Source organism: Komagataeibacter melaceti (genome assembly GCF_003403295.1).
Taxonomy (GTDB): Bacteria; Pseudomonadota; Alphaproteobacteria; order Acetobacterales; family Acetobacteraceae; genus Komagataeibacter; species Komagataeibacter melaceti.
The window spans coordinates 1-51,074 of sequence record NZ_QUWV01000084.1 but is presented as its reverse complement, the minus strand read 5'-3'; the positions used below and the strand labels follow the sequence as shown (position 1 = coordinate 51,074).

The 51,074-nt window shown below is 65.6% G+C and carries 48 protein-coding genes; 19 read left to right on the top strand and 29 right to left on the bottom strand.

What is annotated here, in order from left to right:
* Nucleotides 1-267: 267 nt before the first annotated feature.
* Nucleotides 268-1,818 (top strand): protein translocase subunit SecD, encoded by a 1,551-nt coding sequence (secD, locus tag DY926_RS10410; RefSeq protein WP_116703302.1) that lies wholly within the window; start codon nucleotides 268-270, stop codon nucleotides 1,816-1,818.
* Nucleotides 1,819-1,831: 13 nt separating this feature from the next.
* Nucleotides 1,832-2,782 (top strand): protein translocase subunit SecF, encoded by a 951-nt coding sequence (secF, locus tag DY926_RS10405; protein WP_116703309.1) that lies wholly within the window; start codon nucleotides 1,832-1,834, stop codon nucleotides 2,780-2,782.
* A gap of 48 nt (nucleotides 2,783-2,830) precedes the next feature.
* Here secF and DY926_RS10400 read toward each other — a convergent pair whose 3' ends face one another.
* Entirely contained in the window at nucleotides 2,831-3,289 is a 459-nt protein-coding gene (locus tag DY926_RS10400; protein ID WP_116703301.1) for a hypothetical protein, read from the bottom strand.
* Between the two features lie 233 nt (nucleotides 3,290-3,522).
* Nucleotides 3,523-4,035, bottom strand: coding sequence for a large conductance mechanosensitive channel protein MscL (gene mscL / locus DY926_RS10395; RefSeq protein ID WP_116703300.1), 513 nt, complete (start codon nucleotides 4,033-4,035; stop codon nucleotides 3,523-3,525).
* Between the two features lie 256 nt (nucleotides 4,036-4,291).
* Here mscL and rpmE point away from each other — a divergent pair, with 256 nt between their 5' ends.
* From rpmE to DY926_RS10380, 3 genes are all read left to right on the top strand, one after another.
* Nucleotides 4,292-4,522 carry a 50S ribosomal protein L31 gene (gene rpmE / locus DY926_RS10390; protein WP_116703299.1) on the top strand — a complete coding sequence of 77 codons (231 nt, stop codon included), beginning with the start codon at nucleotides 4,292-4,294 and terminating at the stop codon, nucleotides 4,520-4,522.
* 191 nt (nucleotides 4,523-4,713) lie between these two features.
* Nucleotides 4,714-5,259 (top strand): Hsp20 family protein, encoded by a 546-nt coding sequence (locus tag DY926_RS10385; protein ID WP_116703298.1) that lies wholly within the window; start codon nucleotides 4,714-4,716, stop codon nucleotides 5,257-5,259.
* Between the two features lie 256 nt (nucleotides 5,260-5,515).
* Complete coding sequence (locus DY926_RS10380) at nucleotides 5,516-6,103, top strand: DUF1013 domain-containing protein (RefSeq protein WP_116703297.1); 588 nt, start codon at nucleotides 5,516-5,518, stop codon at nucleotides 6,101-6,103.
* A 52-nt stretch (nucleotides 6,104-6,155) separates the two neighbouring features.
* On the opposite strand, the gene DY926_RS10375 is transcribed toward DY926_RS10380, so the two are convergent.
* The gene (locus tag DY926_RS10375) at nucleotides 6,156-6,326 is read right to left on the bottom strand and encodes a YdcH family protein (protein ID WP_084296497.1); all 171 of its coding nucleotides are present in this window, start codon (nucleotides 6,324-6,326) and stop codon (nucleotides 6,156-6,158) included.
* A gap of 160 nt (nucleotides 6,327-6,486) precedes the next feature.
* Between DY926_RS10375 and DY926_RS10370 the strand changes: the two genes are divergently transcribed.
* From DY926_RS10370 to DY926_RS10360, 3 genes are all read left to right on the top strand, one after another.
* On the top strand, nucleotides 6,487-6,687 hold the full coding sequence (locus DY926_RS10370) for a DUF465 domain-containing protein (RefSeq protein ID WP_116703296.1): 201 nt from the start codon (nucleotides 6,487-6,489) through the stop codon (nucleotides 6,685-6,687).
* Between the two features lie 74 nt (nucleotides 6,688-6,761).
* Nucleotides 6,762-7,226, top strand: coding sequence for a 5-(carboxyamino)imidazole ribonucleotide mutase (purE, locus tag DY926_RS10365; RefSeq protein WP_116703295.1), 465 nt, complete (start codon nucleotides 6,762-6,764; stop codon nucleotides 7,224-7,226).
* Complete coding sequence (locus DY926_RS10360) at nucleotides 7,223-8,356, top strand: 5-(carboxyamino)imidazole ribonucleotide synthase (protein ID WP_116703294.1); 1,134 nt, start codon at nucleotides 7,223-7,225, stop codon at nucleotides 8,354-8,356. The genes purE and DY926_RS10360 overlap by 4 nt, the downstream gene beginning before the upstream one ends.
* On the opposite strand, the gene DY926_RS10355 is transcribed toward DY926_RS10360, so the two are convergent.
* Complete coding sequence (locus tag DY926_RS10355; RefSeq protein WP_241503161.1) at nucleotides 8,349-9,020, bottom strand: JAB domain-containing protein; 672 nt, start codon at nucleotides 9,018-9,020, stop codon at nucleotides 8,349-8,351. The genes DY926_RS10360 and DY926_RS10355 overlap by 8 nt on opposite strands.
* Nucleotides 9,021-9,103: 83 nt before the next feature.
* On the opposite strand from DY926_RS10355, the gene DY926_RS10350 reads away from it, so the two are divergent.
* Nucleotides 9,104-9,796, top strand: coding sequence for an HAD hydrolase-like protein (locus DY926_RS10350; RefSeq protein WP_116703292.1), 693 nt, complete (start codon nucleotides 9,104-9,106; stop codon nucleotides 9,794-9,796).
* Between the two features lie 90 nt (nucleotides 9,797-9,886).
* On the opposite strand, the gene DY926_RS10345 is transcribed toward DY926_RS10350, so the two are convergent.
* Nucleotides 9,887-10,564 (bottom strand): JAB domain-containing protein, encoded by a 678-nt coding sequence (locus DY926_RS10345; protein WP_241503160.1) that lies wholly within the window; start codon nucleotides 10,562-10,564, stop codon nucleotides 9,887-9,889.
* Between the two features lie 101 nt (nucleotides 10,565-10,665).
* Between DY926_RS10345 and DY926_RS10340 the strand changes: the two genes are divergently transcribed.
* The 5 genes from DY926_RS10340 (at nucleotide 10,666) to DY926_RS10320 (ending at nucleotide 17,297) form a co-directional block, all read left to right on the top strand.
* Entirely contained in the window at nucleotides 10,666-12,879 is a 2,214-nt protein-coding gene (locus tag DY926_RS10340) for an ATP-dependent helicase (protein ID WP_116703291.1), read from the top strand.
* Nucleotides 12,880-13,782: a 50S ribosomal protein L11 methyltransferase gene (locus DY926_RS10335; RefSeq protein ID WP_116703290.1), complete on the top strand. Its 903-nt coding sequence runs from the start codon at nucleotides 12,880-12,882 to the stop codon at nucleotides 13,780-13,782. It begins immediately after the preceding gene.
* Complete coding sequence (locus DY926_RS10330) at nucleotides 13,775-14,293, top strand: GNAT family N-acetyltransferase (RefSeq protein ID WP_116703289.1); 519 nt, start codon at nucleotides 13,775-13,777, stop codon at nucleotides 14,291-14,293. Before DY926_RS10335 ends, DY926_RS10330 begins: the two co-directional genes overlap by 8 nt.
* A gap of 30 nt (nucleotides 14,294-14,323) precedes the next feature.
* Complete coding sequence (locus DY926_RS10325; protein WP_116703288.1) at nucleotides 14,324-16,096, top strand: aminopeptidase P family protein; 1,773 nt, start codon at nucleotides 14,324-14,326, stop codon at nucleotides 16,094-16,096.
* 172 nt (nucleotides 16,097-16,268) lie between these two features.
* Nucleotides 16,269-17,297: an isocitrate/isopropylmalate dehydrogenase family protein gene (locus DY926_RS10320; protein ID WP_116703287.1), complete on the top strand. Its 1,029-nt coding sequence runs from the start codon at nucleotides 16,269-16,271 to the stop codon at nucleotides 17,295-17,297.
* Nucleotides 17,298-17,400: 103 nt separating this feature from the next.
* Here DY926_RS10320 and uraH read toward each other — a convergent pair whose 3' ends face one another.
* From uraH to DY926_RS10235, 17 genes are all read right to left on the bottom strand, one after another.
* Complete coding sequence (gene uraH / locus DY926_RS10315) at nucleotides 17,401-17,757, bottom strand: hydroxyisourate hydrolase (protein ID WP_116703286.1); 357 nt, start codon at nucleotides 17,755-17,757, stop codon at nucleotides 17,401-17,403.
* Nucleotides 17,754-18,281, bottom strand: coding sequence for a 2-oxo-4-hydroxy-4-carboxy-5-ureidoimidazoline decarboxylase (gene uraD / locus DY926_RS10310; protein ID WP_186336139.1), 528 nt, complete (start codon nucleotides 18,279-18,281; stop codon nucleotides 17,754-17,756). Before uraD ends, uraH begins: the two co-directional genes overlap by 4 nt.
* Nucleotides 18,278-19,189, bottom strand: coding sequence for an allantoinase PuuE (gene puuE / locus DY926_RS10305; RefSeq protein WP_116703285.1), 912 nt, complete (start codon nucleotides 19,187-19,189; stop codon nucleotides 18,278-18,280). Before puuE ends, uraD begins: the two co-directional genes overlap by 4 nt.
* A gap of 20 nt (nucleotides 19,190-19,209) precedes the next feature.
* Nucleotides 19,210-20,439 (bottom strand): pyridoxal-phosphate-dependent aminotransferase family protein, encoded by a 1,230-nt coding sequence (locus DY926_RS10300; protein ID WP_116703284.1) that lies wholly within the window; start codon nucleotides 20,437-20,439, stop codon nucleotides 19,210-19,212.
* Nucleotides 20,436-21,707 (bottom strand): allantoate amidohydrolase, encoded by a 1,272-nt coding sequence (locus DY926_RS10295; protein ID WP_116703306.1) that lies wholly within the window; start codon nucleotides 21,705-21,707, stop codon nucleotides 20,436-20,438. Before DY926_RS10295 ends, DY926_RS10300 begins: the two co-directional genes overlap by 4 nt.
* The gene (locus tag DY926_RS10290; protein ID WP_116703283.1) at nucleotides 21,701-23,293 is read right to left on the bottom strand and encodes a gamma-glutamyltransferase family protein; all 1,593 of its coding nucleotides are present in this window, start codon (nucleotides 23,291-23,293) and stop codon (nucleotides 21,701-21,703) included. Before DY926_RS10290 ends, DY926_RS10295 begins: the two co-directional genes overlap by 7 nt.
* On the bottom strand, nucleotides 23,287-24,666 hold the full coding sequence (locus tag DY926_RS10285; RefSeq protein ID WP_116703282.1) for an AtzE family amidohydrolase: 1,380 nt from the start codon (nucleotides 24,664-24,666) through the stop codon (nucleotides 23,287-23,289). The genes DY926_RS10290 and DY926_RS10285 overlap by 7 nt, the downstream gene beginning before the upstream one ends.
* Entirely contained in the window at nucleotides 24,663-24,899 is a 237-nt protein-coding gene (locus tag DY926_RS10280; RefSeq protein ID WP_116703281.1) for a DUF4089 domain-containing protein, read from the bottom strand. The genes DY926_RS10285 and DY926_RS10280 overlap by 4 nt, the downstream gene beginning before the upstream one ends.
* Before the next feature lie 41 nt (nucleotides 24,900-24,940).
* On the bottom strand, nucleotides 24,941-26,389 hold the full coding sequence (locus DY926_RS10275; protein ID WP_116703280.1) for a SidA/IucD/PvdA family monooxygenase: 1,449 nt from the start codon (nucleotides 26,387-26,389) through the stop codon (nucleotides 24,941-24,943).
* A gap of 171 nt (nucleotides 26,390-26,560) precedes the next feature.
* Nucleotides 26,561-27,520 carry a LysR family transcriptional regulator gene (locus DY926_RS10270; protein WP_116703279.1) on the bottom strand — a complete coding sequence of 320 codons (960 nt, stop codon included), beginning with the start codon at nucleotides 27,518-27,520 and terminating at the stop codon, nucleotides 26,561-26,563.
* Nucleotides 27,513-28,370 carry a xanthine dehydrogenase accessory protein XdhC gene (gene xdhC, locus DY926_RS10265; protein WP_116703278.1) on the bottom strand — a complete coding sequence of 286 codons (858 nt, stop codon included), beginning with the start codon at nucleotides 28,368-28,370 and terminating at the stop codon, nucleotides 27,513-27,515. Before xdhC ends, DY926_RS10270 begins: the two co-directional genes overlap by 8 nt.
* Nucleotides 28,371-28,374: 4 nt before the next feature.
* Complete coding sequence (gene xdhB, locus DY926_RS10260) at nucleotides 28,375-30,741, bottom strand: xanthine dehydrogenase molybdopterin binding subunit (RefSeq protein WP_116703277.1); 2,367 nt, start codon at nucleotides 30,739-30,741, stop codon at nucleotides 28,375-28,377.
* Complete coding sequence (gene xdhA, locus DY926_RS10255) at nucleotides 30,734-32,224, bottom strand: xanthine dehydrogenase small subunit (RefSeq protein ID WP_186336140.1); 1,491 nt, start codon at nucleotides 32,222-32,224, stop codon at nucleotides 30,734-30,736. Before xdhA ends, xdhB begins: the two co-directional genes overlap by 8 nt.
* Before the next feature lie 157 nt (nucleotides 32,225-32,381).
* Nucleotides 32,382-33,752: an amidohydrolase family protein gene (locus DY926_RS10250; protein ID WP_116703305.1), complete on the bottom strand. Its 1,371-nt coding sequence runs from the start codon at nucleotides 33,750-33,752 to the stop codon at nucleotides 32,382-32,384.
* A gap of 49 nt (nucleotides 33,753-33,801) precedes the next feature.
* Nucleotides 33,802-35,298 carry a Ppx/GppA family phosphatase gene (locus DY926_RS10245; protein WP_116703275.1) on the bottom strand — a complete coding sequence of 499 codons (1,497 nt, stop codon included), beginning with the start codon at nucleotides 35,296-35,298 and terminating at the stop codon, nucleotides 33,802-33,804.
* Between the two features lie 45 nt (nucleotides 35,299-35,343).
* On the bottom strand, nucleotides 35,344-37,518 hold the full coding sequence (locus DY926_RS10240) for an RNA degradosome polyphosphate kinase (protein WP_408886051.1): 2,175 nt from the start codon (nucleotides 37,516-37,518) through the stop codon (nucleotides 35,344-35,346).
* Between the two features lie 174 nt (nucleotides 37,519-37,692).
* Nucleotides 37,693-38,451 (bottom strand): P-loop NTPase family protein, encoded by a 759-nt coding sequence (locus DY926_RS10235; RefSeq protein WP_116703273.1) that lies wholly within the window; start codon nucleotides 38,449-38,451, stop codon nucleotides 37,693-37,695.
* Nucleotides 38,452-38,585: 134 nt separating this feature from the next.
* Between DY926_RS10235 and purM the strand changes: the two genes are divergently transcribed.
* Together purM and purN are read left to right on the top strand one after the other, a co-directional pair.
* Nucleotides 38,586-39,686 (top strand): phosphoribosylformylglycinamidine cyclo-ligase, encoded by a 1,101-nt coding sequence (purM, locus tag DY926_RS10230; protein ID WP_116703272.1) that lies wholly within the window; start codon nucleotides 38,586-38,588, stop codon nucleotides 39,684-39,686.
* Between the two features lie 11 nt (nucleotides 39,687-39,697).
* Complete coding sequence (gene purN, locus DY926_RS10225; protein ID WP_116703271.1) at nucleotides 39,698-40,318, top strand: phosphoribosylglycinamide formyltransferase; 621 nt, start codon at nucleotides 39,698-39,700, stop codon at nucleotides 40,316-40,318.
* 129 nt (nucleotides 40,319-40,447) lie between these two features.
* On the opposite strand, the gene ndk is transcribed toward purN, so the two are convergent.
* Nucleotides 40,448-40,870: a nucleoside-diphosphate kinase gene (gene ndk, locus DY926_RS10220; protein ID WP_116703270.1), complete on the bottom strand. Its 423-nt coding sequence runs from the start codon at nucleotides 40,868-40,870 to the stop codon at nucleotides 40,448-40,450.
* 161 nt (nucleotides 40,871-41,031) lie between these two features.
* Here ndk and DY926_RS10215 point away from each other — a divergent pair, with 161 nt between their 5' ends.
* On the top strand, nucleotides 41,032-42,918 hold the full coding sequence (locus DY926_RS10215) for an ABC-F family ATP-binding cassette domain-containing protein (protein ID WP_116703269.1): 1,887 nt from the start codon (nucleotides 41,032-41,034) through the stop codon (nucleotides 42,916-42,918).
* Nucleotides 42,919-42,930: 12 nt separating this feature from the next.
* Here the strand turns inward: DY926_RS10215 and DY926_RS10210 are convergent, their stop codons facing one another.
* Complete coding sequence (locus DY926_RS10210) at nucleotides 42,931-44,130, bottom strand: MFS transporter (protein ID WP_241503158.1); 1,200 nt, start codon at nucleotides 44,128-44,130, stop codon at nucleotides 42,931-42,933.
* Between the two features lie 217 nt (nucleotides 44,131-44,347).
* Between DY926_RS10210 and DY926_RS10205 the strand changes: the two genes are divergently transcribed.
* Nucleotides 44,348-45,466 carry an AI-2E family transporter gene (locus DY926_RS10205; RefSeq protein ID WP_116703268.1) on the top strand — a complete coding sequence of 373 codons (1,119 nt, stop codon included), beginning with the start codon at nucleotides 44,348-44,350 and terminating at the stop codon, nucleotides 45,464-45,466.
* On the opposite strand, the gene soxR is transcribed toward DY926_RS10205, so the two are convergent.
* The gene (soxR, locus tag DY926_RS10200) at nucleotides 45,463-45,927 is read right to left on the bottom strand and encodes a redox-sensitive transcriptional activator SoxR (protein ID WP_186336138.1); all 465 of its coding nucleotides are present in this window, start codon (nucleotides 45,925-45,927) and stop codon (nucleotides 45,463-45,465) included. The genes DY926_RS10205 and soxR overlap by 4 nt on opposite strands.
* 95 nt (nucleotides 45,928-46,022) lie before the next feature.
* Between soxR and DY926_RS10195 the strand changes: the two genes are divergently transcribed.
* Nucleotides 46,023-47,468, top strand: a complete 1,446-nt coding sequence (locus DY926_RS10195) for an MFS transporter (protein ID WP_116703267.1) — start codon at nucleotides 46,023-46,025, stop codon at nucleotides 47,466-47,468.
* Nucleotides 47,469-47,482: 14 nt separating this feature from the next.
* Here the strand turns inward: DY926_RS10195 and DY926_RS10190 are convergent, their stop codons facing one another.
* The 4 genes from DY926_RS10190 to DY926_RS10175 all read right to left on the bottom strand — a co-directional run.
* Nucleotides 47,483-48,067, bottom strand: a complete 585-nt coding sequence (locus tag DY926_RS10190; protein ID WP_116703266.1) for an HAD family hydrolase — start codon at nucleotides 48,065-48,067, stop codon at nucleotides 47,483-47,485.
* Nucleotides 48,064-48,555, bottom strand: coding sequence for a hypothetical protein (locus DY926_RS10185; RefSeq protein ID WP_116703265.1), 492 nt, complete (start codon nucleotides 48,553-48,555; stop codon nucleotides 48,064-48,066). Before DY926_RS10185 ends, DY926_RS10190 begins: the two co-directional genes overlap by 4 nt.
* On the bottom strand, nucleotides 48,556-49,707 hold the full coding sequence (locus tag DY926_RS10180) for a DegT/DnrJ/EryC1/StrS family aminotransferase (RefSeq protein ID WP_116703264.1): 1,152 nt from the start codon (nucleotides 49,705-49,707) through the stop codon (nucleotides 48,556-48,558).
* Nucleotides 49,704-51,074 (bottom strand): UDP-N-acetylglucosamine 4,6-dehydratase family protein (locus DY926_RS10175; protein WP_148707756.1); only part of this gene is annotated, 1,371 nt, incomplete at its 5' end. The genes DY926_RS10180 and DY926_RS10175, both read right to left, overlap by 4 nt.

Genomic DNA, 51,074 nt, shown 5'->3' with positions numbered 1-51,074 from the left:
TGCCTGCGCCATGCCCTGCCTCCCGCCTTGAATATATCTTTCCCTGCCCGATTAGCAGCCACCACCCCGATCGCCCACCCCCTGCCGCCGCGCAGGTGCCCTGAATGCGGCAAAACGGCAACGGCGCGCGCGGGGCCGGTGCATCAGCGGTTGCATCATCGGGCGTGGACCGGCATGTTCCCGCACTGAATTCCATACACGGGACACACTGACCATGCCGGAAAAGGAAACCGGTTCCGCCGGGCGCAGGGAGCTCTCCATCAAGTCATGATGTATTACAGTCGGCTCAGAATGGCCTCGGTCATTGGTGTATGTCTGATCGGGCTGGCGCTGTGCCTGCCCAATGCCATCCGCCAGCCTTTCCCCTCGCTGCCATGGCGCCAGATCCATCTGGGCCTTGACCTGCGGGGCGGTTCCTACCTGCTGCTGCAGGTGGACATGAACAGCGTCGCCGCCGACAGGCTGCGTGGCCTGCAGGACGAAACGCGCCAGACCCTGCTCCATGCCGGGCTGGGCTACCGCAACCTCGCCACCACTGCCCATGGCGTGACCTTTACCCCCCGCACGCCGGAGGAGGGCAAGCCGGACCTCAAGGCCCTGCGCGCCATGCCCATGAACGTGCCGGACGAATTCACGGTCAGCCAGGATGAAACTGGCCAGATCACGCTGGCGCTGTCGGCTGATGCCGCCCGCCAGCGCGCCTATGACGCCGTGACCCAGTCCATCGAGATCGTCCGCCGCCGCATTGACGCGACCGGCGCGATCGACCCGGAAATCACCCGGCAGGGCGAAGACCGCATCATCGTGGAACTGCCCGGCATCAGCGACCCCGAGCGCGTGAAGAAACTGCTGGGCACCACCGCCAAGATGACCTTCCATCTTGTCGCGGATTCCGCCATCGGCTCGGCCGTTCCGCCGCCGGGGGTGCAGATGCTGCCCATGGCCGACGGGCAGAACCCGCTGCCGGTCTATTCGCACGTGGATGTGGATGGCGCGGACCTGACCAACGCCAGCGCCTCCATTGACCAGCAGAGCGGCGAATGGGCGGTGAACTTCACCTTCGATTCAACCGGCGCGCAGGAATTCGGCAACGTGACCCGCGCCAATGTGGGCAAGCGCTTCGCCATTGTGCTGGATAACAAGGTGATCGAGGCCCCGGTCATCCGCACCGCCATTACCGGCGGCAGCGGCCAGATTACCGGCGGCTTCAGCGCCCAGCAGGCCACCGACATGGCACTGCTGCTGCGCGCGGGCGCACTGCCCGCCCCGCTGAACGTGATCGAGCAGCGTTCCATCGGCCCGTCACTGGGTGCGGATTCGATCCGGGCGGGCGGCTACAGCCTTGCGGCCGGTTTCGTGCTGGTCATCGCCTTCATGGCGCTGTTCTATGGCCGCTTCGGCTGGTACGCGAACATTGCGCTGGTGGCCAACCTGGTGCTGATGACGGCCATCCTCTCCCTGTTCGAAGCGACGCTGACGCTGCCAGGCATGGCGGGCATGCTCCTGACCCTGGGCATGGCGGTGGATGCGAACATCCTGATCAACGAGCGCATCCGTGAGGAAGTGGCCCGTGGCCGCACCGCACTGCAGGCCATGCAGGCCGGGTTTGAGCGCGCGACCGGTACCATCGTGGACAGTAACGCCACGGCGCTGCTGGCGCATGTGATGCTGTTCGTATTCGGGACCGGGCCGGTGCGCGGATTCGCGCTGACGATCACGATCGGGATCGTGACGACCCTTTTCACCACCCTTCTCCTTTCACGGATGCTGATGGTGCGCTGGTATGCCCGCGTACGCCCCAGCACCCTGCCGGTCTGAGGCGCGCCGAATGATGTTTGACCGTCCCCTTCTGCGGTTCGTGCCGCGTGGCACGAAAATCAACTTCATGCGGGGCCGCTTCATCGGCCTTGCGACATCGGCCGTGCTGTCCGTCGCCTCGCTCATCCTGTTCTTCCACCCCGGCCTGACGCTGGGGCTGGACTTCCGTGGTGGTATCGTTGTGGAGGCCCGCACGCAGGGTGCGGCAGATTTCAACGCCATCCGCGCAGCCCTTGCCGCGCAGCATGTCAGTGCTGCCGGCGTGCAGTCCTTTGGCGGGCCGGATGACGTGCTGATCCGCCTCGACACCCCACCCGCCAGCGAACCCGACCATGAAGCCCGCACGCAGGCGCTGGTCGATTCCGTGCGCCACGCCATCGCCACCCTGCCGGGCGCGCAGGTGCTGCGGGCGGATGCGGTGGGGGCCTCGGTCTCGAAGGAGCTGTTCCGCAACGGCATGCTTGCCCTTGGCATCAGCCTGTTCATGATCCTGGCCTATATCTGGTTCCGCTTTGAATGGGAGTTCGCGGTCAGCGCCGTGGTGACGCTGGTGCTGGACCTGACCAAGGCCATCGGGTTCCTTGTCATCACGCATTTCGAATTCGACCTGGTGATGGTGGCCGCCATCCTGACCATTCTGGGCTATTCCACCAATGACAAGGTGGTGGTGTATGACCGGGTGCGCGAGAACCTGCGCAAATACCGCACGATGCCGCTGGCCGAACTGATCGACCTGTCCATTAACGAAACACTCAGCCGCACGCTGGGCACGTCCTCCACGGTGTTCCTGGCCGCCCTGCCGCTTGCGCTTTTTGGCGGGGCCAGCCTGTCGGGCTTTGCATGGGTCATGCTGTTCGGGATTGTGGTGGGGACGTCTTCCTCCATTTTCATCGCAGCGCCCCTGCTGCTGCTGATGGGGGAAAAACGCCTGCGTCGGGATGCCCGCCCCCCCGTGCGCAAGTAACACCGGACTCCATCACGCGCCCCGCCAGCAGGGCGCGTGTTTCCCCACCTACTTTCCGGCGGCGGGTGTGGGGGCCGCCTGCTGCGGGGCCTGCGCAACATTCTCACCAGGCGCGACCGGCCCTTCGGGGATGCAGCGCTGGGGCGCCCTGCCGCCCAGCAGGGCCGGGTCGGGCTGGTCCGTGCAGGCCACCATCAGCGCCACCGCCAGTTCCACATTATGACGTGCCTTGTGCGATGGCTTGACCAGTGACGCCATGAGCATGCGCTTGCCGTATTTGAGCGAAAGCGCCATGTCATAGACCTGCTGCCCCGACAGCCCCCCATCCTGCAGGCGGCTGACCAGCCCCCCTTCAGCCATGAAATACGAAGAAATCAGCAGGTAATCCTGCGCCGCTGGCGGCAGGCTGGACAGGGTTGGCCGTGTCTCGCCATGGCAGGCGGCAAGGAAGCCGGTGGCGGCCAGCACCAGAAGGCTGCGGGGAACAAAACGTGTGAAATCGGTCATCTGGTGCGTACCCTGAACGTAGAGACGGGTTCAAAACTTCCGGTGCCATACGGGAGGTGATCCGTCAGGCCACGACCGGCCTGTCTGGCCGGACATCGGAATGAAGCTTCTGAAACAGTGTTTTGGCGCTGGATATTGGGCGGTCATATCCTGCGGCACAAGGGCACGCATATGGGGCAAAAAAATGGGCGCCCGAAAACCGGGCGCCCATACAGAAGGAGGAATGGCAGGAATCAGGCCTTTGGGGCACCTTCCGGCTTCTGCGCGGCCTCGGCCTTCAGCACGTCGAGAATATCCTGAAGCAGAATCTCACTACGCGGCGGCGCGGGCGGAGTTGCGGGCTTTTCGGCCTCTTTTTTCACCGTCAGGCGGTTGATGGCCTTCACCACCCAGAAAATCACGAAACCGATGATCACGAACTGGATCACGGCATTGAGGAACAGCCCGATATTGATCGTGACCGCGCCCGCCTTCTGGGCATCGGCCAGGGTGGCAAGGTGCGGGCCACGCAGGGTGATGAACAGGTTGGTAAAGTCGATGCCGCCAATCAGCAGCCCCAGTACCGGCGTAAACACGTCCTTGACCAGGCTGTTCACGATTGCGGTGAACGCGGCACCCACGATGACACCAACGGCCAGGTCCACCACGTTGCCGCGCATGAGAAATGCGCGGAATTCCCCCAGCCATCCCGGCACATGAATATCCCTGACGTGCAGTTCAGGCACGTGTTCCGGCAATTTCGCCATTCTTACCAATCCTTTGCTTTTTCATAGAAGACCATTCAGGTCTAGCAATGTCACGAGACCATGACGACTGAATATCGCCTACCCACCTTTCCATTCCCCTACCATGATGCAACGCGGTAACACCTGTGGTCGTGAACCCGGAAAACCGGCTTTTTTTGTATCGGGTGTTGATCTTGCCGCCGCTTGTCGTCTATAGGCCTGCCGAAAGAACGCCCCCGGTCGGCATCGGTGGGCCCAGCGCGAAAGTCAGTTGAAAATGAAATCCGGCATCCACCCCGACTACCACGAAATCAACATCGTCATGACCGACGGCACCGAGTACACCACGCGCTCGTGCTACGGTAAGCCCGGCGACACCCTGCGCCTGGACATTGACCCGAAGTCCCATCCGGCATGGACCGGCGTGCAGCGCATGATGGACACCGGGGGCCAGGTCGCGAAGTTCAACAAGAAGTTCGGCGCGCTGGGTCAGCGCAAGAAGGGCTGATCACCCGCCCTACCTCCATCAGTTACAGACTGTTGTTGGCGTGAATGCCCGGTCCTCTTGAACAGGGGGCCGGGCATTCCCATGTCTGGACTGCACGGATGCCCCTGCGGGTTCGTGCATTACCCTGACATCCCGGTCCGCTCGATTGAGGGACCGCACAATAACAGACCTTGCTTCATGGAGGTTTCAACATGGCTTATGATTTCGCGCCGCTGTTCCGCAGCGCAATCGGCTTTGACCGTCTGGCCCAGCTTGTCGATACGGCGGCCCAGAACCCGGTCAGCCCGTCCTATCCCCCCTACAACATCGAAAAACTGACCGACAGCGAGTACGCCCTGACCATGGCGGTGGCGGGTTTCGGCCCTGATGACATCGAACTGACCGTGCAGGACAATACGCTGATCGTCGCCGGTCGCGTGGGTGACGCCACACAGGGCAGGGAAATGCTCTATCGCGGCATTGCAACGCGTGCGTTCGAACGCCGCTTCGTGCTGGCTGACCACGTGGTGGTGGAAAAGGCGGACCTGACCAACGGCCTGCTGCGCATCGCCGTACGGCAGATCGTGCCCGAGGCGCTCAAGCCACGACGCATTCCCATCTCCTCGGGGCAGGCGCTCCCGGTGGATAACGAGATGCGTGAAACGACCGGAGACGAAGCCACCGGTAATACCCTGCCCGGCCAGCTTGCCGCCGCAAGCCTGGCGGCAGCGGGGACCACAGCGCAGCCCGCGGCCTGAGCGCCGTAACGGCCAATATTTTACAGCGGGGGTGGGCCAGTGGTCCGCCCCCGTTTTTTATTGCGGTGAAACATCCCTGACGGGTGGATTGAAGTCTTGACCTTTACCACCCGCAACCTTCATATCACTTCCACGAGTGTTTTCTGTTTCTGGCGCGCCAGCAGGTACGCACGGTTCCCGCTCTGGAAAGGAACCGGTTCAAACACCATTTCAGGTGCCTGCGTGTGGCGCCACACGCTGTAGGACCTGAGTGATAATGACCGCCCTGCCCCTGATGCCCAAGGCAACCGCCGTGTGGCTTATTGAAAAAACGGCGCTGACCTTTACCCAGATCGCCGAGTTCTGTGGAATGCACCCCCTGGAAGTCCAGGCCATTGCCGATGGGGAAGTCGCGCAGGGAATCGTGGGTTACGACCCGATTGCCAACCACCAGCTTACGCAGACCGAGATCGACCGCTGCGAAAAGGATCCCGAGAGCCGTCTCAAGATCCTGCCGCCGGCCAACCCGATCAACCGCCGCTCGAAGGGCGCGCGCTATACGCCAGTGGCCAAGCGCAATGACCGCCCGGATGCGATCGCCTTTATCCTGCGCAACTTCCCGCAGTTGTCCGAGCAGCAGATCAGCAAGCTGCTGGGCACGACCAAGGACACCATCGAGAAGGTCCGCACCAAGCAGCACTGGAACAGCCCGAACATCAAGCCGCGTGATCCCGTCACGCTGGGCCTGTGCAGCCAGACCGACCTGAACGCCATGGTGGCCGCCGCCAATGAGCGCCTGGCGCGTGAGGGGCAGGCCGTCCCGCCGCCGCTGGAACTGGATGACGACAGCGAGAACGGCATCTGATCAGCCTGTAGCTGGCCAGCCCGGCAGTCATGCCGGGCGGCGCGCAGGCCCGTCAGCCCAGTCTGGCGAGGCGCTCGATCTCCTCCTTCAGGCGGAGTTTTTCAAGCTTGAGCCTGCGGATGGTGACTTCGTCCGGCATGGGGCGGCGGTCTTCATCAAAAATGCGGGCGTCGAGCCGTGCATGGCGATTTTTCAGGCTGTTGATACGCGCTTCATAAGACATGGAACCCTCCAGCGTCTCTGTTACGACCCAGACAGGCTAGACCAGACCGCCCGGCGAATTCCATGCTAAAATTGCAGGCCATGGGGTTCGTGCCGGGCGTCTCGTCTTTTGCGGCGGATATGCTTAGGATAGCGAACGCCCACCTAACAGATGAGCCGCCATGCTGACAGATCGGGATACCCTCCTTCGCAAGCTGCACGAACTGCGCAGCGAACATCGTGACCTTGATACGGTCATCAACCGCATGGCGTTGCAGATAACGGACCAGTTGCAACTGCAACGGCTGAAAAAGCGCAAGCTCCTGCTGAAGGACGAGATCACATGGCTGGAAAGCCGCCTGATCCCGGACAGCATCGCCTGAATACCTGACGAGAGTACGTTACCGTGAGCCACCCCCCCGTTCCGCCCACCGGCACGCAGGCCCCGCGTGTCGGGATGATCATGGGCAGCCAGTCCGACTGGGAAACCATGCGCCACGCCGCCGCCGTGCTGGAGGCGCTGGATATCGCGCATGAAATCCGCATCGTCTCGGCCCACCGCACGCCGGACCGGCTGGCGGAATATGCCAAGACCGCGCAGGGGCGCGGGCTGTCGGTCATCATCGCGGGCGCTGGCGGGGCCGCGCACCTGCCGGGCATGTGCGCGGCATGGACCGCGCTGCCGGTACTGGGCGTGCCGGTGGAATCCCATGCACTCAAGGGCATGGACAGCCTGCTGTCGATCGTGCAGATGCCCGGCGGCATCCCGGTCGGCACGCTGGCCATTGGCAAGGCGGGGGCCACCAACGCGGCCCTGCTGGCGGCATCCATCCTGGCCCTGTCCGACCCCGCGCTGGGCGCACGGCTGGCAGCATGGCGTGAACGCCAGAGCGCATCGGTAGCGCAGGAACCGACCCGATGAGCGCACTGGCCCCCGGCGCGGTGCTGGGTATTGTCGGGGGTGGGCAGCTTGGCCGCATGTCCGCCATTGCCGCAGCGCGTCTGGGCTATCGCGCCCATATCCTGACACAGGATGCCGATGGCCCGGCGGCGCAGGTGGCGCATGCCCTCACCCTTGGCCGCTATGACGACCATGACGCCCTGCGCCGGTTTGCCGATGCGGTGGATGTCATTACCTTCGAATTCGAAAATATCAGCGCCGATGGGCTGGACCTGCTCTCCAGCATCCGGCCCGTCCACCCCGCCGGGCGTATCCTGCGCATAAGCCAGGACCGCATTGCAGAAAAAACCTTCATGGCGGAGGCGGGCATCCCGGTCGCCCCATGGCTGGCGGTGCATGAGCGCGCCGATCTGGACCGGGCGGCCGAAGCGCTGGGCTATCCTTTCATCCTCAAGACCACGCGCCTTGGCTATGATGGCAAGGGTCAGGCCCGCATCCATGATGCTGACGGTCTGGCCGCCGCCTTTGACACCCTGCGCCCCCACCCGCTGGTGGCCGAGGGGATGGTGCATTTCGCCTGTGAAATCAGCGTGATGGTCGCACGCAACGCGCAGGGGGATGTCAGCACCTTTGACGTGACGGAAAACCGCCACAGCAACGGGATTCTGGACATAAGCTTCGCCCCCGCCCGCATCCCGCCCGACCTTGCCGCGCAGGCGCGTGATCTGGCCCGGCGCATTGCGGTGGCGCTCGACCTGATCGGGATACTGGGTGTCGAGATGTTCGTGGACCGTGACGGGAGCCTGCGGGTAAACGAAATTGCCCCCCGCCCCCATAATTCCGGCCACTGGACCATGAATGCCTGCCCGGTTGACCAGTTCGAGATGCATGTGCGCGCCGTGACCGGCCTGCCCCTGCCGCCCGCCATCCGCCACAGTGATGCGGTGATGAAGAACCTGATCGGGCCGGATGACATGGCGCTGTGGCCACGGATCATGGCCACACCGCGCCTGCTGGCCCACCATTATGGCAAGGCGGAAGCCCGGCCCGGCCGCAAGATGGGCCATGTGAACGTGCTGTTCCCGCAAGGTGGCCTGCCGGGCGAATTCGGGGTCGAGGCCGCCCTTGGCCCGCTGGGCGGGACTAGGTAATCAGCCCCATATCGCGGAAGCTGCACGTCCGGCCATTGCCCACGATGATATGGTCATGCACCGCGACGTGCATGAGCGTACCAAGCTGGACGATGCGCATGGTCATCTCGATATCAGCGCCTGATGGCTCGGGCCGCCCCGCCGGGTGGTTATGGGCCAGCACCAGCCCGCTGGCCCCGAGCGCCAGCGCACGGCGCATGATCTCGCGCGGATAGACGGGTGAATGGTTGACCGTGCCGGTGCCCATCAGGTCATCGGCCAGAAGGCGGAACGCGCCATCCACGAACAGCACGCGGAACTGCTCGACCACCTCATGGCCCATGCTGGCCTGCAGATAGGCCATAAGCCCCGCCCGCCCGGACAGCACATCCGTGCGCCGCACCCGGCTACGGTACAGCCGCAACGCCGCCTCGCGCACAACGGCCAGCATGGGGGGCAGCATGGTCTCCCCTCCGGCCACCTCGTCCACACTCCCCACATGCGCCGACAGGGCCATACCTGCTGAGCCAAATCGCGCCAGCAGGCTGGCCGCAAGGCGATCCGGCGCGGGATGGGTGGTATCGAGCGTGAGGATCATGTCGCGCAGGAAGGCGAGGTCATCGGCATGGCTCGGGCCGGGAGCGGCGGACGCGGATGGGCCTGAGTGCGTCCCTTTATCGGGCAAAATGAAGACTTCCCAACAATTTCAGCACAAAATCCGCCCTGATGGTGCATGATGGCGGCAGGACTAGGAGCTTATGAACCTGCATGCTGTTTCAGAAATCCCATACCGTACTCTTTGATCTGGACGGAACCATCGTTCGTTCGCGCGATGGCATTGTGGACTCCATCCATGCCCTGCTGCGTGATCTCGGGCATGAACCTGATATGTCGATAGACCTGACATGGGTGGTCGGGCCGCCGCTGGAAGAACTGATCGGCCATGTGCTGGCCCATTATGGCGATGACCGGGTGCAGGAAGCCATGGCGCTTTACCGCAAGCACTACGAATCGGCGGGCATGCACAAGACCCCGGTATTCGATCATATACGCCACGTGATCGAAACCCTGTCAGCCGAGGGGGTGCGCCTGTTCGTGGCCACATCCAAGCCCCGGCACCTTGCACGCAAGATCCTGCACCTGCGCGATCTGGTCCATTTTTTCGATGGCCTGTCCGGCGCGCGCGCGGATGACAGCGGCGCGGAAAAACCGGAACTGATCGCCGCCCTGCTGCGTGAACACAACATCCGCCGTGAAGACGCGCTCATGATCGGGGACCGCCGACATGACATAAGCGGCGCGCATGCCAACCACGTCCGCGCGCTGGGCGTGCTGTGGGGCTATGGCTCGCGTGAGGAACTGGTCGAGGCGGGCGCCGATGCACTGGTCAGCCAACCCTCCGAACTGCTTGAGGCCATCCGCCAGCAGTTCGCTGCCGCCGACGCCCATCCCCACCGCTAAGGACGACCTGAAAAAACCATACGGAAACTCCTGATAATGCCGTCTTCCTGAAAAAAGGGGGCACCGAGAGTTTCTGTTATTTTCAGTCCCCTATGCCGTAATCACGGCGCGCATGCTGACCGTCGTGCCCCCGCCACGCACAAGGCAATCCTGCAGGGCCAGCCCCAGCAGCCGGGCATGGGCGTGCAGCATGCGCAGGAAACGCAGGTCGCCCACGCAGCCCTGCGCCGGTGGTGGCTGCGCGCCCATGTCCCGCACGGCGATAAGGGAGACGGCATGCAGTTCCAGCGCGCGCGCCAGCACGGTGCGGCACATTTCTGCTGCCGGACCGGCCGGGACCATTTCATCGGCCAGCATATGGCGCGCGGAATCGAGATAGAAGACCCGCACCCCGTCCCGGTCGGGACAGGGCGCGCCATCACAATGGGCCAGCAGCGCCGCAACATCCGTAACGATTACCTGCCCCCGTGGGTCGGCATGGCTCAGCCGTGACGCGACGCGGGCCGGGCAGAACAGCACTGCCACTCCGCGCGGTCCCAGCCCTGCCGCCCGCAGGGCCGCAGGCGGGGCATCCAGCACGGCTTCCAGACTGCCGAAATGCGCCAGCAGCGCCTTGGCCTGGGGCTTGGTGTCCCGCCGTGGCACGGCGGCGAACAGCAGTACCTCCAGCAGTTCGTAATCGGCCAGGGAGTGCGCGCCCGCCATGCGGATGCGCCTGCGCATGCGCGCGCGATGTCCGCCCGGACCGGTTGCTGCCGCAGTTTTCATGCCTGTTGCCCGTCATGCCGCATGTTTTCTCCCGCCCCCGTCATGGCCACAAGTGATAGCATTGGTTCCCACGCGGTGGGACTGGTATAGAAGGTAGCGTGATGGACAGCCTTATCCCCACCGGCCCGGAGCCGGACTACCTCAATCGCCTCAATCCCGAACAGCGGGCCGCCATCGAGACCACGGATGGCCCGCTGCTGGTCCTGGCCGGTGCGGGCACCGGCAAGACACGGGTCCTGACCACGCGGTTCGCCCATATCCTGCTGTCAGGCCGCGCGCGCCCGAACCAGATACTTGCCGTGACCTTTACCAACAAGGCCGCGCGCGAAATGCGTGAACGTGTCGGCGCGCTGCTGGGCGAACCGGCAGAAGGGCTGTGGCTGGGCACGTTCCACGCCCTGTGCGCGCGCATGCTGCGCCGCCACGCGGAATATGTCGGGCTGACCAGCGGCTTCACCATCCTTGATACCGATGACCAGCTCCGCCTGCTCAAGCAGGTGCTTGAACCCTACCGCATCGACACCAAGCGCTGGCCGCCGCAGGCGATCCTGGGGGTGATCCAGCGCTGGAAGGATCGGGGCCTCATGCCCGATTCCATCACCGCCGCCGAGGACACGGACTTCGCCAACGGGCGCTGCGCGGAAATCTATGCCGACTACCAGTCGCGCCTGAAGCAGATAAATGCCTGTGATTTTGGCGACCTCATGCTGCACATGACGGAAATCATGCGCCGCCACCCGGATGTGCTGGCACAGTATCACCGTTTCTTCCGCTACATCCTGGTGGACGAATATCAGGACACCAACACCATCCAGTACCTGTGGCTGCGGCTGCTGGCCCACCGGCAGGGACAGCCCGCCAATATCTGCTGCGTGGGGGATGATGACCAGTCGATCTATTCATGGCGCGGGGCGGAGGTGGAAAACATCCTGCGCTTCGAGCGTGATTTTCCCGGCGCGCATGTGGTGCGGCTGGAACGCAATTACCGCTCCACCCGGCAGATACTGGGCGCTGCCTCCGGCCTGATCGCGCATAACGAGGGGCGGCTGGGCAAGACGCTGCACCCCGGCCGCGAGGATGCCGAGGGCGAGAAGGTACGCGTCATTTCCGTGCAGGATTCGGATGATGAAGCCCGCATGGTCGGCGCCGAGATCGAGCGCCTGCGCGGTGACGGCCATGCCATGTCCGAGATCGCGATACTGGTGCGCGCGGGCTTCCAGACCCGCGCGTTCGAGGAACGCCTGATCACCCTCGGCCTGCCCTACCGCGTGGTGGGCGGCCTGCGCTTTTACGAACGCGCCGAAATACGGGACGCCATTGCGTATATGCGCGTGGTCAACCAGCCATCGGACGATCTGGCCTTTGAACGGATCATCAACGTGCCGCGCCGGGGCGTGGGCACCACGGGGCTGCAAAAGATACATGTCCACGCCCGCGCGCGCGAAATCCCGCTGACCGCCGCCGTGCTGGACCTGCTGGCAACGGGTGAGATCAGGGGCCGGGCGAAGGAGCAACTGGCCGCGCTCATGCAGACACTAGCCGCCACGCGCGCGATGCTGGGGCGCGAGGGGCATGTCGTCGCCATTGACCAGTTGCTTGAAGAGTCCGGCTATATCGCGATGTGGAAGGCCGACAAATCCCCCGATGCGCCGGGCAGGCTGGAAAACCTGAAGGAACTGGTCCGCTCGCTTGCGGATTATGAAAACCTCGGCGGGTTCCTTGAGCATGTCGCTCTTGTCATGGATACGGAAGACAAGGCCGGTCAGGACAGTCTGAGCATCATGACGCTGCACGGCGCGAAGGGGCTGGAATTCGACACCGTGTTCCTGCCCGGATGGGAGGAAGGGGTCTTCCCCTCCCAGCGCACGCTTGACGAAGGCGGGCTGAAAGGGCTGGAGGAGGAACGCCGCCTTGCCTATGTCGGCATTACGCGCGCGCGCCGCAGGGCCATCATAAGCCATGCGGGCAACCGGCTTATTTACGGAAGCTGGCAGTCCGCCATTCCCAGCCGCTTTATTGAGGAACTGCCCGCCGAGCATATCGAGACCATGGGCGATACCTCGAACAGCCGCCGCAGTTTCCTTGGTCGTCCCTCCGTATTTGGCGCGACACCCTTCCCGCTTGTCGCCAGCCGCCGGGTGCATGATGTCACGCCGCCTGCGGCAACCACACCGGGCATGAAGGTGGGGGTACGTGTATTCCACCAGAAATTCGGCTACGGCACCATTACCGCGGTCGAGGGCAACCGGCTGGAAATCGCGTTTGAAAAAGCAGGCCCCAAGCGGGTGATCGATACATTTGTTGAGCAGGTATAAATGAGCCTTTCCCCCCGGCGTCACGCCACAGAACTGGAAACCATATCGGTCACTGTCCCGCCTGATGCGGTCGAGCCCTATGAATCCGCCCTGTCCACCGTCTGCACCACCATCGGCATTTTCGAGGTGGATGACAGCCAGACGCTGTGGCGCGTGGAAGGGGTGAAGGACACCGGCAGCGGCGAGGACGAACTGCGCGCGGCCCTGATCCTTGCGGCGCTGACCAGCGGCGTGGATGCCGAACTTGAACGCAGCCACACGGAATCCGAAGGGTGGCTGGCCCGCACCTATGAATCCTTTCCCGAACAGCTTGCGGGCCGGCGCTTCGCCATCCGTGGCACGCATCTGGAACATGAGCGCCGCCCGCAGCGCATCACCATCACGCTGGATGCGGGCGTGGCCTTCGGCTCAGGCGAGCACGGGTCCACGCGCGGCTGCCTGCGCGCGCTGGAAATGATCGCCTATCGCAAGCCCCGCCGTATCCTTGACCTGGGCTGTGGCTCGGGCATCCTGGCCATGGCCGCCGCCGCCCTGCTGCATACGCCCGTGCTGGCGACCGATATCGACCCGTGGTCGGTGCGCGTGACCCGGCGCAACGCCGCCATGAACGGCCTGTCCACGCTGGTGGACTGTCACCTCGGCAATGGCTGGGCCACACCCGCCATCCGCCACCACGCGCCCTATGACCTTGTATTCGCCAACATCCTTGCCCGCCCGCTATGTGGCATGGCGGTCGATCTGGCGCGCAACCTCATGCCCGGCGGCACCGCCATCCTTGCGGGGCTGCTGAACACGCAGGTCCGCATGGTGCTTGCCGCCCACAGGCCACATGGGCTCGTGCTGGAACGCCACCTGCGTGAAGGGGACTGGGCGACGCTGATCCTGCGCAAGCCCCATGGCTGAACGCCCTGCGCTGCTGATACGTGACGCGACCGACGCCGATATTCCGGCCATTGTCGAGATCGTCAATCACGCCATCCGCAACAGCACCTCCATGTGGGAAACGCACGAGACCACCGTGGCCGTACGGCTGGACTGGCTGCACAGCAGTCAGGCCAGCGGCTACCCGGTCATGGTGGCGGAAATGCCCGATGGCAGCGTGGCGGGATACTGTAGCTGGAAAATGTTCCGCCCGTTTTCTGGCTATATCCACACGGTCGAACACTCCGTCTATATCGCCCCGGCCTACAAGCGGCAGGGCATTGGCAGCGCGCTGCTTCAGGCCCTGTGCGACCGGGCCAAGGCGGAGCATGTGCATGTAATGGTGGCGGGCATTACCTCCACCAATGTCGCCTCGCGCCTGCTGCATGAACGCTTCGGTTTCCAGCATGGCGGGCTGATACCCGAATGCGGCATCAAATTCGGCCGGTGGATGGACCTCCTGTTCCTGTACCGCATCATATCGCACACCTGATTTCCCCCTCCCCCCGACAAAGGAAGCACCATGTCCCAGGCCTCGAACCGCCTTGACGCACTGCGCGCAACCCTGAAGCAGATGGGGGTGGATGGCTTCATCCTGCCGCGCGGGGATGAGCATCTGGGGGAATATGTCGCCCCCTGTGCGGAGCGTCTGGCGTGGCTGACCGGCTTTACCGGCAGCGCGGGCATGGCGGCGGTGCTGCCCGACCACGCCGCCGTCTTTTCCGACGGGCGCTACATCACCCAGATGGACCAGCAGGTAGATGCGGCGGCATGGGAACGCCTGCACCTGCGCGAGACCCCGCCGCCCACATGGCTGGCCACGCATGGCGCCACCATGCGAATCGGCTACGACCCGCGCCTGATCAGTGAAAGCGCGCTACGCCCCTTTGTCGATGCCGGGCTGGACCTGCACGCCCTGCCCGCCAACCCGGTGGACCGGATCTGGACCGACCGCCCCGCGCCGCCGTGCACGCCCTGCGTGCCGCAGCCGGTGCAATGGGCCGGGCAGGACAGTCACGCCAAGCGCGCGCACATTGCCGAAGACCTGCGCAATGCTGGCGAGGCCGCCGTGGTGCTGAGCGATCCGGCCTCCATCGCATGGCTGCTGAACATCCGCGGGCAGGACGTGCCCTACACCCCGCTCAGCCTGTGCTTCGCCATCGTGCATGACAATGCCCGTGTCACCCTGCTGATCGCACCCGACAAGGTGAGCGGGGAAACGCGTGACTGGCTGGGACAGGACACGACCATCCAGCCACCAGAAGCGCTGGAGGACGCCCTGCGCGCACTGGCCCCCGCCCGCGTGCGGGTGGACCCGGCCAGCAACGCCCTGTGGTTCATCCAGATACTGGAAGATGCGGGGGCGACCGTCATACGCAAGGGCGATCCCTGCCTGCTGCCCAAGGCGATCAAGAACCCGACCGAGCAGGAAGGCAGCCGCCGCGCCCACCTGCTTGATGGCGTGGCCATATGCCGCTTCCTGCACTGGCTGGATGAAAACGCCACCCGCACGGCGGAGCTTGAGGCCGCCACCCGGCTCGACCAGTTCCGCGCGGCCAGCCCCGACTACCGGGGGGAGAGTTTCCCGGCCATTTCAGGCGCGGGGCCGAACGGGGCCATCATCCACTACCGCGTCATCCCCGAAACCGACCGCGCGCTCCAGCCTGACGAGGTCTATCTGATCGACAGCGGTGGCCAGTATCCCTTTGGCACCACAGACATCACCCGCACCATCTGGACCGGCCCGGGCCAGCCCGGTGATGACGTGCGCGATGCCTTCACCCGTGTGCTGCGCGGGCATATCGCGCTGGCCCGCGCCCGCTTTCCCGAAGGGGTGACCGGCCACGCGCTTGATGCCCTCGCCCGCCATGCCCTGTGGGAGGGCGGGCTGAACTATGACCACGGCACCGGCCACGGCATTGGCAGCTACCTGTCCGTGCATGAAGGCCCGGCCACCATTTCCCCCGTGTTCCGCCCCGTGCCGCTCATGCCCGGCATGATCCTGTCCAATGAGCCGGGCTATTACCGCCCCGGCGCCTTTGGCATCCGGCTGGAGAACCTGCATCTGGTCCAACCTTCCACCATCGGGGAGGCCGGGCGGCAGTTCCTGGAATTCGAGGTACTGACCCTCGCCCCGTTTGACAGGCGGCTGATTGACCCGGCCCGGATGGAGGCCGGCGAGACCGCATGGCTGGACAGCTACCATGCACGGGTTTTTGAACGGATTGCGCCACATCTGGATACACCGGCGCGGATATGGCTCAGGGCGGCCTGTGCGCCATTGCACGCCGGATAATGTGACTGCAAAACAATGACCGCACCCCGGTGGCCCGATTGTCACATGTGCTTCCGGGGCCTAGGACTTTTAACCAGTTCCGACGGGGCACCCGGCAACGAACCGGGTAAGCCAAGCCGGTGGGCATGCTGAAACGCTTTTCAGTAGCAAGCACAAAGGGAGACGTTCGAGAATGTCTGCAGAAAAAACAATTCCCGCTACCCTGATTCCCGGTGATGGAATCGGGCCTGAAATTGTCCAGTCCGTTGTTGAAATCCTGGATACGGTCGGTGCTCCCTTCAAATGGGAAAAGGCACTTGGTGGTGTCTCGGCGCTCGATGCCACGGGCAGCCCGCTGCCCAAGGAAACGATCGACAGCATCCGTCGCACCGGTCTTGCGCTGAAAGGCCCGCTGACCACCCCCGTGGGCGGTGGCTTCAAGTCCATCAACGTCACACTGCGTCAGGAGTTCGGCCTGTTCGCAAATGTGCGCCCCACCAAGACCGTCGTGCCCGGTGGCCGGTTCGAGAACATCGACCTCGTCATCTTCCGCGAGAACCTGGAAGGGTACTACGCGGCGATGGAAAACTACATCGCGGTTGGTGAAGACCCCAAGGGCATCGCCATGGGTGCGGGCTACACCTCCCGCGCGGAATGTAACCGCATCGTGCGCTATGCCTTTGAATACGCGGTCAAGAACAACCGCAAGCGCGTAACGCTGGTGCACAAGGCCAACATCCTGAAGCTGCTGACCGGCCTGTTCCTGGAAGAAGGCCGCAAGGTCGCCAAGGAATACGAAGGCCGCGTGGAAATGAACGAGCGCATTGTCGATGCCTGCGCCATGCAGCTCGTGACCAACCCCTGGCAGTTCGACTGCATTGTCACCACCAACCTGTTTGGTGACATCCTGTCCGACCTGACGGCGGGCCTGGTTGGCGGTCTTGGTCTGGCGCCGGGTGCCAATATTGGTGAAAAGGCAGCCGTGTTCGAAGCCGTGCATGGTTCCGCCCCCGACATTGCGGGCCAGAACAAGGCCAACCCGACCGCCCTGCTGCTGGCGGCGAACATGATGCTGAAGCATGTGGGCCGTCAGGATCTGGCCACCCGCATCGACAGCGCCATCGAGAAGGTCATCACCTCGGGCGCCGTGCGCACGGGCGATCTGGGCGGCAAGGCCAGCACGACCGACCTGACGGCAGCGCTCAAGCAGGCGCTGGTCTGATCCGGTCTTCCCCCGCTGGCGGCCAGCCCGCCGCGGGGGAGACAAAAAAAGGGCCGTGGCATTTTGTGCCACGGCCCTTTTTTATTGCAGCGGTAAACCCGCCTCAGCTTCCCCGATAGGTGGAAAACCCGTAGGGCGAGACCAGAAGCGGCACATGGTAATGCCCCCCCTTCCCGTCCGCACCGGCCTGCGCCACGCCGAAGGCGATCGGCACGATGTCCAGAAACGGCGGGTCGGACAGGGCCACGTCACGCGCACGGAAATAGTCCGCCACCGCGAATTCCAGCCGGTAGGCCCCCGGCTGCATCTCCCCCATATGCTGGCTGAGTTCCGGGCAGCGGCCATCGACGTTGGTTACGCCACGGAACAGGCTCTCCTGCCCCTGCCACAGGCTTATGGCCATGCCTACCGCAGGCTTGCCCGATACGAGGTCAAGGACATGGGTGGACAGGGTACTCATGGCTCTTGCTCCATCCGCTCGAGCACATCCATCAGGCGGAGTGCCGCGATCTTGTTGATTTCAGCCAGGGCGGCCTGCTGCTCTGCCTCGGGCGTGTTTTCCAGCCGGGTCCGCATCCCGTTCAGGATGCCGTCCTTGTCGGAACGCCGCACGCAGATGATGAACGGAATGCCGAATTTGGCGGCATAGGCATCATTCAGGGCGCGGAAGCGGGCGAACTCATCCGGGGTAAGCCGGTCCAGCCCGGCAGAGGCCTGCTCGGCGGCAGAAGCCGATGTCAGTGTCGGGTCCACCCCCATGCGCTGAGCAAGTTCCGGGTGGGCACGGATCAGCGCCAGCTTCTCCGCGTCCTCCGCCTGCTCAAGCTCATGGCGCATGGCCGCGAGCATGGCCTGCTCATCGGCAAAGGGGCCATGGGCATGCGCGCGCTGCGCCACCCATGGGGAGTGCTCGTACAGTGAGCCAAACAGTTCGACAAACCGCACGGGGGAGAGCGTGTTGACGCGCCCGATCACATCACTCATGCCGGATGCACCTCCAGCCAGTGGCGCGCGATATCCAGCCTTGTCGCAACCCAGACCTTTTCACGCCCGGCAATATAGTCAAGGAAACGCGCCACCGCCCGCGCACGGCCCGGACGGCCCGCCACGCGGCAGTGCAGGCCAACCGACATCATGCGCGGCTTTTCCGCCCCTTCCTCATACAATGTGTCGAAGGTATCGCGCAGGTAGTTGAAGAACTGCTCCCCTTCGGTAAAGCCGTTCAGGGCGACAAAGCGCATGTCGTTCACGTCCAGCGTGTACGGCACGATCAGTTGCGCGCGGCCATTGCTGCGGTCGTAATAGGGCAGGTCATCGGCATAGGAATCGGCGTCATAGACAAAGCCGCCTTCCTCCGCGATCAGCCGGGCGGTGTTGGGGCTGGTGCGCCCCTGGTACCAGCCAAGCGGGCGCGATCCGGTCAGTTCCGTATGCAGCGCGATACATTCCTGAATATGGGCGCGCTCCACCGCTTCAGGCACATGCTGATAATCAATCCAGCGCAGCCCGTGGGAGGCGATCTCCCATCCGGCTTCCTTCATCGCCGCGACAGCCGCCGGGTTGCGCGCCATGGCGGCGGCCACCCCGAAAACCGTAAGCGGCTGCGAACGCGCGGTAAAGATACGGTGCAGGCGCCAGAACCCGGCGCGTGAGCCGTATTCATACAGGCTTTCCATCGCAATCGCGCGCGCACCGGGAATGGACTGCGCGCCGATCATTTCCGACAGGAAGGCTTCCGACCCGCGATCCCCATGCAGAACCGAATTCTCGGCCCCCTCCTCGTAATTGATGACGAACTGCACGGCAATCCGCGCGCCGCCGGGCCATTTCGCATCCGGCGGGTTGCCCGCATAGCCTACAAGATCGCGCGGATAGACACCTGCATCAGACATGACGGCATGATCTCCCGTTCTTATGCGTTATAGGCGGCAAGGGCGGCGTCCACGCCGCTGCCGGCGGCAAAGCTATGCCCCTCATGCCGCAGCACAGCTTCCAGCGCCCCGAGCGTGAGCAGGACCTTGTGCTTCTCGGCATTGTAGCCCATCGCGCCAATGCGCCAGATCTTGCCCTGCAGCGGGCCGAATGCGCTGCCGATCTCGATTTCGAAATCCTCACGCATGCGGTTACGCACGCGCTCGCCATCAACACTTTCGGGAATGTACACGCCGGTCACGTTGGTCATGCGGTGTTCATCACTGCCAAACAGTTCCAGCCCCATGGCGCGCAGCCCGGCGCACATGGCGCGGGATGCGCTGGCATGGCGGGCGAAGCGGGCTTCCAGCCCCTCTTCCACCATCACGCGCGCAGCCTCACGCGCGGCGTAGAGCATGCTGGTGGCCTCGGTATGGTGGTTGAGGCGCTTTTCGGACCAGTAATCCATGATCATGGCCAGATCGAAATAGTTGGACGGAATGCGCGCCCGCACGCCATCGGTCGTGTCGCTGCCACGAATACCGGCCTCGACATGGCGGCGCGCCATGATGTGCTCGGCCGCACGGTCGGAAATGGTGATGGGCGCGGAGCCCGGCGGGCCGCCCATGCACTTCTGCAGGCCACCGCTGACCACGTCCACGCCCCAGCGGTCTGTTGCAACCGCCATGCCACCCAGTGTGGCCGTCGCATCGACATAGGACAGCACATCGTATTTGCGACACAGCGCGCCCACGCCATCGAGCGGCTGCGCCATGGTGGTGGAGGTATCACCATGGATGCAGGCCAGCACGCGGGGGCGATGGGTCACGATCGCCTCCTCGATCTGCTCCAGTGTCGCGACCTCGCCCCACGGGATGTCCACCGTCGCGATATCCGCACCGATCCGCGTTGCGATTTCGGACAGCAGCAGCCCGAAACGGCCCGCACGCACGATCAGCAGCTTCATCCCCGGCTCGACCAGCGAGACGAGTGCAGCCTCGATCCCGGCGCGCGCCGTGCCGTCCACCAGAAAGGTCCAGCGGTTATCGGTCATGAACACCTGACGGTAGAGTTCCATCGTCTGGTTCATGTAGGTGGTCATTTCCGGGTCAAACTGCCCAAGCATGTCGGCCGCCATGGCCCGCAGCACGCGCGGGTGCGCGTTGACCGGCCCGGGCCCCATCAGCAGCCGGGCGGGAGGGTTGATCTGGCCAAAAAATGTCTGGGTCATCCGAAACGTCTTTCAAAAAGTCCGATGAAGGTCGTCATGGCCCGCAGGGCCTGCTCTGTATCCGCATCCGTTACGGATTCGGCGGGGTTATGGCTGATCCCCCCCGCGCAGCGTATGAACAGCATGGAAACCGGGGCCAGATGCGCCATGATCATGGCGTCATGCCCCGCCCCGCTGACCAGCAGCCGCGCGGGCGCGCCGCTGACATCACTCACGGCCTGTTCCATGAGTTCGGTCAGCACGGGATCGCACGGCGTGGCGTCGAGATCCTGCTGCAGGGAGATGTCAACTTCCAGCTCACGCGCTGCCGCGACCTGCCGGATCGCGGCAAGGATGTCATGCGCCGCACGGTCGCGCACGGCGTTGGTTCCGGCACGGACATCAACGGTGAACACCACCTCGCCCGGTACGACATTCGCCGCACCCGGCGTAACATGCAGCGAGCCCACCGTGGCCACAAGTCCGTCCGTGCCCGCGCGGGCAATGCGTTCGGCGGCGAGGATGACCTCGGCCGCACCGGCCAGCGCGTCACGCCGCAGGGGCATCGCCACGGTTCCGGCATGGCCCGCCATGCCGCGGTACGTCACACGGTAGCGGTGCTGCGCGGCAATGGCGCTGACCACGCCCAGGGCACGGCCTTCCGATTCCAGCACCGGCCCCTGTTCGATATGGGCCTCGACATAGGCCAGAACTGGATCGCCCTTGCGCGACGCCATGTGCATCCGCCCGGCATCCAGCCCGAATTCCTGCAATGCGGTAGCCAGCGTGGCGGTTTCCGCCCAGTCGGCCATATCCGGGTCAGGTGCTTCCAGCACGCCTGCCACGGCATGCGATGTCAGCATGCCCGAGGGGAAGCGCGAGCCTTCCTCATCCCCGAAGCCGATGACTTCCAGCGCGAAGGGAAAGCGCTTTCCCGCCTGCGCGAAATGGGCCACCGCCTCGATCCCGAGGATGACACCCAGCATGCCGTCAAAAAAACCGCCATCGCGCACGCTGTCGATATGCGATCCGATCAGCAGCACCGGGGCATCGGGGGTCAGCCCCTCGTAACGGCCGATCAGGTTCCCCGCCGCATCCATGCGCGTGTTCATGCCCGCTTCGACCATCCACGTGGCCAGCAGGTCGCATGTCGCGCGGTAGGAGGAACCCAGATAGGGGCGGAACAGCCCGCCTTCCATCTCGGAATACGGTGCTGCCCCCAGCAGGGCGCAACGTGCCACCGCGCGGTGGCCCGATGGCCGGTCCATATAGCCTTCCTCCCTTACCATGCGGCCACGCATCCATCGCTGCGCGGGTCGCTCGCCCCTTCCAGCAGGCCGGATTCATGACGCACCAATGCCCCCGCATGCCCCATCTTGGAGGAGAACGGTTCCACACGTTCCATCTGGTGCCCCGCCGCGCGCATGCGCTCTATGACGGCAGGGTCAAAACGGTCTTCATATTTCAGGCTCACGCTTGTCTCGCCCCATGTGCGGCCCAGCAGCCAGCGCGGCGCGGTGACGGCCTGCTGCAACGGCACGCCGTAACGGGCATAGCGGCTGAAAATGGCGGCCTGCGTCTGTGGCTGGCCCTCGCCACCCATGGTGCCATAGACCATGGTCCGCCCATCGGCAAAGCGGGCGCCTGCGGGGTTGAGCGTATGGAACGGCTTGCGGCCCGGACGCAGGCCATTCCAGCCCTGCGGGTCAAGGCCGAAGCTGGTGCCCCGGTTCTGCCACACGACACCGGTGCGCGGCAGGACGATGCCGGAACCGTATTCAAAATACAGGCTCTGGATCATGCTGACGGCCAGCCCGTCGGAATCAACCACGCCAAGCCAGACCGTATCCCCCGCCTGTGATGGCCACGGCCACGGCGCGGCCTTGCGGGGGTCGATGGCGCTGGCCATGCGGTCGAGCGCCTTGGCGTCATCCAGAATGTCCTGCGCCTGCACGGTCATGTAGGCGGGATCGCCCACATGGGTATCACGGTAGCGGAAAGCCTGCTTGGTCGCCTCGACCAGGCCGTGCAGGTAATCGAAATCATCCGCATGGTCGGCCTTCAGCCGGTCGAACAGCGCCAGAATCAGCAGCGACGCCACGCCTTGGGTGGGCGGGGCCATGTTGTACAGGTCGGCCCCGTGAATACGGGCATGCAGCGCGGGCTGGTGCGTGGCCTTGTGGGCCTGAAGGTCCGCCAGCGTGAGCGGGCTGCCAAGGTCATGCAGGTCGGCGGCGAGTTCACGCGCCACCGCGCCGTGGTAGAAGCTGGACAGCCCCTCATCCGCCAGTTGCCGCAGCGTGTTGGCCAGCCGGGGGTTATGCAGGATGTCACCCGCGCGCGGCAGGCGGCCGCCGGGCATGAACTGGTCACGGAAACCGGGCACATCGCTGAGTTCATCCGCCTTTTCACGGGTGATTTCAGCCGCGCTGGCGGTTACGGGCACGCCCTGTTCGGCATAGTACAGCGCATCACGCAGCACGCGGCCCAGCGGCAGGCCGGGGGCCAGCGCATGGCTCCATGACAGCGCCATGTCCCAGCCCGACACAGTACCCGCCACCGTGTTGGCCGCAAGCGGGCCACGCCACGGAATGGCGTCCAGACCGGCGGCGCGATAGAACCCGGCATCAGCCTTTGCCGCGGCGGCCCCGCAGGCATCTATGGTTTCGACACGCCCGTCAGGCCACATGGTCAGCCAGAACGCATCCCCGCCGATCCCTGTCATGTGCGGATAGACAACCGCCAGCGCCGCCGCCGTGGCCACGGCGGCCTCCAGCGCGGTCCCGCCTGCCTTGAGCACGTCCAGACCGGCCTGGCTGGCCAGATGGTGGGGGGATGTGACCATCCCCCTGCATGAGCGCGGCGTATTCAGCATGGGCTGTCCTTCGCGGCAAATCCTGCAGCCAGTGGCGTGCAGCGTGCAAGGCCCGCGCTCTCGAGTTCACGGGCTACGGCAAACAGGCGGGCCTCGCTGCCCGGCGCGCCGATAAGCTGGATGCCCAGCGGCATCCCCTCCACCGCCAGCGGCGCGGCCAGAACCGGCAGCCCCGTCAGGCTGATCGGCTGGGTGAAGATGCCCAGGTTGGCCCGGGCCGAAACGGTCTTGCCGTCCACGATGATGGAAGGCTGGTCAATGCGCGGCGCGATGCCCACCGTGGTCGGCGCCACCAGCACGTCCGCCTGCGCCAGCGCGGCATGGACCTGCGCGCGGAACCAGCGGCGGAACCTGTGTGCCTGCACGAAGGTGGCGGCGGGCAGCATGGCCCCCGCCATCAGGCGGCCGCGCGTTGCGGGATCGTACTGCATGGCGCGCCGCCGCAGGCGCGGCAGGTGCAGGTTGCCGCCCTCTGCCGCGCTGATCAGGAAGGCCGAGGCCCGCGCACGCGCCACTTCCGGCAGTTCGATCACCCTGTCATGGCCCAGATGGGTCATGACCGCATCAAGGGCCGCAGTCAGTTCCGTGCTGATATTGCTGGCGAACCACCCGCCAAGACGGGCCACGCGCACATCTTCCACCACAGGCAGCGACACAAGCGGCGCATCGGCCATGATGCCGTACACCGCCTGCAGGTCCTCGACCGTGCTGGCCATGGGGCCAACCACGTCAAGGCTCGCCACGAACGGATAGACACCCTGCAGCGGCATCTGCCCGTAGGTTGGCTTCAGCCCCCATACACCGCAGAGCGAGGACGGCACGCGGATGGAGCCATTGGTGTCCGACCCCAGCGTAAACGGCAGCATCCCCGCCGCAACGGAAGCCGCCGACCCGCCGGATGAGCCACCGGCCAGCCGTTCGGGATCATGCGGGTTGCGGGTGGTGCCGTTATGGGTGTTTTCGGTCGAGAAGCCATAGGCGAACTCGTCCATGTTCAGCGTGGCGAGCGGCACGGCGCCCGCCGCGCGCAGCCGGGCCACAACCGTTGCGTCCCGTGCGGCGGGCGGGTTGTCACGCAGCACCAGCGAGCCTGCCGTGGTGACCTCGCCCTGCACGTCGAACAGGTCTTTCACGCCAAAGGGCACGCCCGCCAGCGGGCCGGGGTCCCGGCCTGCCGCGATGGCGCGGTCCACTTCCTCCGCCTGGGCCACGGCGGCGGCGCCCAGAATGCGGGTTACGCTGTTGAAGCGCGTATCACGGACCTCGATATCCGCGATCGCACCGGTCACGACCGATACCGCGCTCCGGCGGCCCGCACGTATCTCGGCCGCCAGGGCCAGCGCCCCGGCCAGAGGGCTCCGGGGTTCGGTCATGGTTCGTACTCATAGGCTGGTTCACAGTCATCGGGCAGCGCAAACCCGCCCAGCAGGTCGGCATAACCCTGCAGCAGCGCCGTGTTTTTTAGCACATCGGGCATGCAGGCCGCCGGGATGGACAGGCCGATCAGCCGCGCCATCTCGGCTACTGGGGGAACCTTGTGGTCATCGTCCCCCGCCACGCCGGAATTACCCGGCGTGGAAGGAGATACGCGTTCTGCGCTGCTCATCTGTTCATTTCCTCCCGAATTATGGATCTAGCCGGGGGGCATCATGCAACAGGCGGATCGAGACTGACCAGTTCCGGCACGTCATAGGACAGCAGACTTTCAAGGTGCTGCTTGCCATCGGCCACGTACAGGTCACGGCCAAGGCCGCGCGCCAGACGTTCCACGCCAAAGCGCATGCCGCTGATGGACGCCCCGGAGAGGCCCATGCTCGGCGTGGCCGAGAACGTGAAGTTGTGGATGTTCGCCAGCATCGGCGCCAGCGGGTCATCCGCACGGCGCGGCAGGAACTGGTAGGAATCACCCAGGTACGGATAGGTCTTCAGCACCGCGCTGTCACACTCCGCCGGGGGTGTGTAACGCTCGCCCCACAGGGCGACGGACGGGGCGAAGGACGCCGTTTCCGGACGCAGCGACAGGTCGGTCGCAAAACCCGTGCCGATGATGACGAAGTCAAAGCGCATTTCACCATCGGGCGAATCAACCACGATCTCATCGCCATCCATCCGCGTGCCCGTCCACGGGCAGCCGGTGCGGAAGGAGAAGGTCTCATGCCGGCGGCAGCGCCAGAACGTGTCCTGCGGCGGCGGCTGGTTCAGCTCGAAAATCCGGCGCATGAAGCCCCAGCGCAGGTCATCCGACAGGGCCGGGTAGTAGGCCAGGAACCCGGTGTTTTCCATCCAGCGATACGGGTTGATGGACGGAATTTCCTTACGGCGCAGGCACAACGTGACACTGCCCGCACCGGCTTCCAGCGCCGTGGCCGCGTTATCGAACGCCGAGGCACCAGCCCCCAGAACACCGATCCGCTTGCCCTTCAGCGCCGCGAAATCAATGTTTTCCGAGGTGTGGGCATAGCGATCACGCGGCAGGCTATCGCGGATGAACTCCGGCACGTACCATGTGCCGCAGCCTTCGATGCCGGTGGCCAGCACCAGCTTGCGGGCATAATGCACATGGGTCGAGCCATCGGGGCGGCGGAAGCTCAGGCGCAGCAGGCCGTCTTCCCACGTCACACCGGTAAATTCGTGGTCGTTGGCGACCGGCAGGTCGAGGATGTCGCGGTACCAGTCAAGGTAGTCCTGCCATTCCTCGCGCGGGATCTTGTCCAGCTTTTCCCATGCTTCGGCGCCATAACGGGCTTCGTACCATGAGCGCGGCGTAAGGGAGGGCACGCCCAGGTCCGGGCCGGTCACGTATTTGGGCGTGCGCAGGGTGATCATGCGTGAGAACGTGATCCACGGCCCCTCGCCCCCCTTGGCGGCGCGGTCGAAAATACGCACGTTCGTTATATTGGTGCGCTTGAGCGCGAATGCGGTGGCAAGCCCGCCCTGTCCCGCGCCGATAATGGCGACGTCCAGAACGCGCTGGCCCTTGTGCTCAAGCTGCGGCGTCCATTCCTTGCGGGGATAACGGATAATGTCCAGGTCACGGCGCACTGCCGCATCCAGTGCTGCGAGCCCGCCGGCAGTTGCCTGCGTAGTGGTGTCCATCTGCGGATCCCCGTCTTATTTATGTGTTACTGATGCAGTCCTGCATGGCGTCCCCCGACGCCATGCGGATTTTCCCCCAACCGCACCATGATGTGTAAATCTAATCAGGTGGGGGGGTGTTTCGTCTAGTATAATGATTTGACCGTTCCGTTGCCTAAAACGCAACGCGCATCAGACAACACGCTCGTCGCCCACGCCCTGTATCCGGCGCAGTTCAAGGCGCAGTTCCTCGATCACCGTCTCCAGCAATGGCGGCAGCCAGCGGGATTCACGCACATAGGCGCCCAGATCGGTCACCGCGCGGGTATCGCGCAGCGGCACGTGCCGCAGCAGTTCCTCCTGCCCCGGCTGCACGCCTATGGCCAGCGGGGACTGGAACGCCAGCCCCACCCCGGCCTGCACCATGCGGTTGGTCAGTTCGATCGACCCGGTATGCAGCACCACGTTAAGCTGGTCCTGCCACGGGCGCAGCATGGGTTCCATCACCCGGTACAGTGACAGGGTGCGCGTGGGCAGGATCAGCCGGTAGGCGATACATTCCTCTATCGTGACGGTGCGCAGCCCCGCCAGCGGGTGATCGGTGCGTACCACCGCCCCCACGGGAAAATGCGCCACCGCCACCCGCCGCAGTTCGGGGTGGAGGGCCAGCGAGAACGCGATGCCCAGATCGACCCGCCCGTCCTGCAAGGCTGAAACGATGGTCTTGGGCGCCCCCACTTCCACATGCAGTTCAACCGAGGGGAAGGCCGCGATGATCCGCCCCAGCAGCGCGGGCAGGAGCTGGCCCGCGATCCCTTCCACCGCCATGATGCGCAGCCGCCCGTCATGCCGGCCGGAGAGTGCGTTGATCTGTTCCTCCGTCCGCGCGGCGTCCTGCATGACGGTCACGATATGGCGGGCCATGATGTTGCCCACCTCCGTCAGGACCATGCCATCGGGCAGGCGGTCGAACAGTGGCGCGCCGATTTCGGCCTCCATCTGCGCAAGCTGGCGCGTCAGGGCCGAAGGCGTGACATTGAGCCGCCGCGCCGCCTCGCGGATGGAACGACATTCCCGCACGGCATTGAAATAGGAAATGCCACGCGCATGCAGGCGCATCATGCGTGGCGTGCGGGCCAGCGGATCACTCATCAGGTCCTGTCACCTCATCTGCATCACCATCAGCCTGCGCATGGTGCAGGAAATGCGTGACGATTTCCGCCGCCACCAGGGCCGCGATCACGGGGGGGCGCTTGTCACGGACCCCCCTGTCCCCTATCGGGCAGGTCATGGTGGCGATACGTTCCTCCGGCAGGCCGATCTGGCGGAAGCCCGCCTCGAACCGGCGGCGCTTGGTCCGTGAGCCGATCAGCCCGACATAACCAAAGTCACCGCGTTCGAGGATGGACGCAACAATCAGGCTGTCAAGTGCATGGCTCTGGGTCAGGACCAGCGCGCCCGATCCCGCCGGGGCGCTGGCCACCAGCCTTTCCCAGTTCCCGTCATCATGCACCATGACGCCGGGGGGAATGACGGGGCCGAATTCCTCCGGCCGCGAATCGCACCATGCCAGCCGCAGCGGCAGGGGCGCGAGCACATGGGCCAGCGCACGGCCCACATGCCCCGCACCAAACAGCAGCAGCAGCGGTTCCTCCATGCGCTGACGTTCCAGCCCGGCCATGATCCGGTCCAGTTCCGCCGCGTCGGGCAGGTCCAGCGTCAGCATGATCTCACCACCGCAGCACTGCCCGGAATTGCCGCCCAGACTTATGCGCAGGTCAACCGCCTGCCCGCCACCGGCCAGCAGTTCACGGGCGCGGTGGATGCCGTTCCATTCCAGTTCCCCCCCGCCAATCGTGCCGGTCAGGGCCGTGGGCGTGACCAGCATGAACGTGCCCGCCTCCCGCGGGGTGGAGCCGCGCGCGGCGGACACGCTGATCCGGGCGATGAGCTGGCCTTCATGCCGCCATCGCTCCAGGTCCGCGCGCATTGTCATGCTCATGGTTTCAGGCGGCGGTTACGTCGCCGTGGCGCATGCGCGCCACCGTGCGCAGGATCATCTCCGGTGTTGCGGGCGCATCGAGCCGTGGGCATGTGCGGTAGTCATCCAGACTGGCCAGCGCATCCGATATGGCCATGAAGACCGACACCCCGTGCACGAAGGGCGGCTCCCCCACGGCCTTGGACCGGAAGATGGTCTGTTCCCGGTTCGGCGCGTTCTGCAACAGTTCCACGTTGAAGATGCGGGGCCGGTCCGAACAGGCGGGGATTTTATAGGTGCTGGGCGCGTGCGTGCGCAGGCGGCCCGCCTTGTCCCACACCAGTTCCTCACAGGTCAGCCAGCCAGCCCCCTGCACGAAGCCCCCTTCCACCTGGCCGATGTCCAGCGCCGGGTTAAGCGACTCGCCCGCGTCATGCAGGATATCGACACGCTCAATCTTTGTCTCACCCGTCAGCAGGTCGATCACCACCTCCGAACAGGCCGCACCATAGGCGAAGTAGTAAAAGGGACGTCCCTGCCCGGTCTCCCCGTTCCACGAGATTTTCGGGGTCTTGTAGAACCCGTTGGCCGACAGGGACACGCGCGCGAAATAGGCCTGCCGTGTCAGGTGCGAGAAGGGAATGACCTTCTCCCCCAGATGTACCCCGTCAGGTAGGAATCGCACCGCGTCTTCCGCCACGTTCCAGTGGGCAGCGGCAAAGGCGACCAGCCTGCGCTTGATGCGGCGCACCGCGTCCTGCACGGCCATGCCGTTCAGGTCCGCCCCGGAGGAAGCAGCGGTAGCCGAAGTATTGGGCACCTTGCCGGTCGTGGTGGCGGTAATGCGCACCTGGTCGCTGCCCAGCCCGAATTCGCGCATGGCCACCTGCACCATCTTGGTATGCAGGCCCTGCCCCATTTCGGTGCCGCCATGGTTCACCTGCACCGAGCCATCGGTATAGACATGAACCAGCGCGCCAGCCTGATTGAAGTGGGTGGCGGTAAAGGAGATGCCGAATTTGACCGGGGTCAGCGCAATGCCCCGGCGCAGGTACGGGCTGGTGGCGTTGAACGCACGGGCGGCTTCGCGCCGACGGGCGTAATCGCAGCGCCGGGCCAACTGGGGCACCAGCTCGGCGCTGATCGAATCCTCGACCACCATGTTGTAGGGTGTGACGTTACGGTCATGCGTGCCGTACACGTTGCGCAGGCGTACTTCCAGCGGGTCAAGGCCGGTGGCAAACGCGATTTCCTCGATCACGCGCTCGGCCGCGACAACGCCCTGCGGGCCACCAAAGCCGCGATAGGCGGTATTGGACTGCGTGTTGGTGCGCAGCGGTTCGGAGCGCAGGCGCACGTCAGGATAGAAATAGGCGTTATCGGCATGGAACAGGGCGCGGTCGATCACCGGCCCGGACAGGTCGGCCGACCAGCCGCAGCGCGCGGCCAGCACCATGTCCACCGCGACAATCCGGCCTTCATCGGTATAGCCGACATCGTAATCAATCACGAAGTCATGCCGCTTGCCGGTCATGGTCATGTCGTCATCGCGGTCAAGGCGCATCTTGGCGGGCCGCCCGGTCAGGTCGGCCACCAGTGCCGCAAGGCAGGCGCAGGTATTGGCCTGCGTTTCCTTGCCGCCAAAGCCGCCGCCCATGCGCCGTATCTCGGTCGTGACAAGGTTGGCCGGGCGGTCAAGCACATGGGCAATCATGTGCTGGGTTTCGGTCGGGTGCTGGGTGGAGGAAATGACATGAACCTCCCCCTCCTCCCCCGGCCGGGCGAAGGCGACCTGTCCCTCGAGGTAGAAATGCTCCTGCCCGCCCACCGTAATCCGGCCCGAAAGCCGGCGCGGGGCATGTTCCAGCGCGCCCACGGCATCGCCGCGCTTCATTTCCATCGGGCGCCATACCATGGGGCTGCCCGCCTCACGCGACTGCGCCACGTTCAGGATGGCGGGCAGGTCCTCATACTCCACCCGCGCCAGACGCGCGGCGCGCCGTGCAGCACCCCGCGTGGTGGCGGCGACAACAAACAGCGGCTGGCCGTAAAAGGAGACCAGATCCGACGCCAGCAGCGGCTCATCACCCTTGCCCACCGGGCTGATCTGGTTTTCGCCGGGAATGTCGGCGGCCGTATAGACGCCAACCACGCCCTCCGCCTCCCGCACGGCATCCAGATCCATGGACAGGACGCGGGCATGGGCGCGCGCGCTCAGCCCCGGCACCAGGTGCAGGGTGCCGCGCGGCTCGGGCAGGTCGTCGATATAGCTGGCGCTGCCCTGCACATGCATGGCCGCACTTTCATGGCGCAGGCTGCGCGTGGCCCCGCCCGCGACGATACCGTTTTCCGCCGTAGGGGCGGCGGCGGGGAAAGTGTTTCCATCAGCCATGGGCATGTTCTCCGGCGGCTGTGCAGGCGGAATTGACGCTGATCGGCGCGCGCGCACCCTCCGGCCCGCAATCGGCGTAAAGCCGGGTCAGCAGATTGGCGGCGACGGTACGACGGTACCAGTCACTCGCCCGCATGTCGGTAATGGGGGCAAAATCCTCCATTATTGCCTGGCGGGCGGCCTCCAGCGTGGTTTCATCCCATTTATGGCCTTCCAGCGCGGCTTCGGTGCGCGATGCGCGGCGCGGCGTGGCCGCCATGCCGCCAAAGGCCACCCGCGCGCGGGTAATGGTGCCATCGGGCGCAAGGGTAAGCGAGAATGCCCCCAGAACGGCGGAAATGTCCTGATCGAACCGCTTGGAGATTTTCCATGCGCGGATCACGGTCTGCGGGTCGGGCAGCGGGATGCTGACACCCTCCACGAACTCACCGGGCGCGCGATCCTGCTTGCCGTAATCAACAAAGAAATCTTCCAGCGCGATGGTGCGGCGCACGTCGCCACGGCGCAGGTGCAGCATGGCCCCCGCCGCGATCAGCATTGGCGGCCCGTCGCCAATGGGTGATCCGTTGGCGATGTTGCCGCACACCGTCCCCGCGTTGCGCACCTGCACCGAACCGATGCGACGGATCACCTCCGCATCGGGCTGGGGCAGGATTTCCGCCAGCGCGGCGCGTGCTTCCTGCCATGTCACGGCGGCACCGATATAAAGGGCGTCCTGCCCGCGCGTGATGCGGCGCAGTTCCGCGATCTGGCCAATCGGGACGAGATGCGGCAGGACGCGCAGCCCCTTGGTGACCCACAGCCCCACATCGGTCGCCCCCGCCACGATGCGGGCATCGGGGTTCTCGACCAGTATGCGGGCCAGCGCATCCGCCGTGGCCGGGATTGTCAGGCGGCCTGCAGGCCCGCTGATCTCAACATCGGCCCCGTCGCGCAGCCCGCGCAGCCGTTCGGCCATGTCCTGCGCCATGGCATCGAAATGGTCAGGCCCTGCCTGCATGGCCTGCCGCATGGCGCGCACGATGGGCGCATACCCCGTGCAGCGGCACAGGTTGCCCGCCAGCATGTCATCAATATGGCGTTCGTCCTGCGCCAGACCATCGGCCTTGCGGCCCGCGACCATGGACATGACAAAGCCCGGCGTGCAGAAGCCGCATTGCGAGCCATGCTGGTCAACCATGGCCTGCTGCACGGGGTGCAGCGTGCCATCGGGGGCGCGAATGTCCTCGATCGTCAGGACCTGCGCGCCATCCAGCATGGAAACGAACTGGATGCAGGCATTGACCGCGCGCCAGACCAGCCGCTCGCCCTCCAGCCGGACCACCAGCACGGTGCAGGCGCCGCAGTCGCCCTCGTTACAGCCTTCCTTGGTACCGGTCAGGCCGCGATCCTCGCGCAGCCAGTCAAGCAGTGTGCGCGTTGGCGACACATCCGCCAGCGTATGACATTCGTTTCCGACATAGAAACGGATGTCGTGTCTGATCCCCGTCAAATCTGTTCCCTCTATCGTGGCTACTGGACCGCCTCACCCCCCTCAAGGCAGACAGCCGGAACAGCCATTTTGTGTTGGTCCGTAATATATGGGACGCGATCTTACATTGTCATCCCGTACAAAAGGAAGTCAGAACCGAAACGATCCCCTATGAACGCCCCGCCCGCAGCGACAGCCGCGCGGCATGCCGCATCCGCGCCGACAGGGCGGGGCGAAAGGCCGGGCGCGGCACATAGGCCCCATGGCCACCCGCCACGCATGGCGCATCATCCTTCCACACCGTCACGCCACCACGCAGGACATGCACCGCCCTGCCCCCCAGCGTAACGCCCGCGTACAGGCAACCCGTATCGGCGGGGCGGGTTTCCTCGGCATCAGGGTCCCACAGGACGATATCGGCATCCGCGCCGGGCATGATCGCCCCCTTGCGCGGATAGATGTTGAAGGCGCGGGCCGCTGCCTCTGATGTAAGGCAGACGAATTCCTCGGCACTCAGCAGCCCTGAACGCACGCCATGCTGCCAGAGCACACGCATGCGTTCCGCAAGGCCCGCCCCCGAACCCTGTCCGGCCGGGGAAAAACCGCTGGCGACCATGCCCGGACTGCCCGAAACCAGCGCCCCCCACAGCGCATGGCGGTGGCTGCCGTCACGAAAGGGCGGCAGCGTGATGTAGGGGTCATGCTCCGCCTGACCATCCGGGTCATACACGGTTTCATCCAGCACCAGATGCGCGGCGAGTACAAGCCCGTCCACCCGCTGCCCACGCAAGCGGGCGGCGGCAAGGGCGGCAACCGCGCCAGCGGTGGAAACCGGCCCCACCTGCACCGGCGCGCCCTTCAGCCCCGCCAGCATGATGGCGCGGTTCGTCGCCTCCACCTCCACGGGCGGAGGGGCGGCGAACAGGCAAGCCTCGCCCCCCGTAATCCCCGCCGCATCCAGCTCCGCGCGCAGGCAGGCCATGGCCTGGGCGTTCTGGGCCTCGATCATGCACAAGGCACCTAGGCCCGCGGCATGGCCGGCAAGCCGCATGACCGCGCCATCCTCCATCCCCTCCGCCATGGACAGGCGGAAGGAATTGACACCGTGCCGCGCCACCAGCCCGTCCATGGCCTGCATGACCGGGGCCGAATCATCGGGCAGCAGCATGTGCAGCCCCACATCCGTACAGGCCTGCCGCGCGGCGTGCCGCCAGTCCCGCCACGCCGTGGCCAGATCGCCCGTGGGCCGCATGACATCAAGAATGGTAGTCGTGCCGCCTGCCAGCGCCTCGACCGTGCGGGCAAAGCCTGCGGCATCCGCCCCGATACCGGTCAGCGAGTCCACGCCACCGGGCATGACCAGCAGGCCACCGGCATCAATGACCTGACAGCCTATAGGCACCTCAAGGTCAGGCCCGACGGCCAGTATCTCACCTACGCCGCCACACAGCACATCCACGCACAGGCTGGCCTGACCCGTAACAACGGTACCGCCACGAATCAGCAGCAGGTCGCGCGTATGTCCATGCCGTATGCCCATCTGCCATGTCCGCCCCGGTTGGTCATCATCACTGTCAGGCCCCGCCCGTTCAGTGATCACGAATCCTGACGGACATGCCCAGCGCACCACCCAGACGTTCCAGCCTGCGGCGCACGCTTTCACCCTGTACAACGTCACGCCCCGGCGCAAAATGCAGCGAGAGCGTGCCCCCATCACATTCCAGTCGCGTGCCGTCCAGCAGCGCCTCGGTCCCGCCACTGACGGTATAGGCCAGCCGCAGGGCCTGCCCCAGCGCCACGGCGCGTGCGAACTGCACCTGATCCAGCAGTTGCCGCGAGGGCTGGAGATAGGGCACCGACAGGTCGGCCCCGTAACGCACCGCAAGCGTAAGCGACAGGAAGGCCCGCGCCTGATGGGTAAAGCCCACCCCCTGCATGCGCAGGATGCGCAGATAGGTCTGCTCCGCCCTGTATTCGGGGTGGTCATGCGCACCGACATCCGACAGCCAGCACGCCACGCTGCGCAGTTGCCGGGCCACCTGCCCCTCATCGGGGAAGAGCGGCGCGGTCCAGTCCGCCAGCCTTACCGGCAGGGTCATGCTGCGGCCCAGCATGCCGCACATCTCGCGCGCGACCGCCTCCTGCGCGTCATTGCCCGCAACGCTGGCGGCGACATTGCGCATGTACCACCCTTCGCGCAGGCCATCGACACAGAAGACCAGCCCCGCCGACTGCGTGCGCCGCATGAGCCTGCGCAGCACGGTGGCGGCGTATGGCGCATCTTCCAGCCGCTTGCGGGGCACGCCGGGCAGGCGTTCGAGCGAGCGCTTGCCCGCGCCAACGATCCAGTCTGCCATCTCGCGCGCCGTATCAGGATTGAGATGATACAGATGCACGATATTGAGCGGATAGGACGTACGCACGATCTGCATGCGCGCCAGCGCCCGGAACGCCCCGCCCACAAGGTAGAGGTCCTGCCCGCGCACATCATCCAGCCAGCCAACCCCGGCCAGATCGGCATCGGTCAGCGCGCGCGCACGAGCCAGATCGCCGCCCGCGCGCTCATTAAGCCGGATCACGCCCAGCGGCAGGGTGCAGGCATTGAGCTTGCGCCCGTTTTCCAGCCGGATCAGCTCCAGCGAGCCACCGCCAATATCCGCGACCAGCCCGTTGGCGTCCGGTATGCCGCACAGCACGCCGGTGGCGGAATAATCGGCTTCCTCCTCCCCGCTCAGTATGCGGATCGGCACGCCGGGCAGGCGCGATTTCAGGCCCGCCACGAATTCGGGGCCGTTGGTGGCGTCACGCACGGCGGCGGTGGCCAGCACCTCGAAGGGGCTTGCCTCCATCCCGCGCGCAATGGCGTTGAAACGGGCCATGACCTCCATGGCCAGCGGCACGGCTTCCTCGTTCAGGTGACCCGTCGCGTTCAGGCCACGGCCCAGACGCAGCACCACCTTCTCGTTGAAGATGGGCATCGGGTTGCGCGAAATACCGTCAAACACCACGAGCCGGACAGAATTGGAGCCCAGATCTATCACCGCCGAGCGGCGAAACCCGCCAGAAACTTTCACATCCGGCCCCATATGTTGCCCGTCCGCGCTGCCATGACCGCATCCATGCCGTAATCCTCAGTCCTCAATGATCGGTTCCGCATGCCAGGGCTGGGAGGCACTGACCCGGATGGGCGCATCCCCGCCCCCCGTGCCGCGCCCCGGATGGCCGGGATGCTCCATGAAATATTCATGCGACGAAAACGGCCGCCGCCCCGGCTCCAGTCGCCGCCAGACACCATTACGCTGTAGAACCCATGACTGAAGGTTGTCCTTGAGGTCAATCATCATGATCTGTTCCAGCACACGGGCATGCACCTGCGGGTCGAGCATGGGCACCATGCTTTCCACCCGCCAGTCCATGTTGCGCTGCATCCAGTCCGCCGAGGAGATGTACAGCTTCGCCTGCTTTGACGGAAGGCGGTGCCCGTCGCCAAAGGCGTAGATGCGCGCATGTTCCAGAAAGCGCCCGACAATCGACTTGACCTTGATATGCTCCGACAGGCCCGGAACACCGGGCCGCAGGCAGCAGATGCCACGCACCACCGCCGTAATCCGCACCCCGGCGCACGACGCGGCATAAAGCCGGTCGATCAGGTCGGGATCAACCAGCGAGTTCATCTTGAGCCATATCTGCGCGGGCCGTCCCGCCTGCGCATGCGCGATCTCGCCCGCGATCAGTTCCTCAAGCGTGCGGCGGATGGTGACGGGGGAGAACGCAATCGCCTCCATCCGCGCGGGCATGGCGTAGCCGGTCATGTAGTTGAACAGCCGTGCCGAATCGCGCACCAGTTCCGGGTTGCAGGTGAAAAACGACAGGTCCGTGTAAATTCGCGCGGTGATGGGGTGGTAGTTGCCCGTGCCGAAATGGGCGTAGGAGCGCAGGCTCCCCCCCTCGCGCCGCACCACGAGGCTGAGCTTGGCGTGCGTCTTCAGGTCCGAAAAACCGAAGACCACCTGCACCCCGGCCGCTTCCAGCACGCGGGCAAGGCGGATGTTCGCCTCCTCATCAAAGCGGGCGCGCAGTTCGACCATGGCGGTCACGGCCTTGCCCGCCTCCGCCGCTTCGATCAGGGCCTTGACGATGGGGCTGTCGCGCGATGTGCGGTACAGCGTCTGCTTGATCGCCACCACGGCGGGGTCAATGGCCGCCTGCCGCAGGAACTGCACCACCACATCAAAACTTTCAAACGGGTGGTGGACGATCATGTCACGCGCGCGGATTGCGGCGAAGCAGTCCCCGCCGCAATCAACGATCCGTTCGGGAAAGCGCGGGGTATAGGCGGGAAACAGCAGGTCGGGCCGGTCATCGACGATAAGCTGCTTGAGATCGACCACCCCGATCAGCCCGGACTGGACAAAGACCTCATCAGGCGGGGGCGCCAGGTCGGTCGCCATGGAGCGGGCGAGGTCCTCTGGCATGCGGGATTCGATGTCCAGATGGATCACCACGCCACGCCTGCGCCGCTTGAGGGCCGATTCGTAGGAGCGGACCAGGTCCTCGGCCTCATCCTCGAATTCCACATCCGTATCGCGCACCACGCGCATCACACCCCATTCCCCCGCCACAAGGCCGGGGAACAGGCGGTCGATGCACATGACGATCAGCCGCTCAAGCAGGATGAAGCGCGTCACCCCCGGCGGCGACAGGGCCGCGGGCAGCCGGATGAAGCGTTCGATCCGCGCGGGCAGCAGGATCAGCGCCTCCATCACGAAATGCCCGGTTTCGGCATTCATGAGCCGCAGCGCCTGCGCGATGCCCATGTTGGGGATGAAGGGCAGCGGGTGGGCGGGGTCTATGGCTAGCGGCGTGAGCACGGGGAACACGCGCTCCATGAAGCAGTTTTCCAGCCAGGCCTGTTCCTCGGGGGTGAAGGAGACCTCATCACACACCACGATGCCCGCCCCCTCCAGCTCGCGCTGGAGGTCGCGCCAGATCCGCTGCTGTTCCTGCAGCAGCCGCCCCGTGCGTTCGCGCACGGCGGCAAGCTGCTGCTGGGGGGTCAGCCCGTCGGGCGAGGTACGGACCAATCCCTCACGCACCTGCCCCACCAGCCCGGCGATGCGCACGGAATAGAATTCATCAAGGTTGCTGGCGCTGATCGACAGGAAACGCACCCGTTCCAGCAGCGGATTGCGGGGGTTGTCGGCCTCCTCCACCACACGCTGGTTGAAATCGAGCCATGACAGTTCGCGGTTGATGAACCGCGCGGGCGATGTGGCGTCGGGCAATGGCTCCGCCGGTTCACGCAACGCGACCTGCCGCCCGCTTACGGCGCGCCTGCGGGGGCGCGGCGCCCGTGGTGCGGTGGAGGGGGTGCGTGGCGTTCTGGCCAATGGATCATCTCCCGTTCGGGGTGGTATTCTTGTTTACGCGACTCTAGGCCACCGGCAGCGCCCTTGGCCAGAGCTTGCGGGCATGGATGTTCAGGTTTCGGGTCTGATGCCGTCCGCCACCAGCATGTCGGCCAGCGCCCGGGCCGCAAGGGCGCGGGTGACGGGCGTGCCCGCCGCCATGGCGGCATGGTCCAGCCTGCGCGCGGCTTCCTGCATGGCCAGCGCGGTGCGCGGCAGGCGGCGCAGCAGCCACTCCACCACCGGCTGTGAGACGACGATCTGCCGCTCGGCCAGCAGCCGCAGCAGCAGCACGCGCAATACGCCATCACCCGGCTGGCCTATGGCCACCGCCATGGTCGCCCGCAGCCTGCTGGCCAGGTCGGGCAGCGCCACGGGCCAGCGCGCCGGGGCCGCCCGGCCACCCATGAGCAGGGCAATCCCCTGCTCCCGCGTGGTGTTGAGCAGGTGCAGCAGGGCGCGCTCGTCCCGACAGTCATCCGCCCCGTCCAGCGCCAGCGCCATGACGGGATTCCCCCCCGCCCCGGCGGTGAACAGTGCCGCGACATGCGCATGCGACAGCCGACGCCCCTGCAGCATCAGCGCATCGTGCCGGCTGGCCCACATTTCCAGCAAATGGGTCTTGCCGGTGCCAGCCGCCCCCCACAGCGCCAGCCTGCGTTCAGGCCACGGCGTGGGACCGAGCAGCCAGCTACGGGCCGCCGCACTTGCGGGTGAAAAGACAAAGTCATGGGCAGCGAACCGGGGCGTGTGGGCAAACGGCAACACAAGCTGCCCGATCGCGCCGGCAACCGTGTTTTCATTCATTTTCAGCTTCGTGCACCCAACCACCGCTTTGTGCGTTGCCCCGCCTTGACGTAAAGAAAGCCGGAAGTCCGTTCGATCCCGGTCCCGTGCTGTGGTTTCCATAGCCTGCCCGCGGGAGTCCGGGAAAGTGATAGTTTGATTACACAAAGGCCCGCCGCATGACGTCCACCCCCAGCCAGCCCACCGCTCTCTCCGCCACCGCGCCAGGCGCCACCTACCGTGACGCCGGGGTGGACATTGCCGCAGGTGACGCCCTTGTCGAGGTCATCAAGCCCGCGGCGAAGGCAACGGACCGCCCCGGCACCATGGGCGGGCTTGGCGGGTTCGGCGCGCTGTTTGACCTGAAGGCCGCCGGTTTTTCCGACCCCATCCTCGTTTCCTGCACCGATGGCGTGGGCACCAAGCTCATGATCGCCATTGAAAGCGGGCTGCACGAGACGGTGGGCATCGACCTTGTCGCCATGTGCGTGAACGACCTGGTGGTACAGGGCGCCACCCCGCTGTTCTTCCTGGACTATTTCGCCACCGGCAAGCTTTCCATCGAGGACGCGGCCAAGGTGGTGCGCGGTATAGCCAAAGGCTGCGCGGAATCAGGCTGCGCGCTGGTGGGGGGCGAGACGGCGGAAATGCCGGGCATGTACGCACCCGGCCATTATGACCTGGCCGGATTCTCGGTTGGCGCGGCGGAGCGCACGGCGCTGCTGCCCGGCGCGATCCAGCCCGGTGATACGCTGATCGGCCTGCCTTCGGCCGGGGTCCATTCCAACGGCTTCTCGCTTGTGCGCAACATCGTCACGCGCAGCGGGCTGGCATGGGACGCGCCCTGCCCGTTCGCGGATGGCCAGACACTGGGCCAGACGCTGATGACGCCCACCACGCTCTACGTTCACCCCGTCCTTGACCTGCACCGGGCCGGGCTGCTCATGGGGGCTGCACACATTACCGGCGGCGGCCTGCCGGGCAACCTGCCGCGCGTGCTGCCAAAGGGCGTGCGCGCCGTGGTGGACGGGGCAAGCTGGCCGATCCCGCCCGTGTTCCAGTGGCTGGCCAGCATGGGCAATGTCACGACCGAGGAAATGCTGCGCGTGTTCAACTGCGGCATCGGCATGGTGCTGGTGGTGCGCGACAGCGCGGCGGCACTTGCGCACCTGGCGCAGCGCGGTCAGCAGGCCTTTGTCATCGGCACGATCACGCAGGCCGAAACACCCGACAGCCCGGCCACGCTGGCCTTTGATGGCCTGCCCGCCCTGCGCGACTGACCTTGAGCCCGATGAAAAAGACACCGATCGCGATCCTGATCAGCGGGCGCGGCAGCAACATGCGCGCCCTGATCGATTCGTGCGCCCGGCCCGACTATCCGGCCCGGATCGCCCTTGTGCTGAGCAACAACCCCGACGCGCCGGGGCTGGAGGTCGCGCGCGCGGCGGGGCTGGAAGCACATGCCATTGACCACCGTCCCTACCGCCGTGACCGTGAGGCCCATGAACGCGCGCTGGACGCCGCCCTGCGCGCGGCGGGGGTGGAGTATGTCTGCCTTGCCGGTTACATGCGCCTGCTCACGCCGTTCCTGACCACGGCATGGGCGGGGCGGATGCTCAATATCCATCCCAGCCTGCTGCCTGCCTTCGCGGGGCTGCACACGCATGAGCGTGCGCTGGAAAGCCGGGTGCGCATCCATGGCTGCACCGTGCACCTTGTTACCGAAGGCATGGACGAAGGCCCGATACTGGGGCAGGCCGCCGTGCCCGTGCTGGCGGGTGATACGCCCGATACGCTGGCCGCGCGTGTATTGCGGCAGGAACACAGGCTCTACCCCGCCGCCCTGCATCACGTGCTGGCCCCCCGCACCGCGCCGGAACCGCATGAAACGGACTGCCTGCTGTCTGTATGAAAATACCTTGCCCCGCTGGCCTGACATGACGGGGCACATGCCATTTTGGGCATAAAAAAAGCTGGCACGAAGCCAGCTTTTTTTATGGGAGTGGGACAGACGCCCCACCCCGCTACCGTTCCACCCGGATCAGGGCAGGATTTCGGTGCCGGCGAAGAAGAACGCGATTTCGTTCTTCGCGTTTTCCAGGCTGTCGGAGCCATGGACGGAATTCGCCTCGATGCTTTCGGCAAACTTCGCGCGGATGGTGTGGGCTTCGGCCTTCTTCGGGTCGGTGGCACCCATCACGTCGCGGTTCTTCGCCACGGCGTTCTCGCCTTCGAGCACCTGCACCACAACCGGGCCGGAGATCATGAAGGACACCAGATCGTTGTAGAACGGGCGTTCCTTGTGCACCGCATAGAACGCACCGGCAGTGGCCGGGGTCAGCTGGATGCGCTTCTGCGCCACGATGCGCAGGCCATGCTCTTCAAACACGGCATTGATCTTGCCGGTCAGGTTGCGGCGGGTCGCGTCGGGCTTCAGGATGGAGAGGGTACGTTCAACTGCCATGGGACAGATCCTTTCAAACAGGTTCGGAAATCTGTCGGCCCGGCATTGGTTACAGGCCGACATCACCTTACAAGGGCCATCTAGAGCATATCGCCACGGACTGGTAGGTACAACCCGCACGAAACCAGCCATGTCCCCCATATTGCCGGAGTTTTCCGCCCGTGAGCCTGCTTGTCATATCTGATCTGACCCTGCGCATTGCAGGCCGCACCCTGCTTGACGGGGCCAGCCTGAGTGTTGACCCGGGCCGCAAGATCGGCCTTGTCGGCCGCAACGGAGCAGGCAAATCGACGCTGCTGGCCGCAATCGCGGGGGATATCGCACCCGATGGCGGTAGCATCCACCTCTCCGCCCGCGCGCGCATGGCCCGCATCCGGCAGGAAGCGCCCACCGGGTATGGCTCCCTGCTTGATACCGTGCTGGCGGGCGATGTCGAGCGCACGGCCCTGCTGGCCGAATCCGAAACCTGCACCGACCCTGCCCGCGTGGCCGATATCCACGAACGCCTGCTGGCCATAGATGCCCACAGCGCACCCGCGCGTGCCGCCGCCATCCTGTCCGGGCTGGGGTTCGACGCCGCTGCACAGGCGCGCCCCGTCTCCGACTTTTCGGGCGGGTGGCGGATGCGCGTGGCGCTGGCCACCGCACTGTTCCTCAACCCCGACCTGCTTTTGCTGGATGAGCCCACCAACCACCTGGACCTGGAAGCCACCATCTGGCTGGAAAACTGGCTGGCGCGCTTTTCGGGTGCTGCGCTGATCGTCAGCCATGACCGCGGCCTGCTGGACCGCGCGGTGGACGCCATCGCCCATCTGGACCGGGGCAAGCTGACCCTGACGCCCGGCGGGTATGAGGAATTCGTGCGCATCCGCACCGAGCAGGCCCTGCAGCAGGCCCGCATGACCGAGCGCATCAATGCCCGCCGGGCGCACATGCAGTCCTTTGTGGACCGTTTCCGCGCCAAGGCCACAAAGGCCCGTCAGGCGCAGGCCCGACTGAAGGCGCTGGAAAAACTGCCCCAGATTGAAAGCGTGGTGGAAGACGCGCCCAGCCAGTTCTCTTTCCCCGAACCCTCCGCCCTGCCGCCACCCATGCTGACCATGGAGCGGGTTTCGGCCGGGTATGGCTCGCGCACCATCCTGTCCAACCTGTCGCTGCGCATCGACATGGAAGACCGGATCGCCCTGCTGGGCGCCAACGGCAATGGCAAATCCACCTTCGCCAAGCTGGTGGCGGGCAGGCTCGCGCCACAGTCGGGCACCATCCAGCACAGCCCGAAGCTGAAGGTCGGGTATTTCGCCCAGCATCAGGCCGAGGAACTGCGCCCCGACGAATCCCCCGTGGACCACATGGCCCGCGCCCTGCCTGACGCCACGCCGCCCGCCGTGCGCGCACAGCTTGCCCGTTTCGGGCTGGACGCGGAACGGGCAGAAACGGTCACGCGCGACCTGTCCGGCGGGGAGAAGGCCCGCCTGCTGCTGGCGCTGGCCACGCGCGACGCCCCGCACCTGCTGATCCTTGATGAACCGACCAACCACCTTGACCTTGATGCCCGTGATGCGCTGATCCGCGCGCTGGCGGCTTTTGAGGGCGCGGTCCTGCTGATCAGCCATGACCCGCACCTGGTTGAACTGGTGGCGGACCGGCTGTGGCTGGTGGGGGATGGCACGGTCCGCACCTTTGACGGGGACATGGCGGAATACCGCACATGGCTGGGTGAGCGCGCGCGTGCCGCAACAGCCAATGACGCCACCCGCCCCACGGCCACCCCGAAACGCGATGACCGCCGCGAACGCGCCGAGGCCCGCAAGGCCGTGGCCCCGCTGCGCAGGCGCATCCGCGATGCCGAACAGCTCATGGCGCGCCTCGTGGCCGAACGCACGAAGCTGGAGGCAAGGCTGGCCGACCCGAAACTGTATGAAAGCGGCAAGGCGGAGGAAGTCACCGCGCTCAACACCCGCCTCGCCGCCATCGCACGCGAGCACGACCGGGCGGAGGAAGACTGGCTGGAAGCCGAAACGGAACTGGAAGCCGCCAGCGCGGACTGACGCGCCCCCACATCAGGCCGGGACGCGGCGGCCCCCCATATGCTGCGCCAGCAGGCCCACGCTGAACACCACCAGCCCCGCGCCGGACAGGGCCGCCCCCGCCCAGCCCACGGACTGCGCGCCATAACCCGCGGCGATCACCGCCCCGCCCAGCCACGCGCCAAAGGCATTGGCGATATTGACGGCGGAATGGTTGAGGGTGGCGGCCAGCACCTGCGCATCCGGCGTGACATCCATAAGCCGTGTCTGCAGGGCGGGCAGCAGCGCGATGACACCACCCATAAGGCTTATGACCAGCAGCACCGGAACCATTGCGCCCGCGCACAGCGCGAACAGGCAGGACATGAGCGTGCTGCCCGCCAGTGTCACGACAATCGCCCGCGCGGGGCTGACATCAACCAGCCTGCTGCCCGCGATATTGCCCGCCACCATGCCCATGCCCCACAGCGACTGGGCCAGCGGCACCACGGGACCGGGCGCATGGGTGACCGTAAGCAGCACCTCGGTCATGTAGGTGCCCACGCAGAACATGCCGCCAAATCCGATGGCCCCGGTGGCAAGCGTGAACCATACCTGCGGGCGCCTGAGCACGCCCAGTTCGCGCAGCGGCGAACTGGCGGGGCCTGCCGCCATGTCGGGCACGTTACGCGCAATCAGGACAAGACCAAGCAGGCCCATGAGTGCGATCACCCCGTACATCGCGCGCCACCCCAGCACCTGCCCGCCCCATGTGGTCAGTGGCACCCCCACCACATGGGCCACGGTCAGCCCCACGAACACGCTGCCCACCGCCCGGCCCCGGCGCACCGGGTCGGCCATGGCCGCCATGACCAGTGCCGCGACACCATAAAATGCCCCATGTGGCAGCCCCGTCACGAAGCGCATGCAGAACAGCGCGCCGTATCCCGGTGAAAGGGCGGATGCCAGATTCCCCGCTACAAACACCGCCATGAGCACCAGCAGCAGCCTGCGCCGGTCCATGCGCGCGCCAATGGTGGCGATAAGCGGCGCGCCCACCACAACCCCCAGCGCATAGGCGCTGATGACATGACCCGCCTGCGGCACGCTGACCCCGAGTGCCCGCGCAAGATCGGGCAGCACGCCCATGAGCGTGAACTCCCCGGTGCCGATGGCAAACGTACTGACCGCCAGCGCCAGCTCGGCCGTACTGGCGCGGCCCCGGCTGGCGGGAAAAATGTTGGGGTTGGTCACATCTCTGCCCTTTCCCGACAGATGAGAATGGCTTACGCCTCAGGTAATCAATGCCGTATCGGTCCGGTTGCGCGCAATGGGCCGGGCCCGGCATTAACCTTATGGAAATCCGCTCCGGTCCAGCCTGCCCGCCTTCCGATACGTTATCGGGTCTTCACCCCCTGTGGTGTTCACGTTCCACCCAGCCCGCCCCGCCGCATACCAGACGGACATTTCGATGACAGCCACACCCCCACCGGCATCCCCTGCCCCCCGCGCAGCACACCGACAGGACACACCGCCCGATACCGACCCCCGCGCCACCCAGCTTGCGCGCATCTACGCCCTGCTGCGGCTGACGGTAATCATTACCGTGGTGGTCATGCTGATCTGGGTGGTGGGGGATGTCCTGATGGTCATCTTCGCCTCCACCCTTGTGGCCGTCATCCTGCACAACCTGGCCGGGATCGTGGAGCGGCGCACACGCATGCCCTACTGGCTGGCGCTGACGGCGGTGGTCACCGTGCTGATCGCCGCGCTGACCGGCCTGATCTGGAGCAGCGGCCCCGAAATATCGGAACAGGCCGTGAAACTGCGCACGGCGCTGACCACGCAGGCCCACAGCCTGCGGGAAAGCATGGGCCATTCCTCCACCGGGCGCATGATCCTTGATAACCTGCCTTCCACCCTTGGCGGGAACCAGCCCTCATCCGGCGGGGGCGGGTTCGGCTCGCTTGCGGGGTCGATGACGGGTTTCGTCTCCTCCGCCTTCGGCGCGGCGGGCACGCTGGCGGTGATCCTGATCGCGGGGCTCTATTTTGCCATATCGCCCGAACTCTACGTCAACGGCATGCTGCGGATCGTCCCGCATGAATACCGCAGGACAGCGCGCGACCTGCTGCTGACGGCAGGGCGCACCCTGTGGGCATGGACTGCGGGACAGGCGCTGGACATGACCGTGGTGGGGCTGCTGTCCTTCATCGGGCTGTGGTGCATTGGCGTGCCGCTGGCGCTCGCACTGGGCGTCGTGGCGGGGCTGGCGAATTTCATCCCTTATATCGGCGCGTTCGTGGGGGCGGTGCCCGCCGTGCTGATCGCCCTCTCCCAGGGCACGCGGGAGGGGTTCATGGTGATGGGCCTCTACACCGCCATCCAGTTTTTCGAGGGCAATGTCATGGCCCCCCTGATCCAGCGCCACGCGGTGCAGATGCCGCCGGGGCTGACCATCCTGTCACAGACGATCTTTGGCACCATCCTTGGCGTGCCGGGGCTTATCCTTGCCTCCCCCCTCACCGCCGCCCTGCTGGCCACGGCGGACCGCGCCATGCCCAAGCTGAAGGATGACGAACGCGTCTAACCTGGCCCATGTTCCCCCGCCAGTCGCCCGGGAGCGGGCAGTGCGTCATCGGGGGCATGCAGCGGGCAGTCCCGAAAGCAGACACAGCCGCACCCCATGCAGGATTCGAGCTGGTCACGCAGTTTGACGAGGTTTTCGATCCGGTCCTGAAGGGACTGCCGCCACGCCGATGACAGCCGCCGCCAGTCGCGCCGGTTGGGCTGGCGGCCATCGGGCAGGGATTCAAGGGCCTGCCTGATTTCGGAAAGTGACAGCCCGGCGCGCTGGGCAATGCGGATGACCGCAACACGCCGCAGCACCGCGCGAGGGTAGCGGCGCTGGTTGCCCCCGTTGCGCCCGGAGGTGATAAGCCCCTTGGATTCGTAATAATGCAGGGTCGAGACACGCACCCCCGCACGCCGGGCGACATCACCTACGGTCAGTTCGCGCGGCAGGGCGGCAGATTTCGTTTTCTGGGCCATTGACCTCAACCATGCTTGGGGTTCTATCAACAACATCGGCATGCCAGGGCAGGCCCCACGACCAGCGTCCGGTCGCGGCACCCCGAGGTCATTCGATGAACGCTACACCAGACACGAACAGCGCATCCACCCCGACATGGCGGCTCCTGTTTTCCGGCCCGAACGGGGCGAAGTCTTGCGTTCTGGCCGCGGGTGTCGCGCTGCATGCCATCAACCTGTACATGATCCTGACCCTGCTGCCCTCCGCCGTGAATGATATTGGCGGCCTGCGGTACTATGCGTGGAACGAAACGCTTTTCATCGTCGCCTCCATCATCGGGTCATCCGTGTCCATCCACGTCCTTGGCGCGATGGGGCCACGGCGGGCCTACGCCATGGCGTCGGGCGTGTTCGCGCTGGGGGCATTGCTGTGCGCCGTTGCCCCCACCATGGGGGCCATGCTGTGGGGCCGGAGCTTTCAGGGGCTTGGGGCGGGCATGCTGGTTTCACTGGCCTATACGGTGATCCGGCTGGTCTTTGCCGAGCCGTTATGGACCCGCGCCATGGGTATGCTCTCCTCCATGTGGGGGATCGCCACCCTGATCGGCCCGGCCATGGGCGGCGTGTTTGCCGAGATGGGGGCATGGCGCATGGCCTTCTGGATACTGTGCGCGGGTTCGCTGGTTTTTGCCCTGTTCGCGGTGCGGGTCCTGCCCGCCATCCCGGCCCGATCCGGCATGCCGGCATCTGCCGTGGCGTGGCGGCAGCTCATGGCGCTGGTGGTGTCGGTGCTCGTGCTGTCCGTGACCAGCGCAGCACTTCATTTCCAGCAGAATCTGGTGGGGCTGGCCATTGCGCTGGGCCTGTTCGCGTGGTTCGCCCATTGTGAGCATAACCGGGACACCCGGCTACTGCCGCGTGGGACGCTGGGCCTGCGCTCCACGCTGCTGCCGTTCTACTGCCTGCTGGGCGGGCTGGCGCTGAGTGTGGAGGTGATTGAAATTTTCGCCCCCCTCTTCCTTCAGGTCCTGCACCACCAGCGCCCGGTAGTGGCCGGTTACCTGTCCGCCCTGATGGCAGCCGAGTGGTCAACGGGGTCCTTTACCAGTGCCGGGGCCACGCCACATAAGGCACGGCGCGCGCTGGCCATGGCGCCGGTCCTGGGGCTGGGGGCGATCCTTTTCCTGGCATGGTGGATGCCGCGCCCTGCTGATGGGTCACTGATGGACATCATCCCGATCGGCGTGGCGTTCGCCGCCGTGGGCACCGGGGTTGGCATGGCATGGCCGCACCTGCTGGGCGGTATCCTGCGCCTGACACCGCCTGCCGAGCAGGGGCTGGCCTCGGCCTCGCTCACCACCGTGCAGCTTTACACCACCGCCGTCGCGTCCGCCGTGGCGGGAACGATCGCCAATGCCGCAGGACTTGCGCAGCCGGGGGGCGTTGGCGGAGCGGAGCATGCCGCCTTCTGGGTATTCGCGCTGTTTGCGGTCATTCCCGCCCTGTGCATCCTGGTCAGCCGACGGGTGGTGGCGCTGCACCGCACGCTTGGCAATGACTGACCGCGTGAAGTGATTCAGGGCAGCAGCGTGTTGACATCGACATGCCGCATGCCCGCACGGGTCGCGGCCTGCATGCCCTCCCGACTGTCCTCGAACACAAGGCATGATGCGGGATCGACTTCCAGCCTGCCCGCCGCCAGCAGGAACATATCGGGCGCGGGCTTGGGATTTTCCACGTCATCTATGGTGATGATGGCGTCAAACAGCCGCTCAAGCCCCAGATGCCGCAGGCAGGCCGACACGATCTGGCGTGACCCGTTGGAGGCGACAGCCATGGGCAACCGGCCATGGTACTGGCGCGCGATATCCGCCACGACCGTAATCTCCTCCAGCACATGAAGCTGGCGGAGCATCATTTCACGCGCACGGGCAATGATCAGGTCACGCGACACGCTGCGGCCCAGACGCTGCTCGACAATGTCCAGCACCATCTGTTCCGAAATACCGCCATGGCCGTGGAACCACTCCAGCGGCACGCTCTGGCGGATCTCGTCCTCAAGGGCGGTGATCCAGCCCTCGCGGTACAGGGGCAGGCTATCGACCAGCGTGCCGTCACAGTCAAAGATCAGCCCCGCCGTGCCTTCCGACACAAGGCTCATGGAAAGGCGGACCGGGGATAGTCGTATTCGTTGACCAGTTCACGCAGCGTGCTGAAATCCTTGTCCTTGAAATGATGGAAGCGGATGACCGCGCCGGGCTTCGATTCCACAAACACGGTATTGTTCCAGTCCGCCGCGCTGATGCCGGTCCACAGCGTAATGCGGTAGGGTTCGCCCGGTGTGGCAGCATCATGCTGCGCGCCATCGGCATGCACCTGCAGTTCCAGCACCGCATCCCCGCTGGAAGGCGGCGTCTGGCCCAGCGGCCCCCACCCTGCGGTATGGGCCTGCAGCCAGTCATTAAGGGTATGGATCTGGGCTGCGGTCAGGCTGCGTTCCTTTCGCATGGGGCCGACGGCAATGGTGCCGGATTCCACGGTGGGAAAGCTCAGGGGCCGGAAATTGGGCATGGCCATGAACCACAGCCCCGTTGCCGTACCGACCGTGATGAACAGGAACCCGATCAGCAGGGCTGTCTCGCGTTTCATTTAGGTTTGATCTCCTTGGGCACACACGGCCGCGATAATCCGGCCAACATCATGATCCGTCAGTTCCGGGTGCAGCGGCAGCGCCAGAATACGCTGGGACAGGTCCTCCGCCACGGGCAGGGACACACCATCATGCGCCGCCATATAGGCGGGCTGCTGGTGCAGCGGGCGCGGGTAATAGATGGCGGACGCGATGCCACGCGCCTGCATGGACTGCTGGATGGCCGTGCGTTCCGCGGCCCCCCCGGTCAGGACGGAATAGATGGCCCATGACGGCTGGCTGTCCGGCACGCGCACGGGCGGGCGGACGCGGCCCACCACGCCACCATCATAGGCGGCGGCAATGGCCCGCCTGCGGTCAAGCTCCATGTCGAACAGGTCCAGCTTGGCCAGCAGGATGGCGGCCTGGATCGTATCAAGGCGCGCGTTCATGCCGGTGCGCAGGACCTCGTAACGGGTCTTGCCTTCGCCATGCGTGCGCAGCGAGCGGTACAGTTCCGCCCGCGCCGGGTCATCGGTCAGGATGCCGCCCGCATCGCCATACGCGCCAAGCGGCTTGGAGGGAAAGAATGACAGTGTGGTGGCCACCGCCTCACGCCCCAGCCTGCGGCCCGACAGGCTGGCGCCGAATGCCTGCGCACAGTCGGCCATGAGGAACAGGTCCTCCTCCTGCGCGATCGCGCGCAGTTCCGGCCACGGTGCGGGCTGACCGAACAGGTCCACCCCGATCACCGCGCGCGGGCGCAGGCGGCCCGCGCGGCGCACATCGGCAATGCGCTGGCGCAGGCTGGCGGGGTCGATCTGGAAGGTGCCGGGGTCCACATCCACAAAAACCGGGGTCGCACCCAGCACCAGCGGCACCTCCGCCGTAGCGGTATAGGTGAAGGCGGGCAGGAACACCGCGTCACCCGCGCCGATTCCCTCCGCCATGAGCACGATCTGGATCGCATCCGTGCCGGACGAGACACCCACGCATTCCGCCGCCCCGCTGTAGCTGGCCAGCCGCCCCTCAAGCTCCATGACTTCCGGGCCCATGACAAAGCGGCAGTGCTTCATGACCGCATCGACACGCTGCCTGATCTGCGGGCCGATCAGGCTCTGCTGCTGGGGCAGGTTCAGAAAGCCTATGGGAGCTTCCAGCGGAGCGTTCATGATGCATTCCTTTCCACATCGGGCGGCCCGCCCGGGGCCGCTGTCACCCTGCCATGCGGGTTATGCACGAACTCGGGCACGAGCCTGCGCACCAGGTCAAGCGCCAGCACGCTATCACCATTACGGCATGCCACACCCAGTGCATCCATGATATTGCTCACCTGCGCAAGGTCCACCGTACGCGGTATTGCCATCCGCAAACCGGGACAGCCGGTGGGCTGCAGGGCTTCCTGCCGGTAGAACAGGTCTTCCTCCAGCTTTTCGCCCGGGCGCGGGCCGGTGAAGCGTATCTCCACATCCCGCCCGGGCCGCAGTCCCGCCAGAATGATCATCTGGCGCGCCAGGTCGAGGATACGCACCGGCGTTCCCATATCCAGCACGAATATCCCGCCACTGCGCAGCAGGGGAGCCAGCCTGTCCGCCCTCGCCCCGGTGCCACAGGCGCTGGCCTGCAGGACCAGACCCACCGCCTCGGACACGGTCATGAAATAACGCTGCATGCGCGAATCGGTAACAGTCAGCGGCCCGCCGCGTTCAAGCTGGTGGCGGAACAGGGGAATGACCGAGCCGGTCGAGCCCATCACGTTGCCAAACCGCACGCTCACGCACCGCATGGCGGTCTCATCCCCCGCCCCATGGGCCTGCGCGTCCAGCGCCTGGCAGTATATTTCCGCCACCCGCTTGGAAGCGCCCATGATGCTGGCGGGGTTGACCGCCTTGTCCGTCGAGATCAGCACCATCGCCCGCGCGCCATAGCGCGCTGCGCTTTCGGCCACGATGCGGGTGCCAATGGCGTTGGTCAGCAGCCCCTCGCAGGGATTATCCTCAACCATCGGCACATGTTTCAGGGCGGCGGCGTGAAAGACCAGTTCGGGGCGGAAATGGGCAAAAACCTGCTCCATGCGCCCGGCATCGCGTATATCGGCCAGCACCAGATGCCGCCTGCCCTGCCCTGTCTGTTCCCCAAGGTTGAGGTCCACCTGCCATAGCGGGAACTCCCCGCTGTCCAGCAGCACCATCTCCGCCGGGGCATGGCCCGCGATCTGCCGGGCCAGTTCACTCCCGATCGAGCCACCGGCCCCGGTAACCAGCACCCGCCTGCCGCGCAGCATTTCCGCCACGCCATGGCCGTCCTGTATCATGGCGGGGCGATTGAGCAGGTCGGTCAGGCTTACCGGTGGCAGGGGTGTCGAGGCCCGCCCGGCCATGGCGGACAGGTCGGGCATGCAGCGGACCTGCGTGCCGCTTTCCTGCGCCGCATGCAGCACGGAAGCCAGCCGCGCGCCGCGAAAATCCGGGTCGGCCACCACCAGCAGCCTGTCTTCACCGCCCCCCATGCCGGACAGGATACCTGCAAGGTCCCCCAC

Excerpts from the sequence above, each read along its gene's own strand:
- soxR (WP_186336138.1), bottom strand. The coding sequence starts at position 45,927 with ATGGCCCAGAAAACGAAATCTGCCGCCCTGCCGCGCGAACTGACCGTA.
- puuE (WP_116703285.1), bottom strand. The coding sequence starts at position 19,189 with ATGTCTGATGCAGGTGTCTATCCGCGCGATCTTGTAGGCTATGCGGGC.
- DY926_RS10245 (WP_116703275.1), bottom strand. The coding sequence starts at position 35,298 with ATGGGGCCGGATGTGAAAGTTTCTGGCGGGTTTCGCCGCTCGGCGGTG.
- DY926_RS10285 (WP_116703282.1), bottom strand. The coding sequence starts at position 24,666 with ATGACCGAACCCCGGAGCCCTCTGGCCGGGGCGCTGGCCCTGGCGGCC.
- DY926_RS10370 (WP_116703296.1), top strand. The coding sequence starts at position 6,487 with ATGCTGACAGATCGGGATACCCTCCTTCGCAAGCTGCACGAACTGCGC.
- DY926_RS10330 (WP_116703289.1), top strand. The coding sequence starts at position 13,775 with ATGGCTGAACGCCCTGCGCTGCTGATACGTGACGCGACCGACGCCGAT.
- purM (WP_116703272.1), top strand. The coding sequence starts at position 38,586 with ATGACGTCCACCCCCAGCCAGCCCACCGCTCTCTCCGCCACCGCGCCA.
- DY926_RS10325 (WP_116703288.1), top strand. The coding sequence starts at position 14,324 with ATGTCCCAGGCCTCGAACCGCCTTGACGCACTGCGCGCAACCCTGAAG.
- uraD (WP_186336139.1), bottom strand. The coding sequence starts at position 18,281 with ATGAGTGATGTGATCGGGCGCGTCAACACGCTCTCCCCCGTGCGGTTT.
- DY926_RS10195 (WP_116703267.1), top strand. The coding sequence starts at position 46,023 with ATGAACGCTACACCAGACACGAACAGCGCATCCACCCCGACATGGCGG.
- rpmE (WP_116703299.1), top strand. The coding sequence starts at position 4,292 with ATGAAATCCGGCATCCACCCCGACTACCACGAAATCAACATCGTCATG.
- DY926_RS10300 (WP_116703284.1), bottom strand. The coding sequence starts at position 20,439 with ATGACCCAGACATTTTTTGGCCAGATCAACCCTCCCGCCCGGCTGCTG.
- purN (WP_116703271.1), top strand. The coding sequence starts at position 39,698 with ATGAAAAAGACACCGATCGCGATCCTGATCAGCGGGCGCGGCAGCAAC.
- DY926_RS10340 (WP_116703291.1), top strand. The coding sequence starts at position 10,666 with ATGGACAGCCTTATCCCCACCGGCCCGGAGCCGGACTACCTCAATCGC.
- ndk (WP_116703270.1), bottom strand. The coding sequence starts at position 40,870 with ATGGCAGTTGAACGTACCCTCTCCATCCTGAAGCCCGACGCGACCCGC.
- DY926_RS10335 (WP_116703290.1), top strand. The coding sequence starts at position 12,880 with ATGAGCCTTTCCCCCCGGCGTCACGCCACAGAACTGGAAACCATATCG.
- DY926_RS10270 (WP_116703279.1), bottom strand. The coding sequence starts at position 27,520 with ATGAGTGATCCGCTGGCCCGCACGCCACGCATGATGCGCCTGCATGCG.
- DY926_RS10385 (WP_116703298.1), top strand. The coding sequence starts at position 4,714 with ATGGCTTATGATTTCGCGCCGCTGTTCCGCAGCGCAATCGGCTTTGAC.
- DY926_RS10400 (WP_116703301.1), bottom strand. The coding sequence starts at position 3,289 with ATGACCGATTTCACACGTTTTGTTCCCCGCAGCCTTCTGGTGCTGGCC.
- DY926_RS10295 (WP_116703306.1), bottom strand. The coding sequence starts at position 21,707 with ATGGTAAGGGAGGAAGGCTATATGGACCGGCCATCGGGCCACCGCGCG.
- DY926_RS10250 (WP_116703305.1), bottom strand. The coding sequence starts at position 33,752 with ATGGGCATACGGCATGGACATACGCGCGACCTGCTGCTGATTCGTGGC.
- purE (WP_116703295.1), top strand. The coding sequence starts at position 6,762 with ATGATCATGGGCAGCCAGTCCGACTGGGAAACCATGCGCCACGCCGCC.
- secD (WP_116703302.1), top strand. The coding sequence starts at position 268 with ATGATGTATTACAGTCGGCTCAGAATGGCCTCGGTCATTGGTGTATGT.
- mscL (WP_116703300.1), bottom strand. The coding sequence starts at position 4,035 with ATGGCGAAATTGCCGGAACACGTGCCTGAACTGCACGTCAGGGATATT.
- DY926_RS10190 (WP_116703266.1), bottom strand. The coding sequence starts at position 48,067 with ATGAGCCTTGTGTCGGAAGGCACGGCGGGGCTGATCTTTGACTGTGAC.
- DY926_RS10360 (WP_116703294.1), top strand. The coding sequence starts at position 7,223 with ATGAGCGCACTGGCCCCCGGCGCGGTGCTGGGTATTGTCGGGGGTGGG.
- DY926_RS10205 (WP_116703268.1), top strand. The coding sequence starts at position 44,348 with ATGACAGCCACACCCCCACCGGCATCCCCTGCCCCCCGCGCAGCACAC.
- DY926_RS10380 (WP_116703297.1), top strand. The coding sequence starts at position 5,516 with ATGACCGCCCTGCCCCTGATGCCCAAGGCAACCGCCGTGTGGCTTATT.
- secF (WP_116703309.1), top strand. The coding sequence starts at position 1,832 with ATGTTTGACCGTCCCCTTCTGCGGTTCGTGCCGCGTGGCACGAAAATC.
- DY926_RS10350 (WP_116703292.1), top strand. The coding sequence starts at position 9,104 with ATGCTGTTTCAGAAATCCCATACCGTACTCTTTGATCTGGACGGAACC.
- uraH (WP_116703286.1), bottom strand. The coding sequence starts at position 17,757 with ATGAGTACCCTGTCCACCCATGTCCTTGACCTCGTATCGGGCAAGCCT.
- xdhC (WP_116703278.1), bottom strand. The coding sequence starts at position 28,370 with ATGAGCATGACAATGCGCGCGGACCTGGAGCGATGGCGGCATGAAGGC.
- DY926_RS10180 (WP_116703264.1), bottom strand. The coding sequence starts at position 49,707 with ATGAACGCTCCGCTGGAAGCTCCCATAGGCTTTCTGAACCTGCCCCAG.
- DY926_RS10185 (WP_116703265.1), bottom strand. The coding sequence starts at position 48,555 with ATGAAACGCGAGACAGCCCTGCTGATCGGGTTCCTGTTCATCACGGTC.
- DY926_RS10320 (WP_116703287.1), top strand. The coding sequence starts at position 16,269 with ATGTCTGCAGAAAAAACAATTCCCGCTACCCTGATTCCCGGTGATGGA.
- DY926_RS10280 (WP_116703281.1), bottom strand. The coding sequence starts at position 24,899 with ATGAGCAGCGCAGAACGCGTATCTCCTTCCACGCCGGGTAATTCCGGC.
- DY926_RS10275 (WP_116703280.1), bottom strand. The coding sequence starts at position 26,389 with ATGGACACCACTACGCAGGCAACTGCCGGCGGGCTCGCAGCACTGGAT.
- xdhB (WP_116703277.1), bottom strand. The coding sequence starts at position 30,741 with ATGGCTGATGGAAACACTTTCCCCGCCGCCGCCCCTACGGCGGAAAAC.
- DY926_RS10290 (WP_116703283.1), bottom strand. The coding sequence starts at position 23,293 with ATGCTGAATACGCCGCGCTCATGCAGGGGGATGGTCACATCCCCCCAC.
- DY926_RS10375 (WP_084296497.1), bottom strand. The coding sequence starts at position 6,326 with ATGTCTTATGAAGCGCGTATCAACAGCCTGAAAAATCGCCATGCACGG.
- DY926_RS10345 (WP_241503160.1), bottom strand. The coding sequence starts at position 10,564 with ATGAAAACTGCGGCAGCAACCGGTCCGGGCGGACATCGCGCGCGCATG.